The sequence below is a fragment of the Telluria mixta genome, assembly GCF_029223865.1.
In the GTDB taxonomy this organism is placed as follows: domain Bacteria; phylum Pseudomonadota; class Gammaproteobacteria; order Burkholderiales; family Burkholderiaceae_D; genus Telluria; species Telluria mixta.
In genome coordinates this window covers 459703-515087 of record NZ_CP119520.1, presented here as the reverse complement: position 1 = coordinate 515087, position 55385 = coordinate 459703, and the positions used below count along the sequence as shown (strand labels likewise).

The 55385-nt window shown below is 66.6% G+C and carries 58 protein-coding genes (2 of these 58 only partly in view); 22 read left to right on the top strand and 36 right to left on the bottom strand.

Annotation, left to right across the window (positions count from 1 at the left end; translation table 11 throughout):
• The 4 genes in view from P0M04_RS02320 to P0M04_RS02305 are tightly spaced (at most 24 nt apart) and all read left to right on the top strand, a layout consistent with a single transcriptional unit that may run on beyond the window.
• Positions 1–693: the 3' portion of a transporter gene (locus P0M04_RS02320; protein WP_259448940.1), read on the top strand. It extends 363 nt beyond the left edge of the window; the window shows 693 of its 1056 coding nt (coding positions 364–1056); the start codon falls outside the window, past its left edge; the stop codon is at positions 691–693.
• A 10-nt stretch (positions 694–703) separates the two neighbouring features.
• Positions 704–2317 carry an OmpP1/FadL family transporter gene (locus P0M04_RS02315; protein ID WP_259448941.1) on the top strand — a complete coding sequence of 538 codons (1614 nt, stop codon included), beginning with the start codon at positions 704–706 and terminating at the stop codon, positions 2315–2317.
• A 12-nt stretch (positions 2318–2329) separates the two neighbouring features.
• Positions 2330–2884 (top strand): DUF2059 domain-containing protein, encoded by a 555-nt coding sequence (locus tag P0M04_RS02310; RefSeq protein ID WP_259448942.1) that lies wholly within the window; start codon positions 2330–2332, stop codon positions 2882–2884.
• A 24-nt stretch (positions 2885–2908) separates the two neighbouring features.
• Entirely contained in the window at positions 2909–3715 is an 807-nt protein-coding gene (locus P0M04_RS02305) for a cyclic di-GMP-binding domain-containing protein, MshE-related (RefSeq protein WP_259448943.1), read from the top strand.
• Between the two features lie 52 nt (positions 3716–3767).
• On the opposite strand, the gene P0M04_RS02300 is transcribed toward P0M04_RS02305, so the two are convergent.
• Genes P0M04_RS02300 through flgB form a run of 12 tightly spaced genes read right to left on the bottom strand, consistent with a single transcriptional unit; the run spans position 3768 to position 13572 of the window.
• Positions 3768–4808 (bottom strand): hypothetical protein, encoded by a 1041-nt coding sequence (locus tag P0M04_RS02300; RefSeq protein ID WP_259448944.1) that lies wholly within the window; start codon positions 4806–4808, stop codon positions 3768–3770.
• 5 nt (positions 4809–4813) lie between these two features.
• Entirely contained in the window at positions 4814–5725 is a 912-nt protein-coding gene (gene flgL, locus P0M04_RS02295) for a flagellar hook-associated protein FlgL (protein WP_259448945.1), read from the bottom strand.
• Positions 5726–5736: 11 nt separating this feature from the next.
• Positions 5737–7107 (bottom strand): flagellar hook-associated protein FlgK, encoded by a 1371-nt coding sequence (gene flgK / locus P0M04_RS02290; RefSeq protein ID WP_259448946.1) that lies wholly within the window; start codon positions 7105–7107, stop codon positions 5737–5739.
• Between the two features lie 45 nt (positions 7108–7152).
• On the bottom strand, positions 7153–7509 hold the full coding sequence (locus P0M04_RS02285; RefSeq protein ID WP_259448947.1) for a rod-binding protein: 357 nt from the start codon (positions 7507–7509) through the stop codon (positions 7153–7155).
• On the bottom strand, positions 7509–8666 hold the full coding sequence (locus P0M04_RS02280) for a flagellar basal body P-ring protein FlgI (protein WP_259448948.1): 1158 nt from the start codon (positions 8664–8666) through the stop codon (positions 7509–7511). Before P0M04_RS02280 ends, P0M04_RS02285 begins: the two co-directional genes overlap by 1 nt.
• Positions 8667–8673: 7 nt before the next feature.
• Positions 8674–9342, bottom strand: a complete 669-nt coding sequence (gene flgH, locus P0M04_RS02275; RefSeq protein WP_259448949.1) for a flagellar basal body L-ring protein FlgH — start codon at positions 9340–9342, stop codon at positions 8674–8676.
• Between the two features lie 2 nt (positions 9343–9344).
• Complete coding sequence (gene flgG / locus P0M04_RS02270) at positions 9345–10130, bottom strand: flagellar basal-body rod protein FlgG (RefSeq protein ID WP_259448950.1); 786 nt, start codon at positions 10128–10130, stop codon at positions 9345–9347.
• Positions 10131–10167: 37 nt separating this feature from the next.
• A complete protein-coding gene (locus tag P0M04_RS02265; protein WP_259448951.1) occupies positions 10168–10893 on the bottom strand; it encodes a flagellar basal body rod protein FlgF in 726 nt (241 codons plus the stop codon).
• Positions 10894–10906: 13 nt separating this feature from the next.
• Positions 10907–12088: a flagellar hook protein FlgE gene (locus tag P0M04_RS02260; RefSeq protein WP_259448952.1), complete on the bottom strand. Its 1182-nt coding sequence runs from the start codon at positions 12086–12088 to the stop codon at positions 10907–10909.
• A gap of 41 nt (positions 12089–12129) precedes the next feature.
• On the bottom strand, positions 12130–12795 hold the full coding sequence (locus tag P0M04_RS02255) for a flagellar hook capping FlgD N-terminal domain-containing protein (RefSeq protein ID WP_259448953.1): 666 nt from the start codon (positions 12793–12795) through the stop codon (positions 12130–12132).
• A 2-nt stretch (positions 12796–12797) separates the two neighbouring features.
• Positions 12798–13202 carry a flagellar basal body rod protein FlgC gene (gene flgC, locus P0M04_RS02250; protein WP_036235094.1) on the bottom strand — a complete coding sequence of 135 codons (405 nt, stop codon included), beginning with the start codon at positions 13200–13202 and terminating at the stop codon, positions 12798–12800.
• A 10-nt stretch (positions 13203–13212) separates the two neighbouring features.
• Positions 13213–13572, bottom strand: a complete 360-nt coding sequence (flgB, locus tag P0M04_RS02245) for a flagellar basal body rod protein FlgB (protein ID WP_259448954.1) — start codon at positions 13570–13572, stop codon at positions 13213–13215.
• Positions 13573–13685: 113 nt separating this feature from the next.
• Between flgB and flgA the strand changes: the two genes are divergently transcribed.
• Positions 13686–14357, top strand: a complete 672-nt coding sequence (gene flgA / locus P0M04_RS02240) for a flagellar basal body P-ring formation chaperone FlgA (RefSeq protein WP_259448955.1) — start codon at positions 13686–13688, stop codon at positions 14355–14357.
• Here flgA and P0M04_RS02235 read toward each other — a convergent pair.
• From P0M04_RS02235 to fliE, 17 genes are read right to left on the bottom strand one after another with little or no spacing between them, the layout of a single operon-like run.
• On the bottom strand, positions 14347–15069 hold the full coding sequence (locus P0M04_RS02235) for a glycoside hydrolase family 73 protein (RefSeq protein WP_259448956.1): 723 nt from the start codon (positions 15067–15069) through the stop codon (positions 14347–14349). The two genes, flgA and P0M04_RS02235, sit on opposite strands and share 11 nt — an antisense overlap.
• A complete protein-coding gene (flgN, locus tag P0M04_RS02230) occupies positions 15056–15484 on the bottom strand; it encodes a flagellar export chaperone FlgN (protein ID WP_259448957.1) in 429 nt (142 codons plus the stop codon). Before flgN ends, P0M04_RS02235 begins: the two co-directional genes overlap by 14 nt.
• 4 nt (positions 15485–15488) lie before the next feature.
• Positions 15489–15773, bottom strand: coding sequence for a flagellar biosynthesis anti-sigma factor FlgM (gene flgM, locus P0M04_RS02225; RefSeq protein ID WP_259448958.1), 285 nt, complete (start codon positions 15771–15773; stop codon positions 15489–15491).
• Between the two features lie 29 nt (positions 15774–15802).
• The gene (locus P0M04_RS02220) at positions 15803–16774 is read right to left on the bottom strand and encodes a flagellar motor protein MotB (protein WP_259448959.1); all 972 of its coding nucleotides are present in this window, start codon (positions 16772–16774) and stop codon (positions 15803–15805) included.
• Positions 16775–16787: 13 nt separating this feature from the next.
• A complete protein-coding gene (motA, locus tag P0M04_RS02215; RefSeq protein ID WP_281042445.1) occupies positions 16788–17678 on the bottom strand; it encodes a flagellar motor stator protein MotA in 891 nt (296 codons plus the stop codon).
• A gap of 26 nt (positions 17679–17704) precedes the next feature.
• Positions 17705–18436, bottom strand: a complete 732-nt coding sequence (locus tag P0M04_RS02210; RefSeq protein WP_259448961.1) for a FliA/WhiG family RNA polymerase sigma factor — start codon at positions 18434–18436, stop codon at positions 17705–17707.
• Positions 18437–18459: 23 nt separating this feature from the next.
• Positions 18460–18921 carry a flagellar basal body-associated FliL family protein gene (locus P0M04_RS02205; RefSeq protein ID WP_307727107.1) on the bottom strand — a complete coding sequence of 154 codons (462 nt, stop codon included), beginning with the start codon at positions 18919–18921 and terminating at the stop codon, positions 18460–18462.
• Between the two features lie 46 nt (positions 18922–18967).
• Positions 18968–20119 (bottom strand): flagellar hook-length control protein FliK, encoded by a 1152-nt coding sequence (locus tag P0M04_RS02200; protein WP_259448963.1) that lies wholly within the window; start codon positions 20117–20119, stop codon positions 18968–18970.
• Between the two features lie 2 nt (positions 20120–20121).
• Complete coding sequence (locus P0M04_RS02195; RefSeq protein ID WP_259448964.1) at positions 20122–20460, bottom strand: hypothetical protein; 339 nt, start codon at positions 20458–20460, stop codon at positions 20122–20124.
• Positions 20453–20842: a flagellar export chaperone FliS gene (fliS, locus tag P0M04_RS02190; protein ID WP_259448965.1), complete on the bottom strand. Its 390-nt coding sequence runs from the start codon at positions 20840–20842 to the stop codon at positions 20453–20455. The genes P0M04_RS02195 and fliS overlap by 8 nt, the downstream gene beginning before the upstream one ends.
• A 10-nt stretch (positions 20843–20852) precedes the next feature.
• Positions 20853–22319, bottom strand: a complete 1467-nt coding sequence (gene fliD, locus P0M04_RS02185; protein ID WP_259448966.1) for a flagellar filament capping protein FliD — start codon at positions 22317–22319, stop codon at positions 20853–20855.
• A gap of 14 nt (positions 22320–22333) precedes the next feature.
• Positions 22334–22786, bottom strand: coding sequence for a flagellar export protein FliJ (gene fliJ / locus P0M04_RS02180; RefSeq protein WP_259448967.1), 453 nt, complete (start codon positions 22784–22786; stop codon positions 22334–22336).
• A complete protein-coding gene (fliI, locus tag P0M04_RS02175) occupies positions 22783–24099 on the bottom strand; it encodes a flagellar protein export ATPase FliI (protein WP_281042361.1) in 1317 nt (438 codons plus the stop codon). Before fliI ends, fliJ begins: the two co-directional genes overlap by 4 nt.
• Entirely contained in the window at positions 24096–24788 is a 693-nt protein-coding gene (gene fliH / locus P0M04_RS02170) for a flagellar assembly protein FliH (protein WP_259448968.1), read from the bottom strand. The genes fliI and fliH overlap by 4 nt, the downstream gene beginning before the upstream one ends.
• A complete protein-coding gene (locus tag P0M04_RS02165; RefSeq protein ID WP_259448969.1) occupies positions 24785–25807 on the bottom strand; it encodes a FliG C-terminal domain-containing protein in 1023 nt (340 codons plus the stop codon). The genes fliH and P0M04_RS02165 overlap by 4 nt, the downstream gene beginning before the upstream one ends.
• On the bottom strand, positions 25788–27542 hold the full coding sequence (gene fliF, locus P0M04_RS02160; RefSeq protein WP_371877285.1) for a flagellar basal-body MS-ring/collar protein FliF: 1755 nt from the start codon (positions 27540–27542) through the stop codon (positions 25788–25790). Before fliF ends, P0M04_RS02165 begins: the two co-directional genes overlap by 20 nt.
• 16 nt (positions 27543–27558) lie before the next feature.
• Positions 27559–27906, bottom strand: coding sequence for a flagellar hook-basal body complex protein FliE (fliE, locus tag P0M04_RS02155; RefSeq protein ID WP_259449160.1), 348 nt, complete (start codon positions 27904–27906; stop codon positions 27559–27561).
• Positions 27907–28257: 351 nt separating this feature from the next.
• On the opposite strand from fliE, the gene P0M04_RS02150 reads away from it, so the two are divergent.
• From P0M04_RS02150 to P0M04_RS02120, 7 genes are read left to right on the top strand one after another with little or no spacing between them, the layout of a single operon-like run.
• Positions 28258–29112 carry a FliM/FliN family flagellar motor switch protein gene (locus P0M04_RS02150; protein ID WP_259448970.1) on the top strand — a complete coding sequence of 285 codons (855 nt, stop codon included), beginning with the start codon at positions 28258–28260 and terminating at the stop codon, positions 29110–29112.
• A gap of 5 nt (positions 29113–29117) precedes the next feature.
• On the top strand, positions 29118–29483 hold the full coding sequence (locus tag P0M04_RS02145; RefSeq protein ID WP_259448971.1) for a FliM/FliN family flagellar motor switch protein: 366 nt from the start codon (positions 29118–29120) through the stop codon (positions 29481–29483).
• Positions 29480–30256: a flagellar type III secretion system pore protein FliP gene (fliP, locus tag P0M04_RS02140; RefSeq protein ID WP_259448972.1), complete on the top strand. Its 777-nt coding sequence runs from the start codon at positions 29480–29482 to the stop codon at positions 30254–30256. The genes P0M04_RS02145 and fliP overlap by 4 nt, the downstream gene beginning before the upstream one ends.
• Before the next feature lie 11 nt (positions 30257–30267).
• Positions 30268–30537 (top strand): flagellar biosynthesis protein FliQ, encoded by a 270-nt coding sequence (gene fliQ, locus P0M04_RS02135; protein WP_036235061.1) that lies wholly within the window; start codon positions 30268–30270, stop codon positions 30535–30537.
• A 32-nt stretch (positions 30538–30569) separates the two neighbouring features.
• Entirely contained in the window at positions 30570–31316 is a 747-nt protein-coding gene (gene fliR, locus P0M04_RS02130; protein ID WP_371877889.1) for a flagellar biosynthetic protein FliR, read from the top strand.
• Entirely contained in the window at positions 31309–32448 is a 1140-nt protein-coding gene (flhB, locus tag P0M04_RS02125) for a flagellar type III secretion system protein FlhB (protein ID WP_259448974.1), read from the top strand. Before fliR ends, flhB begins: the two co-directional genes overlap by 8 nt.
• Entirely contained in the window at positions 32445–34541 is a 2097-nt protein-coding gene (locus P0M04_RS02120; RefSeq protein WP_281042360.1) for a flagellar biosynthesis protein FlhA, read from the top strand. The genes flhB and P0M04_RS02120 overlap by 4 nt, the downstream gene beginning before the upstream one ends.
• Here the strand turns inward: P0M04_RS02120 and P0M04_RS02115 are convergent, their stop codons facing one another.
• From P0M04_RS02115 to P0M04_RS02100, 4 genes are all read right to left on the bottom strand, one after another.
• Positions 34542–35411 (bottom strand): hypothetical protein, encoded by an 870-nt coding sequence (locus P0M04_RS02115; RefSeq protein ID WP_259448975.1) that lies wholly within the window; start codon positions 35409–35411, stop codon positions 34542–34544.
• 95 nt (positions 35412–35506) lie between these two features.
• Positions 35507–36379 carry a flagellin N-terminal helical domain-containing protein gene (locus tag P0M04_RS02110; RefSeq protein ID WP_259448976.1) on the bottom strand — a complete coding sequence of 291 codons (873 nt, stop codon included), beginning with the start codon at positions 36377–36379 and terminating at the stop codon, positions 35507–35509.
• A gap of 182 nt (positions 36380–36561) precedes the next feature.
• On the bottom strand, positions 36562–39306 hold the full coding sequence (locus P0M04_RS02105; protein ID WP_259448977.1) for a TonB-dependent receptor: 2745 nt from the start codon (positions 39304–39306) through the stop codon (positions 36562–36564).
• Positions 39307–39462: 156 nt separating this feature from the next.
• On the bottom strand, positions 39463–42294 hold the full coding sequence (locus P0M04_RS02100; protein ID WP_259448978.1) for a TonB-dependent receptor: 2832 nt from the start codon (positions 42292–42294) through the stop codon (positions 39463–39465).
• A 393-nt stretch (positions 42295–42687) separates the two neighbouring features.
• Between P0M04_RS02100 and P0M04_RS02095 the strand changes: the two genes are divergently transcribed.
• The 3 genes from P0M04_RS02095 to P0M04_RS02085 are packed head-to-tail and all read left to right on the top strand — an operon-like array spanning position 42688 to position 44577.
• The gene (locus P0M04_RS02095; protein ID WP_259448979.1) at positions 42688–43416 is read left to right on the top strand and encodes an energy transducer TonB; all 729 of its coding nucleotides are present in this window, start codon (positions 42688–42690) and stop codon (positions 43414–43416) included.
• A 28-nt stretch (positions 43417–43444) separates the two neighbouring features.
• Positions 43445–44167 carry a MotA/TolQ/ExbB proton channel family protein gene (locus tag P0M04_RS02090; RefSeq protein ID WP_259448980.1) on the top strand — a complete coding sequence of 241 codons (723 nt, stop codon included), beginning with the start codon at positions 43445–43447 and terminating at the stop codon, positions 44165–44167.
• Positions 44167–44577, top strand: coding sequence for an ExbD/TolR family protein (locus P0M04_RS02085; RefSeq protein ID WP_258851125.1), 411 nt, complete (start codon positions 44167–44169; stop codon positions 44575–44577). The genes P0M04_RS02090 and P0M04_RS02085 overlap by 1 nt, the downstream gene beginning before the upstream one ends.
• Before the next feature lie 261 nt (positions 44578–44838).
• Here the strand turns inward: P0M04_RS02085 and P0M04_RS02080 are convergent, their stop codons facing one another.
• Genes P0M04_RS02080 through P0M04_RS02070 form a run of 3 tightly spaced genes read right to left on the bottom strand, consistent with a single transcriptional unit; the run spans position 44839 to position 48270 of the window.
• Positions 44839–46947, bottom strand: coding sequence for a protein-disulfide reductase DsbD family protein (locus tag P0M04_RS02080; protein ID WP_281042358.1), 2109 nt, complete (start codon positions 46945–46947; stop codon positions 44839–44841).
• Positions 46948–46953: 6 nt separating this feature from the next.
• Positions 46954–47760 carry a cytochrome b/b6 domain-containing protein gene (locus P0M04_RS02075; RefSeq protein ID WP_259448982.1) on the bottom strand — a complete coding sequence of 269 codons (807 nt, stop codon included), beginning with the start codon at positions 47758–47760 and terminating at the stop codon, positions 46954–46956.
• An 18-nt stretch (positions 47761–47778) separates the two neighbouring features.
• Positions 47779–48270: a rhodanese-like domain-containing protein gene (locus tag P0M04_RS02070; protein ID WP_259448983.1), complete on the bottom strand. Its 492-nt coding sequence runs from the start codon at positions 48268–48270 to the stop codon at positions 47779–47781.
• Between the two features lie 341 nt (positions 48271–48611).
• On the opposite strand from P0M04_RS02070, the gene P0M04_RS02065 reads away from it, so the two are divergent.
• The 7 genes from P0M04_RS02065 to P0M04_RS02035 all read left to right on the top strand — a co-directional run.
• Positions 48612–50969, top strand: a complete 2358-nt coding sequence (locus P0M04_RS02065; RefSeq protein WP_259448984.1) for a DUF1549 and DUF1553 domain-containing protein — start codon at positions 48612–48614, stop codon at positions 50967–50969.
• A 73-nt stretch (positions 50970–51042) separates the two neighbouring features.
• Complete coding sequence (locus P0M04_RS02060) at positions 51043–52494, top strand: DUF1501 domain-containing protein (RefSeq protein ID WP_259448985.1); 1452 nt, start codon at positions 51043–51045, stop codon at positions 52492–52494.
• A gap of 60 nt (positions 52495–52554) precedes the next feature.
• On the top strand, positions 52555–52935 hold the full coding sequence (locus P0M04_RS02055; protein ID WP_259448986.1) for a hypothetical protein: 381 nt from the start codon (positions 52555–52557) through the stop codon (positions 52933–52935).
• Between the two features lie 9 nt (positions 52936–52944).
• Positions 52945–53538 (top strand): c-type cytochrome, encoded by a 594-nt coding sequence (locus P0M04_RS02050; RefSeq protein ID WP_259448987.1) that lies wholly within the window; start codon positions 52945–52947, stop codon positions 53536–53538.
• Positions 53535–54113, top strand: a complete 579-nt coding sequence (locus P0M04_RS02045) for a peroxiredoxin (RefSeq protein ID WP_259448988.1) — start codon at positions 53535–53537, stop codon at positions 54111–54113. Before P0M04_RS02050 ends, P0M04_RS02045 begins: the two co-directional genes overlap by 4 nt.
• Before the next feature lie 10 nt (positions 54114–54123).
• The gene (locus tag P0M04_RS02040; protein ID WP_259448989.1) at positions 54124–55074 is read left to right on the top strand and encodes an SMP-30/gluconolactonase/LRE family protein; all 951 of its coding nucleotides are present in this window, start codon (positions 54124–54126) and stop codon (positions 55072–55074) included.
• Positions 55071–55385 carry the 5' portion of a dienelactone hydrolase family protein gene (locus P0M04_RS02035; protein WP_259448990.1) on the top strand. Its footprint extends 576 nt past the window's final position, so only the first 315 of its 891 coding nucleotides appear in the window; the start codon lies at positions 55071–55073; its stop codon lies beyond the right edge, outside the window. Before P0M04_RS02040 ends, P0M04_RS02035 begins: the two co-directional genes overlap by 4 nt.

Genomic DNA, 55385 nt, shown 5'->3' with positions numbered 1-55385 from the left:
CACACGATCACCAACACGATCATGACGGACTACGGCGTGCTCAACAACCTGACCGCCAACGTCACCGTGCCCCTGATCAGCCGCTACTCCGATTCCGGCGGCTTCTCGGGCGTCTCGCACACGATCGGTGACCTGGGCGTGGGCGTGCGCTGGCAGCCGCATGAGGTCAAGCGCGACGAGGTCGCGTACACGATCACGGGCAACATGCGCCTTGCGACGGGCACGAGTCCGTACAAGGTCGACGTGCAGAAGGGCGTGGCGACGGGCTCCGGCGTCAACACCTTCAACATCGGCGCCAACATGACGCGCATCGTCGATCCGGTCGCGCTGTTCGGCTCCTTCAACGTGGGCTACAGCCTGGCGGCGAAGCACCTGAACCAGAACCTCTACGGCGCCACCCTGCGCGAAGTGAAGCCGGGCGCCAGCTTCGGCTTCGGCCTCGGCTTCGCGTACGCGCTGTCGTACAAGATCACGACGTCGTTCTCGTTCCAGGAATCGATCCAGGCCCGCTCCACGCTCACGTTCGACAACGGCAACAAGGGGCAGACGCAGACCCAGAGCGCGGGCATCCTGGCGATCGGCGCGGGCTACCGCATGTCGCCCAAGACCACCGTCAACGTGACGGTCGGCGCCGGCCTCACGGCGGCCGCGCCGAACCTGTCGCTCACGATGAGCCTGCCGTTGTCGCTGTGAGGCCGCTGCCATGACCGCCGCGCCGTCACCGATCGTCCTGCTTGCCGTGGCCGGCCTGGCCGCGGCGCTGGCGCCGGCCGCCCATGCGGGCGTCACCGACAACCTCGTCACGAGCCCCACCGCGATGGCGATGGGGAATGCGGTGACGGCCGACCCGCCCGGGATCGAATCGATCCACTTCAACCCGGCCGGTCTCGCGCGCCTGGAGGGCACGCATCACATCGATTCCGTGTTCGTGGCGACGATCCGCAACCCGAACCGTTTCGTGTCGGCGCCCGACATGGACATCGGCGGCTTCAAGGACGATCCGATCAACGGCAAGTCGAGCGGGCCGGTGCGCCAGGCCCTCTACATCCCGTTCTATGGCGTCCCCAAGGCGCGGCTGCCGGGCGTGCTGGTGCCGAGCATGGGCATGGCGTACAACGCGCCCGGTTCGCGCTGGACGTTCGGCACGAACGTCTACCTGGCGGCCGCGATGAGTATCGACCGCACCAAGGATCCGGACGATCCGGCGCGCTTCGACGGCCGCCTGGTCCAGCTGCAGCGCCTCGTGTACCTGTCGCCGGCGGCCGCGTACAAGGTGTCGGACACGCTGAAGATCGGCATCTCGGTGCCGATCGCGTATTCCGCGTTCGCCATCAACACCGACTTCCGCGCTCCCAACAAGCTGCTGGGCACCGTGGGCCAGCTGCAGAAGGCCGTCTGCCCGGACGGCAACGGCACCGTGATCGACACGCTGACCTTCGGCCTGTGCGGCGGCGGTCCGGAAGGCATGGTCAACCCGTTCAAGCGGGCCGCCAACATCGACTTCGACCTGCGCGCGTCGTTCGACCCGACCGTCAACATCGGCGTGCTGTGGGAGCCGAAGAAGTGGTTCGCGCTGGGCCTCGTGTACCAGGGCGGCACGCGCACGACCTACACCGGGTCGTACACGTTCCACAGCGACCCGATGCTGCGCAGCTTCGTGCGCGGGCTGAATTCGAGCCTGCTCGGCCCCATCGTCGGCGCCGTCACCGGCATGCCGCAGGATATCCCCGAATACCAGCACGGGAACATGACGGCCCGGATCCCGTTCCCGTGGCGCGTGCAGGCGGGCATGAAGCTGATGCTGACGGATTACGTGCAGCTGAACGCGGACGTCAGCTACGCCGACTGGGCGCAGTGGAACCAGCTGACCTTCGAATTCGACGAGAGCATCAAGCTGCTCGAGATGGCGCGCCTGTTCGGCTACGCGAATTCGCGCCAGGCGACGTTCAACATGGGCTTCCGGAGCGTCGTCAACTACAGCTTCGGCACGCAGTTCAACATCACGAAGAAGCTCGCGCTGCGCTTCGGCTACGAACCGCGCAAGAGCTCCATCCCGGGCAACCAGATGAGCCTTCTCGCGCCGCTGCCCGATACGAAACTCAAGAGCGTCGGCGTGCGCTACCGCTTCGACGACGGCGGCGAAGTCAACCTGACGGGCAGCTACATGAAGGGCTCGTACAACATCCCCGCGCGCAGCGACTGCAATCTCAATTGCGACAATTTCTTCAACCTGATCTACAACCCTTACGCGGCCACCACGGTGTCCGGCAGCCTGATCGTGAAATACGCGGGCGCCTCGTACACGCGGCCGTTCTAACTGGAGATGACGATGTTCCGATCGATGTGGATGACGATGGCGTTCGGTGCGGGCGTCGGCCTGGCCGGGGGCGCGCACGCGGAGGGCATGGCCGGCGTGCCGCCCGCCAAGCAGGCGCTCGTGCAGCGCGTGCTGGACAAGATGGGGCTGGAATCCGTCGGCCTGCAGATGCTGCAGGCGCCGGTGGCCGACATGCTGCGCCAGTCGCGCGTGGTGGTGCAGAGCCGCGTCCCGGCCGACAAGCAGGACGCGACGATGAAGGACATCACGGCGGAGGCGACGAAGTTCGTCGAGACGGAAGCCCCGGCGCTGCGTACGAGCACGCACGCGATCGTGCAGTCCAGCGTGGCGCCGCTGCTCGCGCAGAAGTTCAGCGAGGACGAGCTGAAACAGCTGGCCGGCATTCTCGAATCGCCCGTGCTGGCCAAGTTCGAGAGCGTCGTGCCGGAGATGAAGAAAGCCGTCGGCGAGAACGTGGCCAAGGCGAACGCCGCGCAGATCCAGCCGAAGATGACTGAGCTGCAGAACCGCGTGGGCCTGAAGTTGCGCGCGGCGGCCGGGCAATAACGATCACTACGGAAGGAGGCGGGGATGAGCGACTGGATGACAGGCAGTACCCACAGGTCCCGGCTGGGCCAGATCCTGATCGAGAAGAAGCTGATCTCGCAGGAACAGCTGGATGCGGCAATCCGCGCGCAGGAACAGAGCGGACGCCGGCTGGGCGAGATCCTGGCCGACATGAAGCTGATCACGCAGGCGCAGGTCCGCGGCGCCGTGCGGCGCCAGCGCAGCCTGCGGATGGCGGCGGCGCTGGCGACCGCATTGCTTGGGCCATTGCACGCCTACGCGGCGGTGGCGGCGGCGCCGGCGGCGGCCGTGTCCACACGGATGCCGGGCGAAAGCGGACGCGAAGGCGGGCGGGAATTCGGCCGCGGCATGCGTGCGTTGTCGGACGAGGAACTCGGGGAGGTGACGGCCCAGGGCCGGAAGGACGATCAATTGAGCGACGTGCTGCGCGACCAGGCCCGCCAGGCGGAGCTGCGCCTGATCGCCATGGCGGCGCAGGGCGGCCAGCATGGGCTGCAGACGGCCGTGCAGCACGCGTTGCCGAACGACGGCGTGCGCGTGCTGGGCGAACTGGCGACGGTATTCAATCCGCTCGCCATGCTGCTGTCGGCCGACACGACCGTGCGAGACGTCAGCTACGACCCGGCCAATTCGCACGCGACCTTGAACAAGGACGGCTCGATCACCTTGCGCCTGCCCAGCACGATCGGCGAGATCAGCTTCCGCAACATCCGCGTGGGCAGCCATCCGGGACCGACGTTCGGCAGCATCGAGATCCACGACATCGACCTGCGCGGGACGACGATCAGCGTCAAGCCGATCGGTCACTGAAAAACAAAACGCCCCGCTCGAATGCGGGGCGTCCGAAGGCCTGGCGCAGGGCTCAGCGCAGGCCGAGCAGGGCGAGCACGCGGTCCCGGCTGACGCCGACGAGCGCCGACGTCAGGGCGATCAGCGATTCGTAGTCCGTGCTGGCGGCGACCTTGTTGAAGTCTTCGACCGCGATCGTCATGTCCGGCGGCGGCGGCGCGGCATCCGCCACCTGGGCGCTGGCGGCCTGCAGGGCGGCACTGGCGGCGGCCTGCGAGCGGTGCACGCGTTCCAGCGCCTGGACCACTTCGCGCAGGCTCTGGCGCAGCGCGTCGGCATTGCCGGTTTCCGCGCTGACGTTCCACTGCTGGGGCGCCAGGTTCGCCGGCACTTCATCGGTGGTGACGCGGCCGCGGCCGCTCACGGCGATGCTGTCCTTGACGGACGACCAGTTCGCTTCCGGCGTCGTGAACACCAGTTCGCCGTTCTCGTCCAGGCTCGCGTGCACGCCCATCGGGGCGAGGGCGCGGTCGAGGGCGCGGGCGATCTGCTGGTTCGACTGGTCGGGCTCGATGTTGACGCCCATCTGCGGACCGCCGGCGCTGCCGACCGAGAACGAGATGGTCTGCGGCGCGCTCTTCCTGACGCTCTCGATGTCGAGGCCGCGGATGCGGAAGCGCTGCGTGGCCGGCCTGGTCGAATAATTCAGGTTGCTGTCGACGCTGCCGCCGCCGTTCTTCTTGCGCCCGGCCAGCGTCTGGGCGAGCTGGCGCGCGTGGACTTCGAGCTGCAGGCGTGAACCGTTGCGGGTGCCGGCCAGCTTGGCCGTCAGTTCGCCCTTCAGCGCCTCGAGCTGGTTCGCCACGCGTTCGAGGTAGTCGAGCGCCTGCTGGGCGCCCGCCACCTGGTCCTGCAGGTTGCTGGCGATCCTCGCCGCGCTGCCATTGGTGCGCAGCGGCGCCGCGGACGCCGCGGAAGATGCCGCCGCGTTCGCCGACGTGTCGTCGACGGATTCGGTGGAGCGGGTCGGAACGAGCCGGGACGAGGCATTCGCCCGGGTGCCGAGGGTGCCGCCGGTTGCGCCGGCGTTCGTGGGGCGTAATGTGGTATCCATGACGATCAGATCACCGAGAACAGGGACAGGGAGCCGATCTTGCCATAGGCCTTGTAGCTGGCCTCGAGCGCCGTCTGGTAGCCGTTCAGCTCGATGGCCGCGGTGCCGACGTCAAGCTGGCCGATGTCGAGGATCGCCGTCTGGTTCGACAGGCTGACGTTCTCGTGGTTGGCGTCGATCGTCCTGAGGACGTTCTGCTGGCCGCCGATGACGGCGACCTTGCCGGAAACGAGATTCAGCGCATCGTCGAAACCTGTCAGGTTGGCTTGCAGGACGCTGCGCACGGCAGGGTCGTTGGGGCTGACCGTGCTGCCCGACAGCGTGCTGATCGTCTTGTCGAGCTGGTTCAGCAGTTTTTCCAACCCGTTGATGTTCTGGTTCGCCACCTGGGTGATGCCATTGCCCACCACCACCAGTTGGTCATTCGTGTTACCCGCATAGCTGAAGCGCGAACCGAGCGGGGCGGATGCATTGTAGGTGATCGGTGCCGTGTCGGTCACGGTGCCGGAAAACACGTAGCGGCCTTCCTGGTCGACCGTATTGGCCGAGTACATCAGGCTGTCGCGCAGCGAGGTCAGCGGGGTGACCATGGCGTTCAAGTCCTGCGAGGTGTTCGAACCGTCCAAGGCCCACACGAGCAGGTCGCGACCCGGGCCCATGTCGTTGACCATGTTCTGCAGGTAGCCTTCGTTCTTCGTGAGCCGTTCGTTGATCGCGGCGATGTTGCTGCGATACTGCGTGATGCCGGCTTCTTCGCGCTTGAGGCGCGACAGGCGCACGCTGTCGACCGGATCGTCCGACGGCAGCTGGATGCGATTGCCGTTGGCCATCTGCTGCGTCACATAGCTGACGCGCTCCTGGTTCAGCTCGAGCGACTGGGTCATCATCGCCTGGTATTGGCTGGTGGCGATACGCATGCTTCTCTCCTTTAGCCCATCATCTGCAAGGTGGCGTCGAACAGCGCGTTCGCGACGGACATCACCTTCATGTTGGCCTGGTACATGTTCTGGTATTCGACGAGATGCACGGCTTCCTCGTCCTGGTTCACGCCGCTCGTCGATTGCCAGTCCGCGACGGCCTGGTCGCGCATCGTCTGCGCGGTCTTGAGCGCGCCCTTGTTCTGCTGGCTGTCGACGGCGAGGCGGCCGACGAGCTGGGTGTCGGCGTCGCTGATGAGCACCGTGCCGATCTTCGCCATCGTGATCGTCTGGCTCTTGATGGCGACCAGTTGTTGCAGGTTGCCGGTGTCGCCCGGCTTGCCGTCGCCGGAAAACGCGAGGTCCGACGTCTGGTAGCCGTCCGCCACCTGCAGCATGTTCGACGTGCTGCCCGGGTTGTAGACGAACAGCGGCTTGCCGGCCGAGCCGTCCATCGCATACCCGGCCTGGAGCTGGGTGTTGACCTTGTCGGCGATCTGCTGCGCCATCTCGGCCACGCCCTGCTGCAGCGGCAGCAGCGTGTCCTGTTCATAGACCGACAGGCCGCCCAGTTGGCCGCCGGCCCTGGTCGTGTCGAGTTCGAACTTCGTGCCGGCGAACGTCAGGCTGAAGGTCTGCGCGGCGCCGCCGCTGACGGACAGCTTGCCGGGGACGCCGCCCAATACCAGCGACTGGCCGGTCTTGAGCGACACGTTGCGGGTGCCGTCCGGCTGGTCGCTGACTTCCAGGCCCATCTGGCTCGCCAGGCTGTCGATGGCCTGGTCGCGCGCGTCGATCAGGGCCGACGGATTGCTGCCGGTGGCGTTGGCGTTCGCGATCTGGGCGTTCAGCGACGCGATCGACGCGATCGTCGTATTGGCCGAGTCGACCAGTGCGCTGCGCTGCTGGCGCACCGATTGCAGCTGGGCGTTGTAGACGTTGTTCATGCTGTTGAAGCGCTGGGCCAGCAGGCCGGCGGCGGTCACCACCTGCTGGCGCAGCGGGGTCGACGTCGGGTCGACGCCGGCCACCGAGTTCAATGCCGCGAAGAAGCCGTCCACGCCGCTCGACAGGCTGGCGGTGTCGTCGCCCATCACCTTTTCCAGCTGGGTCAGATAGGGCTGGGTCTGCGAATGCGTACCCAGGTCCGACGCGCTGCGCCACATCTGCTGCGTCTTGTAGCTGTCGGAGAACCGCATCAGCTCGGTCACGCGCACGCCGTTGCCGGCCTGGCTCGAACCGGCTGCCGGCGCAACCGCGCTCAGCAGGGCCGACTGGCGGGTGTAACCCTTGGTCTGCAGGTTGGCGATGTTCTGGCTGCTGGCGGACAGGGCCAGTTGCGAAGCGACTGCTCCGGACAGGGCGTTGTTCAGGATGCTCATGGGGCGAAGCCTTCTTGTGCGTGGTCAGTAATGACAGGCGACCGTTCAGCTCGTTTTATTAAGCGGTGCGGGCAGGATCTGACGCAAAATCGCGTCGGCGACGCCGAAGGCACGCTGTTGTGCCATGTTCCCGGCCAACATGTTGTCCACCATATCCGTCATGTCCTGGTTGACGCGGTCCTTGGTCGGGCTGTCGTCCGGCGCGATCGAGCGCGTGCTCTCGCGCATCTGATGCAGCATGTGCGAGATGAAAAAGCTTTCGAATTCGACGGCGGCCTTTGTCGCTTTGGCAACATAAGCCTTGTCCAGCGCTGCCGCGGTATCGACCGCCGGAGCGACCTTGTCCTCGCCCGTGGCCGGGTCCGGCTGCTCCGGACCGATTGCGTTGGCGTTGTTCAGCATCAGATCACCACCAGTTCGCCTTCGATCGCGCCGGCCTGGTCGAGGGCCTGCAGGATCGCCATGATGTCGTCGGGAGAAGCGCCGAGGCTGTTGACCGTGTCGATGATGGTCTGCAGGCGGGCGCCGGGGGGCCAGTGGAACATCTGGCCCGAGCCCTGGTCGACGGAGACCTTCGATTGCGGCGTGACCTGCGTCTGGCCCCTGGAGAACGGTCCCGGCTGGCTGACGGCCGAGCTTTCCGAGATCACGACCTTGAGCGAGCCGTGGGTCACGGCGGCCGATTTCACGCGCAGGCCGTCCGAAATCACGACGGTGCCGGTGCGCGAATTGAACACGACCTTGGGCACTTCCTCGCCGGCTTCCACCGGCATGTTTTCCAGCTTGGCGACGAAGGCGACGCGTTCGGTCGGATTCGTCGGCGCCACGACCTCGACGCTGGTGCCGTCGGCGGTGGTCGCGACCTGGCCGAAGCGGCGGTTGATCGCGTTCACGACGTTGGTCGCGGTGTCGAAGTTCGGATGGCGCAGGCGCAGCAGCACGGCCGGGCGGGTGGCGAAATCGGTCGGGATCTCGCGCTCGACCATCGCACCGTTCGGGATGCGGCCGCCGGTCGGCGTGTTGACCGTCACCGACGAGCCGCTCTTGCCGGACGCCGACAGGCCGCCGACGACGAGGTTGCCCTGGGCCAGCGCATAGACTTCGTTGTCGGCCGCGCGCAGCTGGGTCAGCAGCAGGGTGCCGCCGCGCAGGCTTTTCGCGTCGCCCAGCGACGAGACGGTCACGTCGATCTGCTGCCCGCGGCGGTAGCCGGGCGGGAACACGGCCGAGACCATGACGGCGGCCACGTTCTTGTTCTTCGCTTCCTCGCCGTCCGGCAGCTTGACGCCGAACTGCTTGAGCATGTTGACGACCGACTGGCTCGAGTATTTCACCTGCGTCGAATCGCCGCTGCCGTTCAGGCCGACGACGAGGCCGTAGCCCACGAGCGGGTTCTCGCGCACGCCTTCCACGCTGGCGAGGTTGCGCAGCGGCTGGGTACGGGCGAGGATGGCCGCGTCGGGACTGACCGACGCGGTCTTCACGGCGGGGGCGGCGAACGCTGGCAGCGCCAGCAGCGCGGCCAAGGCCAGGGAAGCGAAACGTAAGGTTTGGGTCATTGCGTCCTCAGAAGGGCATGAACGGACCGGTGAAGAACCGGGTCAGCCAGCCGGGGGAATTGGCTTCGGCCAGCGTGCCCTGGCCGGAATAGGCGATGCGGGCATTGGCCACGCGCAGCGACGACACCTGGTTCTCGTTGTCGATGTCCGCGGCGCGCAGGTAACCCTTGATGCGCACATATTCCTCGCCCTGGTTCAGCTGCAGGCGCTTTTCGCCGGCCACGCGCAGGAGGCCGTTCGGCAGCACTTCCTGCACGAGCACGGTGATCGCGCCGGTCAGCGCATTCTGCTGGGTGCTGGTGGCGTCGCCGTTGAAGCTGCGATCGGCCGAGAGGTCGAGGCCGGTGCGGCCGAAGGTCTTGCCGAGCGCGCTGATCGGCGTCACGGAAGCGGACGAGCCCTTGCTGAAGCTGGTCCCGGCCTTCTTGCTGGCCTGGGTCGTTTCCTGCAGGAGAACGGTGACGACATCGCCCACGCGGAACGCGCGCGCGTCCGAGGTCAGCGAGACGGTATCGGCGCTGAACACGCCGCCCCCGACGCCGGCGCGCGCCGCCTGCGCTTTCGGCAGGGCGAGGGCGTCGTCCACGGGGGCGGGGTTGTTCAGGGGGACGCGTGAGGCGCATCCGGTCAGCACGAGGCTGGCCGCCATCCCGGCGGCGAGGGCGAAGCGTTTCATGGTTAGCGGGAAGCCTGGGACAGGTATTGCAGCATGTTGTCGGCGGCCGACAACACCTTGGTGTTCATCTCATAGGTGCGCTGGGCGGCGATCATGTCGACCATCTCTTCGACGACCTGCACGTTCGACCCTTCCAGTGCGCCCTGCTTGATCTTGCCGAAGGCACCGTCGCCGGCGCGGCCTTCGTTCGGCGTGCCGCTGGCGGTCGTTTCCTGGAACAGGTTGTCGCCCAGGGCGAGCAGGCCGGCCGGGTTGACGAACGTGGTCAGCGTGAGCTGGCCCAGTTCGGTCGGGGCGACGTTGCCCGGGACGGTCGCGCTGACCATGCCGTTTTCGCCGATCGTGATCCCGGTCGCGTTGTTCGGGACGGTGATCTGCGGCACCAGGGGCAGGCCCTGGGCGTTGACCAGCACGCCGTTCGAATCGACCTGCAGCTGGCCGGCGCGGGTAAAGGCCGGCTGGCCGTCCGGGCGGCGAACCTGCAGGAAACCGTTGCCGTTGATGGCCACGTCGAGCGGCTGGCTCGTCGTCTGGATGCTGCCGTTGGTGAACACCTTCTGCGTGCCGACGATGTTCACGCCATTGCCGAGCTGGACGCCGTTGCTGACGGTGTTGTCGGCCGTCTGGGCGCCCGGCTGCTTGTCGACCTGGTAGAACAGGTCTTCGAACACGACGCGGTCGCGCTTGAAGCCGACCGTGTTCACGTTGGCCAGGTTGTTGGCGATGGCTTGCAGTTTCGCATCTTGCGCCTGCACGCCGGTCTTGCTGATCCACATTGCTGGATTCATGGTTTCTCTCTCTCTGGATTCGGTTGGGGACGCGCGATCAGCCGGCGATCAGCTTGTTGCCGGCCTCGTTCATGCCGTCGCTGGCCTTGAACAGGCGCATCTGCACTTCGAAACTGCGGTTCAGGCTCATGGTGGCGACCATTTCCTCGACGGCCGAGACATTGCTGCCTTCGAGCGCGCCCGGGCGGACCTTGACGTCCGGATCGGCCGGCAGCTGGGCGCCGTCGCGCGCCACGATCAGGCCGGCCTCGTTCTTCGTCAATTCGGCGCCGGTGGCGTTCACGAGGCGCAGCTTGTCGACGACCTGCATCTGCGTGGCGCCTTCGGTCAGCACGGAAATCGTGCCGTCCTTGCCGATTTCGACCGCGGTATGCGGCGGCAGCACGACCGGGCCGCCTTCGCCCAGCAGCGGATGGCCGTGGACCGACAGCGCGCCGTCGGCACCGATGTCGATCTCGCCGGAGCGGGTATAGGCTTCGCCGTCGCCGAACTGCACGGCGAGGTAGCCCTGGCCGCCGATCGCGACGTCGAGCGGACGGCCGGTTTCGCGGACCGAGCCCGCACGGGTCGAGACCATGTCGGCCTGCATCGACGACAGGTGGCGGTCGTCGTAGCCGTAGCCGCCCAGCTGCTGGTTGGTCGCCACTTCCATGCTGGCCCGGAAGCCTGCGGTGTCGAGGTTCGCCAGGTTGTTGGCGTGGACCTGCTGGGCGCGCATCAGGCGCTCGGCGCCGGAAACGGCGGTGAAGATCAGTTTATCCATGGGGCGTCAGGTCTTACAGGGCCTGCATGAGGGCCTGCATCATCTGGTTCTCGGTGGTCAGGACCTTCGAGTTGGCCTGGTAGTTGCGCTGCGAGGTCATCAGGCCGACCAGTTCCGACGTGATGTCGACGTTCGAGCCTTCCAGCGCGCCGGTCGCCAGCTTGCCGGCCAGGCCCACGCCCGGAGAGCTGTACAGGGCGGCGCCGGACGCGGAGTTGGCCACCCAGCTGGTATCGCTGATGGAGGAGAGTGCGCCTTCGTTGGCGAAGGTGGCGACGGCGACGGTGCCGACCACCTGCGACTGGTCGTTGCTGTACTTGGCCACGAGCGACCCGTCCTGCGCCAGTTCCACGCCCACGAACGTGCCCGACGCATAGCCGTCGCTGCGGTTGGTGGTGGTCGTGGCTTCGCCGGCGAAACGGGTCGTGCCCGTGTAGTCGATGGTGACGTTGCCGGCGGCTGCGCCGCCCGCCGCCGCGATGGCGACCGAGTTGCCGGTCGTGGTCTTCAGCGCGCCGGTGGCATCGAACGTCAGCACGGCGGGCGTCGTGCCCGGCGCGGCGCCGTCCAGCGAATAGAACGCGTTGACGGTGTTGGCGTCCTTCTTGACGAAGTATTGCGACAGCGTGTGCTGCGTGCCCAGCGAGTCGTACACGATCGACTGCTTGACCATGTTGTACGAGGTGTTCTTGGCCGGGTCGAACGCGACGGTCGGCACGGTCCAGTCGGCCGACAGGTTGCCGGTGTAGGCGATGTTGGTCGTCGCGACGGCCGGGATCTGGCCGGTCGGGATCTGCACGTCGCCCATCGCACCCAGCGTGCCGTTCTTGGACGGACCATAGCCCTGCACCTTGTTGCCGTTGCTGTCGATCAGGATGCCGGTCGCGTCGGTCGAGAAGATGCCGACGCGCGAATACTGCGTCGTGCCCTGATTGTTGACGCTGACGAAGAAACCGCGGCCGTCGATGGCGGCGTCGAGGCCGCGGCCGGTGGTCTGGGTGCTGCCGTTCATGCTGATGTTCTGCGTGACCGAACCGATTTCCACGCCGTTGGGGCGGCTGCCGGCCATGACGGAGGCGAAGTTGGCGCGGCTGCCCTTGAAGCCGTAGGTGGCCGCGTTGGCGATGTTGTTCGAAACGGTGTTCAGTTGCTCGTTGATGGCCTGGATGCCGGACAGTGCGATGTCGAAGCTCATGTCGATTCCTTAAATGCGTTGCGGTAGAGGGTGGGCGCCGTTCAGGAGCCCGTCTTGCCGTTGAAACCCGTGACGGACGAGGGAGCGACCTCGCCGATGTTGGCCACCTGGAGCACGACGCTGGAGCCATTCACGCGCACGCTGTTCAGGCGCGCCGCCACTTCGATCGTCGGCGAGCTGCCGTCCGACGGCTTGGCCTGGATCTTGTACGTGCCGGGCGCCAGGCCAAGGGCGTCCGGATCGATGGTGAACGACTGGGCGCCCGAACCGGGACCCAGGTCGACTTCATGCTGGCGGCCGTCGACGCCGGTCAGGATCAGGCTCGTACCGGCGGATAGACCGTTCAGTTGCACGGTGCCGTTCAGCTTGCTGCCGTCGAGCTTGACGGTGTCCGTCGCCACGGTCACGTCGGAACCTACCTGGCCGCCCATGGCAAGCGTCTGCAGGCTTTGCAGCACGCTCGCGCTGGCGGTGGTCGTCTGCGACAGGTTCTGCAGCGCTTCGGTCTGCGACAGCTGCGACAGCTGGTTGACGTACTGGGTCGGATCCTGCGGCGACAGCGGGTCCTGGTTCTGGATCTGCGCCACCAGCAGCTTGGTGAACATGTCCTTGTTGGCCTCGGTCGGTGCCTGGGTTGCGATCTTGTTGCTGCCCGTGCCCGTCGTGCCGCCGAACTGGGTGTTGGTGGTGTTGGTGGTCGTCACCATGTTCAGGATTCTCCGAGCTTGAGCAGCGACTGCTGCATGGATTTGATGCGGCCGAGGACTTCGACGTTGGTTTCGAAGGCGCGGCTGGCGGACATCATGTCGGCCATCTCGGACACTTCGTTGACGTTCGTGTAATAGACCATGCCGTCGGCATCGGCCTTCGGATTGCCCGGTTCGTGCACGCGGCGCAGCGGCTCCGCGCTCTCGACCACGTCGAGCACCTGCACGCCCGCGCTGGCGTTATTGCCCATGACGGCCGCGAAGACCGGCTTGCGGGCGCGGTACGCTTCCGCTTCGGAGCCGGCCGCGACGTCGGCGTTGGCCAGGTTGCTGGCAATCGTGTTCAGGCGCACCGATTGCGCCGCCATCGCCGAACCGGCGATCTGGGAAATGTCCTTGAAGCCCATTGTTGACCTGTTATTGACCGTTGATGGCTTTTGCCAGACCACGCAACTGCATGTTGATGAAGGTGAGGCTGGTATTGAAATCGGAAGAGTTCTGGCCGAATGCGGCTTGCTCGACGCCGATCTCGACGGTGTTGCCGTCGGCGCTCGGGTGGAAGGGCACGCGGTACAGCGGCTGGTCGTCGCTCAGGCTGAGCTGGCCGTTCTCGGCGTCGACACGATCCTGCAACATGGCGCCAAAATCAATGTCGCGTGCGGTGTAGCCGGGCGTGCTCTCGTTCGCGATGTTCGCCGCCAACACCTTGGTGCGCTCGGCGCGCAATTCCAGCGCGTCGGCATGCACACCCAGTGCGTCTTTGAAATTAATCGTCATGTCAGGAACTCCTGTCGTTGAATTTCGGATGATTGGTTAGAATCAGATTTTTCCGCAGCCACTATTCTCTAATGATTGCTTTCTGTAAGGCAACCCTTGTCGGTTCGTCACTGATGCTGTTTTCTGCGTTCGCGCAAGCGGCAGCGCCGTCGATTCCCATGCAAATCGAGCAAGCGGCCCGTGCCGAACTGGAAAGGCAGATGGCCGCGTCCGGCTTGACCGAACCGCAATTCGAGATCGCCGTCGTGACCGCGCGGCCGGCGCCGCCGTGCAGCCAGCAAGTGGCCGTGGAACCGCTCGATACCCGTTCTCCCCAGAGGATGCGCTTCGTAGCGCGCTGTCCGGACACGCCCGGATGGCGGTACGAGTACGTCGTCCGCGCGCGCGTGACGGCCATGGTTGCGATCGCGGCCGCGCCGGCTGCGGCCAACGAAGCGTTGACGGACGCACAAGTCACGATCGAGCGCCGTGATATTTCCAACATTGCCGATCCGGTCAGTAATCCGGCCGACGCGGTCGGACAAATGTCTCGTCGCATGTTGCGTCCAGGAGACATTTTGCGCAGCGGGCAGCTCAGCAGTCCCGTTCTGGTGAAGCGCGGCGACGCCGTCATGATGGTCGCGCGGCGCGAAGGCATCGAAGTCAGCATGGCCGGAGAAGCATTGGATGCGGGCGGGAAGGGTGCCGTCGTGCGCGTGCGCAACGCCGGCAGCGGGCAGGTCGTGCGCATGCGCGTCGCCGGGCCCGGCACGGTTGAGCCGATCGACATGGCGATCAGCCGCTGATGCCCTGGAGTTTGCCGGCCAGGCGCGACAGCTTGGCCGCATAAGCGGGATCGGTGGCGTAGCCGCCCTTGGCGAGGCCGGCCGCGAAGGCCTGGGCGTCGTTGCCGGTGCCGAGTGCGCCACGGAAGCGCGGGTTATCGATCAGCATCTGCGCGTAATCGCGGAAGGCACTGGCCTGGTCCGGGTAGGCGCGGAACTTCGCGTTCGTCTTGATGGCGGCCCCACCGACGTATTCCGTCGTGGCGGACTGCGCGACATCGCCTTTCCAGCTGGCGCCGGCCTTGATGCCGAACAGGTTATAGGATGAACTGCCGTCCGCATTGCGCAGCGGACGCTGGCCCCAGCCGGATTCCAGTGCGGCGTGCGCGGAGACGAGCTCCGGTGCCACGCCCAGCTTGCCGGCCGCTTCTTTCGCCCACGGGGCGATGCTTTCCAGGAAAGCCTGCTGGTCGGGCGACGCGTCGGTATCGCCGCCCATCAGGGCCGCGGTCGCGCCCTGGCTGCGCGCGGCCCACATGCGGCCTTCGGCGCTCAGCGTCGCGCTCGTTGCGAAGTCGCCGCCGCCGTTCTGGATGAAGTCGGTGACTTCGCCCTGCACGTCGTTGAAGATGCCGCCGAATTTGCCGCCGCCATTGCCCAAGGGCGCCGTCGGCGTCGTGGAGGCGGTCGGGGTCAACGAGGGAATCGACGTCGTGAATTCAGCGTGGCGCATAGGTATCGTCTTCGCCGTGCAGCAGGCGTTGCATGATCGTAAATTGTTCAGCCATCAGGTTGCCGTTGCGCGCCGTCGCCTGCTTGCAGTCGCGCACGAGTGTCTCGAGCTGTTCCCAGTCGGCCTGGCCGCGCGTGCGCTGCGGCGCCGGCAGGCTGCCGAACAGGTCGTCCATCGTCGCCTGCGGGCCCAGCAGGGCGCGCACGAGCTGGACGCGTTGCTGGCGGCGCTGTTCCATCGCGTCCAGCTCGGGCGTGAGTTCTTCGGCAAGCGTCGTGAGTTCCGTGCCGCGGTGGCGCATGGCGGCCTGGAACTGGCGTTCCAGCAGGTCGCGGATCGTGCCGCAGGCGGCCATGTCGGCGGCAATGCCGTCCAGCAGGCGCCCGACGGCCTGGTCGCGGGTCATGCGGCTCATGGTGTCAAGCCTTGCTGCCGCTGCCGTGGAAGCGCTGGATCAGGCCGGCCAGGCGTCCCGCGTCGAACGGCAGTTCGCCCTTGGCCAGCGCGTCGCGCAGCTCGGCCACGCGGGCGGCGTCGAAGTCGGGCAGGGCGCCAAGCGCTTTCTGTGCCGGCTGCAGCACGGCGGATTCAAGTGCATCGGTGCCCGCGGGGGCACTCACCGGGGCCGCTGCCGGCGCGGCGGCGGCGCCGCCCACCTGCGGGGCGATCGAGACGGAAGGCGTGGAGGCACTGGAAATCTTCATGCGTGGTCCTCGGGTTTTCGATTGAATCGTCATGGTTTCTTTACCATCTGGCTGCGCAGGTCCTTGAGCGCTGCGTCGTCCGTTTTCGACGTGGACGCCTCTGAAGTCAGGGGTTCGGTATCCGCAGGGGTGCCGAACATGGTCTTGATCGCGGCGGCTTGTTTGCTGGTCAGGATCAACAGTTCGATACGGCGGTTGGCCGAAGCATCCGGATGGGCCGCGTCGATCGGGGCGCGGTCGGCCATGCCGACCAGTTGCAGGATGCTTTCGCCCCGCATGCCGCCGATGAGCAGCTCGGACCGCGCAGCCAGAGCGCGGTTGACCGACAGGCTCCAGTTGGAATAGCTGGTCGGTCCGGCCCTAGTGTACTGCAAGGAATCCGTATGGCCTACGATCAACATCTGATTTTCCATTTTTTCGAACAGCGGCGCCATCGCACGCAACAGTTTTGCGAACTTGGCGGTCGGCAGCGGGCTGCCGCGCACGAACATGCCCTGGCGGTCGGTGTCGTGCAACATGACGCGCAGGCCGTCCGGCGTGATCACGGTGGCAAGATTCGATGCGAGGCCGGCGTCCACGCTCATCTGCTGGAGCTGGTGCGCCAGCGCGGCCAGTTCGGACGGCGATTCGTACTTGGTGCGCACCGTCGCCACATTGGCCTTGGCGCCGGCGCCCGGGCCCTCGGCGCCGCCGTTGCTTTTCGGGAGCTGGAAGCGTTCGATCAGGCTGCCGGCCGGGCTCGACTTGATTTCCGGCTTGCCGCCTGTGCCTTCGATCAGGCCGCTGGCCGTGTTGTCGCGCACGATGTTCTTGACCTGCTGGGCGTCGCGCGATGCGATCAGCCACAGCACGAGGAACAGCGCCATCAGCGCCATGCAGAAGTCGGCGAACGCGACTTTCCACGCGCCGCCGTGTTCGTCGTCGTGATGCTTGCCGCCGCCACGCTTGACGATGGTCGCATCGTGGTGCTTGTCGGCGCCGCCTTTCTTGGTAGCTTGCACTTATGACTCCGGATCAGGCCTTGCGCTTGGCGCCGGCTTCCTCGCCGTCGGCCATCGCATTGATCCACGCTTCGAGCTGGGCGAAGCTGGGCTTGGTGTTCAGCTGGATCAGGCGGCGGCCCGCGTCGATCGCCAGCAGGGGCGGCTTGCCGGCCACGTGGGTGCACAGCACGACCTTCACGGTTTCCATCGTCGACGCTTCGGAATTGACCAGCTGCTTCATCATGCCGGAGATCGGATCGAGCACGCCGTAGCAGAAGAAGATACCGATGAACGTACCGACCATCGCGGCACCGATGTGTTCCGCGATCTCGGCCGTGTCGGCGCCTTCGCCGACGGAGTTCATCGTGATCACGATGCCCAGCACGGCGGCCAGGATGCCGAAGCCCGGCATGCCTTCGGCCACCTTGTGCAGCGACTTGGACGGCTGGGTCAGTTCCTCGTGGATGGCTTCGAGTTCCTGCTCGAGCACGCCTTCCAGTTCGTGGGCGTTGATCTTGCCCATCGCCATCAGGCGGAAGTTGTCGACGATGAACGCCAGCAGCTTCGGCTCTTCCAGGATCAGCGGATAGCGCTGGAACATCGGGCTGTCCTTCGGTGCCTCGACGTGGGCGTCGAGCGCCTTCAGGCCGCCGGCCGCCGTCTGCAGCAGTTCGTACATCAGCAGCAGGAGCTGGCGCTGGAATTCGGAGTCGTGCTTGTGCTTGCCCACGATCTTCTTCATCTGGCCGAGCATCTCGACCAGCACGTGTTTCGGATTGGCGAGCACGAGGGCGCCAAGGGCGGCGCCGCAGATGACGATCAGTTCGTTCGGCTGCCAGATGGCCAGCGCCGTGCCGCCCATCATCAGGTAGCCGCCGAACACGGCGCCAAGCACGATGAGGATGCCAAGGATTTGCATGATTGTTATTACCTTTCTTGTCGGGTCGTTCAGGCCTGGGCCAGCGCCGCCTTCATCTTGGCCAGCGCACTCTTGTTGAGCTGGCACACGCGGGCGTCGGACAGGTCGAGCACGGCCGCGATTTCCTTGTAGCTGAGCTCGAATTCATAAATCATCTGGATCACGCGCTGCTCGCGCTCGTTCAGGGCGCCCAGCGCCTGCTCCAGGCTGCGGCGCACCATGAACTGTTCTTCCGGGCCGGGCGCGTTGTGGGCGCGCTCGGTCGCTTCCTGCAACACGTCGTCGAAGCTGAGCAGCTCCTCGGCGACGTCGTCCAGCAGGAACTGGCGCCAGTCTTCCTGGCTGATGCCGAGCGCGTCCGCCGCTTCCTTGTCGTTCGGCTCACGGCCGAGCTTGCGGGTGAGGGCGCGCACGGCGTCGCGCATCTTGTGGCTGTCCTGGCGCACGGCGCGGGGACGCCAGTCCTGGCGGCGCAGTTCGTCGAGGATCGCGCCGCGCACGCGCAGCGATGCGTAACTGGCGAAGCCGGTATCCGGGGTGCCGTAGCGGCGCAGCGCTTCGAGCAGGCCCATCAACCCGATCTGCTCCATGTCCTCGCGTCCCATCGCGCCCGACACCTGCGACGTGAGCTGGCGCGCGATGCGCTTGACCAGCGGCGCGTACGCGACGAGGTGTTTCTGCTCTTCGGCCGCGCTCATGGCCGCGTGGATGGCGGCGTCGGCGTATTCGCTGTTGGCGTAGCTGTCGGCGTAGTCGGTCATGTAACCCACGTTGTCCCCGATGGTTATTCGATGATCAGCTTGCCGATCATGACTTGCACGAACGGTTTTTCCGTGTGTTCGTGCTCATAATTGGCGTCGAAGGATTTGTTCAGTTCTTCCGCGTACTGTTCCACCGTCATGCCGGCCGCTTCCTTCATCGTGTAGGCCGACAGGGTACGCACCGCCAGGCTGCGCAGCAGCGGCAGGTTTTCCTTCGTTTCCTTTTCCTTCGCCACTTCGGTCGACAGCACCAGGTCGGTCGACAGGTAATGCGTGTCGCTGTCTTCCGGGCCGCGGCGCAGCATCACGATGACCTTGTCCAGCGTCACGTACTTGACCGGCTTGCCTTCCTTGGCCTTTTCCGCTTCCACTTTTTTCGCCGCACCGGCGGCTGCCGCGGGCTTGGGCATGAACCACCAGACCGCGCCACCCGCACCGGCCGCGCTCACGATCACGGCGCCGGCGATGGCAATAATCATTTTCATTTTGCTCATGTTGGTACTTGCGCCGAGGCGCTATCAATTCGTGTGCTTACGAGTCGCGGCCGAGATTGAACACGGACGCGGGGTTGCCGGCCTCGGCCAGACCACGGCCGGGCTCGTTGTCCTGGTCGCGGCCCTGCTGGCGGCCGCGGCCCTGCTGCTGCGGGTCGCTGAACGGCGCCGCATTGTTCTTGGGTGCCGGCGTCACCGTCACGGCGACCTCCGTGTACTGGCGCTGCGACAGGTCGTTGCGCAGGTTGTCGCTGACGGTCTGCAGCTGGCGCAGCACGTCACCGTTGGTGGCCGAGATGTTCACTTCCAGCGTACCGGCGCTGTGGCGGATCGCGATGTCGATGCGGCCCAGCTGGGGCGGCTCGATGCTGATCGTGGCCTGCTGCACGTTGCCCGCGACGTGGACGTTCAGGCGGTCGCCCAGCGTTTCCTGCAGAGTTTGGCGCCACGCGGTCGGCGGGCCGGCCAGCTTGACGGTGTCGGCGGCCGGCTGGGCTGCCGGCAGCGGCACGGCGCCCGCGACCGGCGCGGCCGTGGCCGTGCCCGGCTGCACGCCCTGCGCACCCGACCCGTCCGTACCGGCATCCTGGCCGCCGGTGCCGGCGTTGCCGTTGGCGGCATTGCCCTGGACGGCCAGGCGCACGTTGGCGGCGGTCGTATCCTGCTGGGCGGCTTGCGCAAGCACAGCCTGGGGCAGGGCGATCGATGCGCGGCGGGCATCCTGGCCGGAGACGGCGGGCGGCTGCGCCGGCGTGTCGGCCTTGCCGGCATCGTCGGTGCCGGCGTGCGCGCTGCCCTGGGCAGCCTGCACAGCCTGGGTGACCTGTTGCGGCGACAGCGGCATCAGCGGCATCGTCATCGCGGCCAGCAGCGGATTGTCCGGCGTGGCGGCATCGTCAACTGGTGCAGTGTCGGTCACCGCGGCGCTCGGGGCATCGGTGGACGCGCTCGCTTGCGCGGCTGCGTCCGTCGCCGGATCCGCCACGGCGGCAGCCGGCGCCTGGGCGCCGGCGCCGTTCTGCAGTCCGAGCCAGCGGGCGAACGTCTTGCCCGGCGCCGGCGCGGCGCCGTCGGCCGTGGATTGCGCGGGTGCCGCCGCGGTCGGTGCGTCCTTGGCGCCAGCCGGGGCATTCGCCTGCTTGGCGGCCGGCAGGGTCGACGTGGACGGGTTTACGGTATTGAGCATCATGGTCATTCCTGGCTTGCGCCCGATTCTGTTTCGCTGTGCATCGCGTAGGCGATCCAGCCGTCCTTGTTGGCGCGCATCTCTTCCAGGCGCGGTTCGAGCGCGCGCGCGGCGGCGGCCACGTGGCGCGCGGCCGCGTCGTGCTGGGCACGCACGCGTTCCAGCGCGGCGCGTTCCGCGGCGCTCCACGGCCCCTGTGCGGCAAGCGCGCGCAATGCAGGGAAGAGGGCACGGGCCTGTTCGCCCAGCCGGTCCCAGTCTTCGCGCGCGGCGGCGTCCTGCAAGTTCTCAGTTAAGCGATCCAGGTGCGCCAGCCGTGCCTGCCGGTCGGTCTTGTCAGCCATTGCGCGCCTGTACGCCGGCCCAGCCCTGGCGGATGGTGGTCATGATGCGCACGACCTCGTCGATCATCGCCGGGTCCTGCTTGACGCCCGCGCCATGCAGGTGCGTGACGCAGAAGTCGTACAGGTTGGCGAGGTTGGCGACGACCTGGCCGCCGGTCTCGAAATCGAGGGAGCTGGACAGGCCGTTGATGATGTCGACGCATTTGTTGATGCTGTGGGCGCGCTGTTCGTAGCGCTTGGCCACGATGTGTGCACGGGCGCGCGCCAGTTCGTCGAGCAGGCCATCGGTCAGCACCAGGACGAGTTCGATCGGCGAGGCGCGCGACGTTTGCGCGTCCAGGCTGGTGGCGTGATAGCTGCTGTAGGCTTCGGTATAAGACATCTCGAATCTCTCAGTTGGATGAGTCGCTGGTGAACAGCGCGCTGAACATCGAAGAATTGTTTTGCATGGTCGACTGCAGGGCCTGCAGGGCGGTGTATTGCTTCAGGTAGCGCTGGTACGCCGCGTCGTACCTGGTGTCGAGGTCCGCCTGGCGGCTGGTCAGTCTCGTCTGCAGCGTGGTGTTGGCATCGGTGCGCTGCTTGATCTGGCCGGTCGTGCCGGTGGTCCCTTTAGTCCACGTATTCAGGTAGGTGTTCAGGGCGCCCGACACGCCGGACGGCGCCGACGCACTGGCCGAGCCGATCAGCGTGTCGAGGCCGGTCGGATTGACGGCCAGCTGCTTTTGCAGGCGGGTCGAATCCAGGGTGATGGTGCCGTCGCGGGCGGCCGTGATGCCGTAGCTGGCCAGCGACAGCACGCCGCTCGGACGCAGCAGGTCGATGACGCGGTTGCGCAGCGCAGTCACGCCCGCGTCGTGCGCGAACGCGCCGGCAGCGGTATTGGTGTCCGGATCGCCCGCCGAGACGAGGCCGTCGAGTGCGCTCTTGAGCTTGTTGTAGGCGTCGACGAAAGCCTGCACGTTCGCCGTCGTGCCACTGGTGTCGCTGCCGACCGTCAGCGTGATCGGCGTGGCGCCCGGGGCCTGGGCCTTGGTTGCCGTGAACGCCACGCCGTCGATGTTCGTGAAGGTGTTCGACGCCTGCTTGACTTCCGTCGTGGGATCGCTGGGATCGCCGAAATTGACGATGGCGTCCTGGGCCGTGCTCGTGACCGTCGGCGCAGCGTCCAGGGCAGTCTTCAGGTTGGCGTTGAGCACGCCGCTCGTATCGAGCGAAATGGTGTTGGCGGCGCCGGTCTTCGTCGACGTCAGCACGAGACGCGACGTGGCGGTGGGACCGGTGCCGATCGTGACGATGCCGGCCGTTACCTTGCCGGCATTGTCGCCGGACTGGTTGATGGCGGCCGCGAGTTCGCGTGCGGTGAGTGTGCCGTTATGGTCCGCGTCCGCGGCGGCGAGGTCGACGTTGATGGTGACCGGGGTCGCGGCGAGATCGGCCGGGTCGGCCAGGTTCAGCTTCAGCATGCCGGGCTGGTAGGTGCCGTCAGGCTGCTGTTCGCCGCTCAGGTCGTAGTCGGCCACGTTGTACGCGAGCTGGCTCGGCGTGGCAACCTGTTTGACGAACACGCTGTAGGTGCCGGGCGTCGCGGTCGACTTGGCGGTGGCCGTGCCGAGCGTCGTGTCGGACAGGGTTGCGCTCTGGGCCAGCATCGAATGGCCGATGCCGGCCAGGGAGGCAAGCGACGTCTGGAAGGTCGAGATCGCGCCGCTGAGCGTCGAGAGCGCCTTGGCCGTGTCGCTCGCCGCCTTGGTCTGGTTGGTCAGCTGGGTCTGCGCACCCGAGATGTACTTGTCGGCCAGGGCCTTGGCGGTGCTGGTCGGGTCGTAGGTGGGGGCGGTGATCGCGTTCGATGCCATATCGGTTCTCCTGCTTATACGTTCTTTGCCAGCCACGACTGCGTGGCGATCTCGTCTTCGCGTTTGCGCTGCGTGCGTTCCTGCGCGCGTGCATACGCGGTCTCGTGCTGCTCCAGCACCTTGCCCAGCAGCTCGCGCCGCGTCCAGGCCTGGGCCAGGTTTTTCTGCGCGACGGCCATGTCGGCCTCGTGCAGTTGCAGGTCGGTCCGGTGCGTGTCCGCCAGCGCGAACACGGCCTGCTTGTAATTGCCGCAGTTGATGGCCAGCGCCGGCGACAGTGCGCGCGCGCCGGCCGGTTGCCCGGACGGGCCGCTGCCTTCCGCCAGCGCCGTCAGGCGTTCCACGCTGGCCTGGTAGCGCGCACGCGTCGCTTCCTTCTTGGCCATTGCCGTCTGCAGCCGTTCGACTTCGGTGCTGCGCATGCGCACGAGCGTGTCCAGGCTGGTGATCGTTTCGCGCTTGCTCATGCCATCATCGCTTTCAGTTGATCGACGCAGGCCTCGAACGGCGCGTCTTCGCGCGTGCCCTGGCACAGGAACGCCTCGATATGCGGGTGCAGCTTCACGGCGCGGTCGGTCTCGGGATCGGCGCCGGGCTGGTAGGCGCCGAGCGGGATCAGGTCGCGCACGCGCGCATGCTTCGCCAGCGCCGCCTTCAGCTTGCGTGCCGCCAGGGAGTGCTCCGGCGACACCACCTGCGCCATGCAGCGGCTGATGGATTGCGCGACGTCGATCGCCGGGTAGTGCCCACGTTCGGCCAGCTCGCGCGTCAGCACGATGTGGCCGTCGAGGATCGCGCGGGCGCTGTCGACGACCGGATCCTGCTGGTCGTCGCCTTCCGCCAGCACGGTATAGATGGCGCTCATGCTGCCTTGTTCGTTTTCGCCGTTGCCGGCCGATTCGACGAGCTGCGGCAGGTTCGAGAACACCGACGGCGGGTAGCCGCGCGTGGCCGGCGGCTCGCCCAGCGACAGCGCGACTTCGCGCAGCGCCATCGCGTAGCGCGTCAGCGAATCGCACAGCAGCAGCACGTTCTGGCCGCGGTCGCGGAAGTGCGCCGCGATCGAATGGCACAGTTCCGTCGCCATCACGCGCATCAGCGGGCTTTCGTCCGCCGGCGCCACGACGACGACGGCGCGTTTCAGGCCTTCCGGGCCGAGCGATTTCTCGATGAATTCGCGCACCTCGCGGTTACGCTCGCCGATCAGGCCCACGACGATCACGTCGGCCACGGTCTGGCGCGTGATCAGGCCGAGCAGCACCGATTTACCGACGCCGGAACCGGCCATCAGGCCGACGCGCTGGCCCTTGCCGATCGTGAGCATCGAATTGATCGCGCGCACGCCGACGTCCAGCGGTTCTTCCACCGGCGCCTTGCGCAGCGGGTTGACCTTCGGCGGCGTCGTCGACAGGGTCTCGTCGCCACCCAGCTTGCCGCGGCCGTCGATCGGTTCGCCCAGGCCGTTCACCATGCGGCCCATCCACGACGGGCCGATCTGGATGCTGGACGGACCCGTGGCCGGCAGCACGCGTGCGCCGGTCACGAGGCCGTCGGCCTGCTTGAACGGCATCAGGTACGTGACCTTGTCGCGGAAACCCACGACCTGCGCGTCGAGCCAGGAGCCGTCGACGGTCTCGACGCGGCAGCGCTGGCCCGTGTGCAGGCGGCAGCCCACGCTTTCGAGCAGCAGGCCCTGCACGGCGACGAGGCGCCCGGTGGGTGTCGCGACCGGCGGCGCCTTGATCTCGAGCGCGCGCAGAGTTTCGGCCAGTGCGCTCACTCGGCGTCCTCCTTCGCGGCGGTATCCAGGCTTTCACGCACTTGCGTCATGCAGGCGGCGAGGCGGTTCTGGCAGCCGGCGTCCACTTCATGGTCGCCCGCACGCACGCGGCACTCGCCCAGGTCCAGGGCAGGATCGGACATCAGGTTCCACTTCTTGGCGCGCTTCGGATCGAGTTCCTGGATGCGCTTGAGTTCTTCCGGATTCATGAACACTTCCACCTCGTCGCGCGTGGGCGGCATCGCGGCCAGCGCCTCGTCGACGAGGTTCAGCATCTGCACGGGTTGCAGCGCCAGTTCGGCACGGATCACCTGGCGGGCGATCTTGCCGACCAGGTCCACGACTTCCTTGCGCTGGGCGTTGCGGAATTCGGTCTTCATCTTCTTCAGGCTGCGCAGCATGGCGTCGACCGGCTTGGCCATCTGTTCCAGCTCGGCCAGCGCCTGCTGGCGGCCTTCGGCGATGCCGCGCTCCACGCCTTCGGCATGGCCCGCGTCGTAGCCGTCGGCACGGCCTTCATCCAGGCCGACTTCATAGCCTTCGCGCTGGCCCTGGCGATAGCCGTCGGCCACCGCGCTCTGCCAGTCCTCGGTCGGCGTGGCGGAGGACGACGATTGCGCGCCCTTGGCCGCGCCGGCGGCGATGAACTGCGCCAGCGGCGGGAAGTGGTAAGGCCGGAACTGCTTCATTCGGCAGTCGCCTCGGCAAACAGCTGGACTTCGATTTCACCGTTGTCGACGAGCTCCTTGACCTGCGCCATGATCTCCTGGCGGGTCTGCACGATGCGCGACATCGGCACCGGGCCGGAACGCTTCATGAGGTCGTCGAAGCTCTGCGCCTGGCGCTTCGGCATCGCGCCGAGCACCGCGTCGCGCAGCGCGGGTTCCGCACCCTTGAGCGCGATGGCCCACTGCTCCAGCGGGATCTCGTCGAGCAGGCGGGTGATCGTCTGTTCGGTCTGCGTCGACAGGATGAAGAAGTCGTACATCGACATCTCGATCCTGGACACGACGTCCGGGTCGTGCGCGCGCAGCAGCTCGACCATCGTGGCGCGGTTGTTCGGCAGGCGGTTCAGGATGTCGGCCGCCTGGCGCACGCCTTCCACGGTGGCGCTCTGCGTGTCCAGCGCGGACAGGCAGCGCTGCACCAGCTCTTCCAGCTCGGTGAGCAGGTCGCGGTCGATCTCTTCCAGGCGTGCCAGGTTCAGCAGGACCAGTTCGCGGCCGCCTTCCGGCAGCGCGTCGATGATCTGGCCGGCCAGCGCGGGCGGCAGGAAGGCGAGGAACACGGCCTGCATCTGCACGTGCTCGGCGGCGATGTAGTCGGCCAGCCACTTCGGCGACGCGTACTGCAGGCGCGCCATCATCGGGCGGATCGCGTCGCCGTAGATCGTGTTCAGCACGGAATTGGCGATCTCGCTGCCCAGGGCCAGGTCGAGCGAACGCTTCAGGTAGCTGCGCGACGCGCCGTGCAGGCCGCTTTGCTGGCGGTAGTCGTCGAAGAACTTCTGGATCGAGTTCTTCACGGCGTCGACCTTGATGCCGCTCATCCGGCTCATCACCTGGGTCAGCTCGATCAATTCCTCGCGTTCGAGGCAGCGCAGAACGGCCGCGGCCGGTTCTTCGCCGATGGACAGCAACACGATCGCGGCCTGTTCGACCGGGCTCAGCACTGCTTCCTGCACGTCGTTATTGTTCAGATCCGCCATTTTTCTTTTGCACCCATTGTTTGACCACTTCCGCCACCCGCTCCGGCTCTTTACCCGCCAGGACCTTCAGATGGTCGACCATCACATCCACGGCCGAGCCGGCCGGGGGCAAATCGTATTCCTCGAGCAGCGCCTGGACCGGCAGCGTGCCGCTGGCCGATGCCGCCGTCGGTTCACCCGGCAGGGCGCCCGCTGCTGCGGTGGCGCCCGGGGCCGGCAGTGCGCCGGCGTTGTGCGTGCCCGGCAGGGCATTGCTTGCGCCGGCCTGCACCGTCGCCAGGTTCGGTGCTGCGGCTGCCGCTGCCGGTTGCGGCGCGACGCGCTGGTTCAGCATGCGCATCAGCGGACGCAGGATCAGCAGCCAGCCGAACAGGGCGCCGAGCGCGTACATGCCGTAACGGACCATGTCGACGATGTTGTCGCGCTCCTGGTACCACGGCTCGACCGCGACCGGGGCGGGGAACGACAGCGAGGACACCGTCAGCACGTCGCCGCGGGTGGCGTCGATGCCCAGGCCGCCGCGCAGGATCTTGTCGATGTTGGCGATCTCGGCCGGGGTCCAGCCCGTCTTCGGCATCGTGGCCTTGGCGTTGTTCAGCACCACCGCCACCGACAGCTTCTTCAGGCGGCCACGCGAGCGCTTGATCTGCGTGATCGCGCGGTCGTAGGCGTACTGGCGGGTCGTCGCGTTCTTGCGGGCGCTGCCGTCGTCGGCCTTGGCGTTCGCGTCGCCGGCGGCGCCGTTGGCGGCGGCGTTCGGATCGGCCGGCGGATTGGCGGCGACCGGGGGACGGTTCGACAGCGTGCCCGGCACACCCAGCGCCATGCGGCTCTTTTCCATCTCCTCGCGCATCGCTTCGCTGGTGACTTTCGGGGCTTCGCCGTATTTCTCCTGCGTTTCCTCGACCTTGTCGTTGTCGACGTCGGCCGTCACGCTGACCTTGAAGTTGTCGGCGCCGAGCACCGGGCCGAGCAGGCCGGCCACGTTGGCGCGCACTTCATCCTGGTAGCGCTTGGCGGCGGCATCGCCCTGGGCGGCGCCGTCGAAGCCTTCGGTCAGGTCCACGCGCGACGACAGGTAGTTGCCGTTCTGGTCGACCAGCGACACGCGCGCCGGTGCCAGGCCGGCGACGCTGCCGGACACCATGTTGACGATCGCGGCGATCTGTTCGTTCGACAGCGTACGGCCCGGCTTGACCGCCACCACGACGGAGGCGGACGACTTGTCGCCGTCGCTGGACACGAACGACGAGGACTTGGCGATGGCCAGGTGCACGCGCGCCGAGGCGATGGCGTCCAGGGTGAGGATCGACTGCGCCAGCTCGCCTTCCAGGCCGCGGCGGAAGCGCACGTCCTGCACGAACTGCGACACGCCCAGCGGGTCGTTCTTGTCCATCAGCTCCAGGCCGGCCGGCAGCTGCGCGGTCACGCCCTTGGCGGCCAGCAGCATGCGGACCTTGCCCAGCTGGCCGGTCGGCACCATGACCTGGCCCGAATCCGGGTGGATGCGGTAGGGCACGTGTTCGGCGTCGAGCACCGTCATCATGTCGCTGGCGGCGACCTTCTCGTGGGCGCCGAACACCGGTTTGTAGCCGGCCTGGTCGTTCCACATGTACAGCATGACGGCCGCGGTGATGCCGATGGCCAGCACCAGCATCGGGGTCAGGTTCTTGGTCAACGCGGGCGGCAGGGCCAGGCGCTTGCCGCCGATGGCGGACTTGAGAGTAGCAATCACGTTCGGTTCGTTCCCGTTACACCGGCAGCTTCATCAGCTCGTCCACGGCACCCATCACCTTGTTACGGACCTGCATCAGCATGGAGAAGGAAAGATTGGCCTGCTGCGACGACAGCATGGCGCCGACCAGGTCGTCGCTCTTGCCGCTGTCCACGTCGGCCATCTTCTGGTTGGCCACCTGCTGGTCCTGGTCCACGCTGACCAGGGCATTCTTCATGCTCTGCGCGAAGGAGAAGTCGCCGGTGCCATCGCCCAGGGCAGGGTGGCCGGCATTGGCCGCCGGCGCCACGCTGGCGAGGCGGTTGGCATCGTTGCTGAGGGCTGCCAGGTCGGCCCGGATCAGGCCGGCAAGTTCAGTTCCCATCGTGGTCGTCGCTCCCATGCTTAAGTTTGCGGATTGTAACTTTAGGTAAATATTGCTTAGAAGACTGGTGTTACATTCTTTGCAACTACCGTTGACATTAAGAAAATTGTTAAATTTTCAGTGTCATACTGTGGCTTGGTTTCTGGCGCCGAACCGAGGAGAATAGCAGCGGTCCCGTCCGATACCCAGAGAGAATTTTTGATTTCCCCAGCGCAGTGACCGTATCTTACCGTAGGGCAATGGCGAATTCAAAGGGGAAAATCAAATGGCGTGACACAATTTCCCGGGTATAATTGTTGCCCAGAGGAATGAAAAGAAAGCATCTCTGCTTATCATTTTTTTAATTTGACCATGCCGATTGCAAACCCCGACACCACCCTGCAGCACCAAGTGCTCGACCCCTGTCTTCTAGGGCGTCCGGTACATCTGCTGCCCCTGTTCGCCGCGCGTCTGCAGGAAGACCTGGACGCTGCCATGCAAGGCAGCGCGCGCCGCTACTGGGCCGGATGGCGTCTCGATACCGTTGAATTCGGCCGCGTGCCGCAAGAAATGAGCCTGCGCTGGATGGCCGTACTGGGTGCTCTCGGTACCGTCGCGGTGACTTTCGAGCGTGGTTTATTACTGACACTGTTGGAGCGACGCTACGGTGGACGTGGCGCCGGCGCAACTCAGCGGGACCCGCAAACCGAGCGTGTGACGGCCACTGAAGAAAGATTGGGCGTCGTACTAACGCAACAAATGGTGGATCTGTTGTATGCACGCGTCGCTGCCAGTGTGGCAATGGACGTGGCACCGCGGCCCGTCCAGGCCAATGCCGTGGTGCCTTCGGCAATGCCCGGCGAAAGCAACTGGGCCCTGCGCGTGCAGGTCCGTGACAACAACGATAACACCGGCCAGTTCTGGATCGCGCCCGACCAGCAACTGATGGCCATGATCCTGGGCACGCTGCGCCCGGAAAGTGGCCGCCCGACCGCCGCGCGCGGACCGGCCGAGCCGCTTGCGACCAAACTCCAGGTCAAACTGGACGGCCGCCTGGTCAGCAAGGAAATCACCCTGGGCGCATTGTTCGACCTGAAGGTGGGCGACGTGATCCCGGTGAACGTGGGCCGGGCCGACGTCCTGCTCGACGAGGCGCGGTTGTTCACCGCCGCCGTCGCCGAGCACAAAGGCAAGCTGTGTTTAACCTCTTTTGAAGACGCCGAGTAATCAACATGAACCTGAACGATCAATTCGCCGGTGGCGATATCCTCATCGACGACGAGCTGTCGGAAGAAGCCGCAGAAGGTAAGGCCAATGCGGCTCCGGCACCGAAAGCCGCGCCGCGCCTGCCGCAGATGATGCGCCGTATCCCGGTGACGCTGACGCTGGAAGTGGGCTCGGCCCGCATCTCGCTGCAGGAACTGATGGCGATCGGCCCGGACAGCGTGCTGCCGCTCGACGCCATGGCGGGCGAGCCGCTCGTCATCAAGGTCAACGGCGCCGCGATCGGGCGCGCCGAAGTGGTCGTCGCGGGCGAGCAGTACGGCCTGAAGGTGATCGACCTGGACGGCCTCAACCTGGACCTGATCACGTCATGACGTTGCACATCGGCGGCGCCCGTTTGCGCCGCTTCGCGCCCGCCATCGCGGGCGCCGTACTGTTGCTGGCCGGCGCGAGTGCATGGGCCGCGCCCGCGGGACCGGACGTCCTGCCCGGCGTGATCCCCGGCTCGTCCAGCGGCCTCACGGTGAAGTCGCAGATCCTGGTCCTGATGACCATCCTCGGGCTGCTGCCCGTGTTGGTCATGATGATGACCAGCTTCACCCGCTTCGTGATCGTGCTGTCGCTGCTGCGCCAGGCCCTGGGCCTGCAGCAGGGCCTGCCCAACCGGATCATCACCGGCGTCGCGCTGATCCTGACCCTGCTCGTCATGCGTCCCGTCGGCGAACAGGTGTGGAACGAGGCCTTCGTCCCGTACGACAAGGACAAGATCTCGCTGGAGCAGGCGCTCAAGATCGCCGAAGTGCCGCTGTCGCGCTTCATGCTGGCCCAGACGAGCAAGACGGCGCTGGCCCAGATCGCGCACCTGGCCGGCGAGCCGGCCGAGATGAAGCCGATGGACCGCGGCTTCACGGTGAAGATGGCCGCCTTCGTGCTGTCCGAGCTCAAGAGCGCGTTCCAGATCGGCTGCATGCTGTTCATTCCGTTCCTGATCATCGACCTTGTGGTGTCGTCGGTGCTGATGGCGATGGGCATGATGATGCTGTCGCCGCTTGTCATCTCGCTGCCGTTCAAGCTCCTGTTGTTCGTGCTCGTCGATGGCTGGACCCTGACCGTGAATACGCTGGTCGGCAGCATCCACGGCATCTAGCATTCATTCACATGACTCCTGATATCGCCGTCGACTTCGTCGTCGAAGCCCTGCAGCTGGTGATGCTGCTCGTGATGGTGCTGGTGGTGCCTGGCCTCGTGGCCGGCGTCATCGTCGCCCTCGTGCAGGCCGCCACCCAGATCAACGAGCAGACGCTGAGCTTCCTGCCGCGTCTCCTCGTGACGCTGGTGGCCCTGATCCTCGCCGGTCACTGGATGACCGGCAAACTGATGGACTATTGCGTGAGCGTGTTCCAGCGCGCCGCGACCCTGGTCGGCTGATGCTGGAAGTATCCCACCTGCTGCTGCCGTTCATCAGCGCGCTGTGGTGGCCGTTCTGCCGCGTCATGGCGCTGCTGTCGACGGCCCCCGTGATCGGCGACGCGCTCGTGCCGATCCCGGTGCGCGCGCTGTTGTCCGTGGTGCTCGCGTTCCTGATGCTGCCGCTGACGAAAGGCGCCGTCATGCCCGATCCGTTCTCGCTGGCCGGCGTCGTCGTGATGATCGAGCAGGCCGTGATCGGCGGCGTGATCGGCCTCGCCATGCAGCTGACGATGGCCGTCGTGAACATGCTCGGCTTCCTCGTCTCGAGCCAGGTGGGCTTTTCGATGGCGCAGATGAACGACCCCGTGAACGGCCAGCAGTCGGACGTCATCTCGGGCCTGCTGGGCCTCGTCGCGATCCTGGTGTTCTTCGCCGTCGACGGCCACCTCGTGCTCGCGGGCGTGCTGGGCCAGAGCTTCAAGGCGTGGCCGGTCGGCGGCGGCTACAAGAGTCTCCTGCTGGAGACGGTGGCGCTGAACGTGGGCTGGGTGTTCTCGGCCGCGATCCTGCTGGCGCTCCCGATCGTGTTTTCGACGCTGGTCGTGCAGATCGGCTTCGGCTTCCTGAACCGGGTGGCGCCGTCGCTGAACCTGTTCTCGCTGGGCTTTTCGCTGGTGACGCTGTTCGGCCTGATGATGCTCGTGCAGGTCGTGCGCTTCATCCCGGAACACTATGTGCAGATGACGAACCAGGTGCTGGAGATGCTCCAGCAGCAGATGGGGGCGGCGCATGGCTGACAGTACCGGCGGCGATAAAACAGAAAAGGCCTCAGCCCAGAAGCTGAAGAAGGCGCGCGAGCAGGGCCACGTCGTCCGCTCGAAGGACCTGGCCACGGCGGTCGGGATCCTTGTCAGCCTGAAGCTGTTCGTGTTCCTGCTGCCCGACTACCTGGAATCGTTCCGGTCGCTGTTCCGGCTCGTGTACGCGCCGCTCGGTGCGGCCGGTTCGATGGAGAACGCGATGACCGTCGTGTGGAGCGGCGCCGCCGTGCTGCTCGTGAAGATGGTGCTGCCGCTCGCCGGTGTGCCGCTCGCGATCATCGCCGCGAGCCTGGTGCCGGGCGGCTGGGTCGTTTCGACGAACAATTTGATCCCGAAGTTCGAGCGCTTCTCGCCGGTGAAGAACCTGGGCAACCTGGCCTCGGGCAAGCACTGGACGACATTCGCGACGTCGGTGGCGAAGGCCGCGCTGCTGGCGGTGGTGCTGGTGCACGTCGTGCGCTCGGCGCTGTCGGCGTGGGTCAACCTGCAGCGCATGCCGCTGCCGGACGCGCTGCTGCACGGCGGCGGCATGATGTTCGACGGCCTGATGGCGCTGGTCGCCGTGTTCGTGCTGTTCGCGCTGATCGACGTGCCGCTGCAGGCCTTCCTGTTCGCCCGCGGCCAGCGCATGAGCAAGCAGGAAGTGAAGGAAGAATACAAGAGCACCGAGGGCAAGCCCGAGATCCGTGCGCGCATCCGCCAGCTGCAGCAGCAGATGGCACGCCGTAACGTGAACAAGACGGTGCCGACCGCCGACGTGGTGATCGTGAATCCCGAGCACTACGCGGTCGCGCTGAAGTACGACACCAAGCGTGCGGAAGCGCCGTTCGTGGTGGCGAAGGGCATCGACGAGATGGCCCTGTACATCCGCTCCGTCGCGGCGAAGCACGAGATCGAGACGATCGCGTTGCCGCCGCTGGCACGTGCCATCTACAACACCAGCCAGGTGCAGCAGCAGATTCCCGCCGCGCTGTACCAGGCGGTGTCGCAGGTGCTGAACTACGTGCTGCAATTGAACGCTTTCCGTGCGGGCCGGCGCCAGGCGCCCCCGCGTTTCCCGAATGACGTGGCCGTGCCGGCCGCTTTGAGTGAGGTTACCCCGACATGAACTTGATCAACAGCTTGATGCTCGAGCTGCGCCGCCAGAAGTTCGCCACCCCGGCGTTCCTGCTGACCATCCTGGCGATGATCATGCTGCCGCTGCCGCCGGTGCTGCTGGACGTGCTCTTCACGTTCAACATCGTGATGGCGCTGATCGTGATCCTGACGTCCGTCTCGACCAGGCGGCCGCTGGACTTCTCGGTCTTCCCGACCGTCATCCTCGGCACCACCTTGCTGCGCCTCGCGCTGAACGTCGCGTCCACGCGCGTCGTGCTGCTGCACGGCCACGAGGGCACGAACGCCGCCGGCCACGTGATCGAGGCCTTCGGCAACGTCGTCATCGGTGGTAACTTCGTCGTCGGTATCGTCGTCTTCGTGATCCTCATGATCATCAACTTCGTCGTCGTGACGAAGGGTTCGGAACGTATCTCCGAGGTGTCCGCGCGCTTCACGCTGGACGCGCTGCCCGGCAAGCAGATGGCGATCGACGCCGACCTGAACGCGGGCCTGATCAACCAGGAACAGGCGCAGGTGCGCCGCAAGGACGTGGCGTCCGAAGCGGACTTCTACGGCGCGATGGATGGTGCCTCCAAGTTCGTGCGCGGCGATGCGATCGCGTCGATCCTCATCCTCTTGATCAACATGATCGGCGGCGTCGCGATCGGCGCGCTGATGCACGACCTGTCGTTCAGCGACGCGTTCCGCCAGTATGCGCTGCTGACCATCGGCGACGGCCTCGTCGCCCAGGTACCGGCACTCCTGCTGTCCGCGGCGGCGGCGATCCTCGTCACCCGCATCAGCGATTCGGGCGACTTCGAACAGCAGGTCGGCGGCCAGCTGCTGGCCAATCCGAGCGTGCTGTATTCGGCTGCCGGCGTGATGCTGATCCTGGCCATGGTGCCGGGCATGCCGTCGCTGTTCTTCATGGTGTTCGCGGCCGCCATCGGCTACGTCGGCTGGAAGCTGGCGCGCGAACAGGTGGCGCCGCCGGACGAATCGAACGTGGCCGCCATCGAGGCCGCGCTGCGCGACGACCGCACGCCGGAACTCGACTGGCAGCAACTGCCCGTCGTGCAGCCGATCTCGATCACCGTCGGCTACAAGCTCGTGCACCTGGTCGACAAGGGCCAGGGCGAAGTGCTGACCAAACGGATCAAGGGCGTGCGCCAGAGCCTGTCCGAGCAGATGGGTCTCCTGCTGCCGGCGATCGGCGTGCGCGACGACCTGACGCTGCGCCCGAACCAGTACGCGATCGCGATCAACGGCACCGTCGTGGCCGAGGGCGAGGTCGTGGCAGAATGCCTGATGGCGATTCCGTCGCCGAACGTGTACGGCGAGATCGACGGCATCCCCGGCATCGAGCCGGCGTTCGGCATGGCCGTCACGTGGATCGATCCGGAGCAGAAGGCGCACGCGCTGGGGCAGGGCTACCAGGTCGTCGAGGTGCCGAGCGCGATCGCCACGCACACGTCCAAGGTCGCGCGCGACTACATGGCGGAACTGTTCCGCCACGAGGACGTGCCCGCGCTGATGGAGCGCCTGACCGCGCTGTCGCCGAAGCTGGCCGGCGCGCTGGACAAGGCGCTCACGCACACGCAGCTCTTGCGCGTGTTCCGCGTGCTGCTGGCCGAGAACGTGTCGCTGAAAGACATCGTCGTGATCGCGACCACCCTGCTGGACAGCTCGGAATCGACGAAGGATCCGATCCTGCTCGCGGCCGAGGTGCGCTGCGCGCTGCGCCGCCAGATCGTGTCGGGCCTGTACGGCAAGAAGAAGGACATGCCCGCGTTCAACCTGTCGGGCGAGCTGGAAAACATGCTGCTCGGTTCCCTGAACCAGGCGCGCCAGAACGGCGGCGGCAAGGTCGTGCTGGACAACTACCCGATCGATCCGCAGCTGCTGTCGCAACTGCAGCTGAACATGCCGGTGGCGCGCGAGCAGATGAAGCAGCAGCATACGCCGCCGCTGTTGCTGGTGCTGCCGCAGATCCGCCCGCTGCTGGCCCGCTACGCGCGCCTGTTCGCGCCGGGGCTGCACGTGCTGTCGTATAACGAGATCCCGGAGAACCGGGAAGTCTCGATCATCGGTACGGTTGGGTGATCAGGCGCCGGCTTCCGCCGGCAGCAATAGCGCCAGTTCCGCCATCGCGCGGAACACGGGCAGGCTGAGGGCGGCGGCCGCCTCGGTCGACGGCAGGCGCGCGTGCACCGGGCCTTTCGGCAGGCTGTCGCTCCACGTCCACCCGAGCACGCGCAGGCCGGAACGGCGCACGGCATCTTCCAGCTGCGGCTGCAGCGCGCGCAGGTGGAGCAGGGTGCCGGGGTCAAGCGTGCACACGTCGAGCATGACCCCATCGGCCAGCGGTTCCGCCTGCACCGTGACGACGGTGCCGTCGGCCAGCACCAGTTCCAGGCGCAGCGCGGCACGGCGCCGGCGCCGTTGCGGCTTTTGCGCCGCTTCCTCTTCCCCGATCACGCGCAGGTGCTGGGCCTGCGGCCCGCCCGCATGCACGGTGAAGCGCCAGGCGTCGGGCGGCAGCGTCGCGAGATCGGCCTGGCGCAGCACGCGCGCATCCAAACCGCTCTGCAGCAAGGTGCCGGGCAGCGACTGGCCGCGCTGTTGCTGGGACGCCTGCACCGCGCGCGCGACGAGCTGCGTGCCGTAGCTGCGCACCATGCCGCGCCAGGACGCGGCGAGCGCACCGCCGTCCGGGCGTGGCCAGGTGAGCTGGCGTGCCATGACCACCTGGTCGGGCCGCATCGCCGCGGCGTCGGGCAGGGCGTCGCCGGCCGGGAGAGCGGGCGCCGGTTGCGCGGCCGGCAGCGGCAGCGGGAGCGCCTCGAGCTCGGCCTGCAGCAAGGCGACCGGGACGGCGGCCGCGACTGCGCCGACTGGCGCCGCCGGCAGGGCGCCGGGCGCGCTTGCCGGAATGACGGGAGGCGGAAGAGCGGGGATGGATAGACTGGCCATGATCTCGGCAGTGTAAAGTGAAAAGGCCAGCTTGTGGCTGGCCTCTTTCGAATCCCGGCTCTACTGGCCCGGGGTGGCCATCACTGGCCCTGCGATTACTGCAGCAGGGACATGACCATCGACGACATGCTGTTGGTCTGCTTCAGCATGGCGGTACCAGCTTGCATCAGCATCTGGTTCGAGGTCATGCTCGACGATTCGGTCGCGAAGTCGACGTCCATGATGCGGCCGGTGGCGTTCTGCGTGTTGGTGCTGATGTTCGACAGGTTGTTGAAAACGTGGTCGAGACGGTTAGCCGCGCCGCCCAGTGCCGAACGGGTGGCGCCCAGCTTGTCGAGTGCGGCCTTGACGTTGTCCATCGCGGTGGTCGGAGCGCTGGTCAGTTCGGTGCCGGCGGTAGCGCCCGGGGCGGCGTATTTCGCCGTCACGGCGCCCAACGCGGTATCCAGGTCGGCCACGCTGCCGACGGTGCCGGCGGCCGACAGGTCGAGCGTCATCGTTTCGCTGCTGCTGGCGCCGATCTGGAAGGTCATCGAGCTGGCGATGGTACCGCCGCTCAGCAGCGCCTTGCCGCCGAAGGTGGTGTTCTTCATGATGTTGTTCAGTTCGTTGCCCAGCGCGTCGAACTCGGACTGCATCGCGTCCTTGTCGTCGGTGGTCGACGAGGCGTCGGCGGACTGGGTCGCCAGGTCCTTCATGCGAACCAGGATGTTGCTGACTTCGCCCAGCGCGCCGTCGGCGGTCTGCAGCATGGAGGTCGAGTTCTGGGTGTTGCGCATTGCGACGGCCATGCCGCTGGTCTGGGCTTTCAGGCGGGTGGCGATCTGCAGGCCGGCTGCGTCGTCCATCGACGAGTTGATGCGGTAGCCGGTCGACAGGCGGGTCATCGAGGTCGACAGCGCGCTCTGGGTGCGGCTCAGGGAATTTTGTGCGGAAAGCGAAGCGGCGTTGGTGTGAAGGCTCAGCATGATATGGCTCCTAATGGCTTGGATACTGTTGGGAGGTTGCGCATCTCGCGCTCTCACAAGTACAAGACGACCATTTAGCGTGAGTCATTAAATGCCGAGCGGAAATTTTTTTAAAATTTTTTTCGGGGTGCGGTGTTGTCATTTTGACTGTTGTACGTATAACAGCACCGCCCCCGTGGCTGTTACAGCTTGCCGCTGACCGACAGGCCGAACCAGCGCGGCACGGCGGGCGTGTACGAGTTCCACGAGGCCGCCAGCGGCGCGTGGTTCTTGAACGCGTTCTTCACGATCAGGCTCACGTCGAGCGAGCCGTCGCGCTTGCCGATGCCGAACGCCAGGTCCGTGATGCCGGAGCCGCCGATCCCGGCGTAGTCGGACAGGGAAACGTCCGAGTTGTAGCGGGTGTTGTAGGCGGTGTTGAAGCTCGCGCGGCCTTCGAGGTTGTGCGCCAGCGGCACGCGGTAGTCGCCGCCCACGTTGAAGGTCCATTTCGATACGCCCGGCAGCACGCTGCCCGTCACGTCGCGGTAGGGCGCGGCACCGGCATAGCCGTTCTCCACCGGCTGGGCCGAGTTGGTGAACTCTTTATAGACGGCGTTCGTGTAGGCGCCGGCGAAGCGCAGGGTCACGTTCTTGATGCCCGACCAGGCGCCGTCGAATTCCAGGCCCTTCGTCTGCACCTTCGGCACGTTGCCGGTGGCCGTCGTGTAATAGCTCTGGCCATCGTTGTTCAGCTGCGTCGTGTACACGTCCAGTACGCGCACGGCCTGCTGGTAATTACGGATGTTCATCAGGTACAGGTCCGCGTTGAGCAGCAGCGAGCGGTTCAGGAAGGCCGACTTCACGCCGATCTCGAACGCGCTCGTGCGCTCCTTGTCGACCAGGTTGGACACGCCGTTGGTCAGCTGCGAGATGCCCGCCTTCTCGCCGTATTGCCACGACGTGTAGCCGGTCAGGTCGGGCGTGAATTTATAGGTCGGGCTGAGCACGAACGATTTCAGGTTGCCGATGTAGGGCTGCGCCTGCGTGAGCGGGAACAGCACGCCGAGCTGCGATGCGCGGATCGCCTTCGCGTCCGCCACCTGCTGCCTCTGCGCGGTGCTCAGGCTGGCGTAGGACGCCGCGTTGAAGTATTTCCTGGCGACGGCATCCGCCACCGCCAGCTGCGCCGCCGTGTTGGCGGCCAGCAGGCCACCCTTGGCGTCCGAGGCAAAGCCGTTCAACTGTACGGCGCCCACCTGGGCCGGATTGAGTTCGGGCGCGAAGCCGCTGTCGAAGATCGACGAGCTGCCTTCGTTCTTGCGGTTCTCGTGCGTGAGGCGCGCGCCGGTCGTCAGGGTCAGCGCATCGGTCAGGTGCCAGTTCGCCTGCGCGAACGCGGCCTCGCTCTTGTTGACGATGTGCTGCGTGCCGGACGGCGAGTTGAACGCCATCGACACGCCGTCCAGCGAATTCAGGAGCAGATTGCGGCCGCTCGCATCGGCATACAGGCGGTTGTACTGGCCGGCATTGGCGAACCAGGCGCCCGCGTCGCTGCCCCAGCTCCTGCGATAGGTCGCATCATTGTTCACCTTCATCAGGAAGACGCCGGTCTGGTAATCGACGAAGCCGCCCGGCTGCGAGCTGAGACGGACTTCCTGCGTCACCTGGCGGTAGTCGTTCCAGAAGCCGCCCGAGTTGCGGTTGATGTCGAACGGCGTGCCTTCGTCGTTGCTGGCGTCGAAGTGGTAATCCTTGTACGCGCTGATCGACGTCAGGTTGTGGCCCGCCACGTTCCAGTTCAGGTCCAGCGTCGCGCCGTTGCTGCCGGTGACGAGTGGGCGGCCGTTGTCGTTGTTGACGACGTTCTCGCCGCCGCCGTACAGGTAGTTGCCCGCGTACGTGTACTTGTTCTGCTGCGTGAACCAGCTGCGCTGCAGGCGCGTGCCGTTGTCGGTGGCCAGCGTGTTGACGGATCCGTTCGAATACACCGCCGGCGTCGGCTTGAAGATCGTGCGGCTGTTGGTCGTCTCGCCCGCACGCGGCTGCGCGTCGAGGGCGACGCGGGCGCTGAAGTCCTGCGTCGGCGTGAACAGGAATTGCACGCGGCCCGACACGCGGTCCTTGTTCGTGTACGTGATGTCCGGGTTGTACGCGTTCTTGATGTCGCCCTGGCCCTTGGTGGCGCTCAGCGCGACGCGGTAGGCCAGCAGGTTGTCGATCACCGGGCCGCCGCCCGCGTACCGGGCCTGCACGGTGTCGAGCTGGCCGAGCGTCACCGAGTACGACGCATCCGGCGTGAACGACGGCCGGCGCGTGTTGACGGCGACGACGCCGACACTGGTGCTCTTGCCCAGCAGCGTGCCCTGCGGACCGCGCGTCACTTCGACGGTGTCGACGTCGGTGAAGTCGAAGCTGGAGGAGAGGGCGTTGTACGCATAGTTGACGCCGTCGACGATCAGGCCGACGCTCGGATCCTGCGCCTCGGTCTGGCCCTGCTTGCCGATGCCGCGGATGGACAGGCTGGACGTGCGCTGGTTACCCTGGTTCCACGTCACGTTGGCGGCGCGCTGGGTCAGCGACTTGATATCGGTGGCGTTCAGGCGGTCCAGTTCCTTGCCGGTGACGACGGAGACGGACAGCGGCACGTCCTGCAGGCGTTCCAGCCGGTTGCGGCTGCGGACGGTCACTTCGCCCAATGCCTGCGGTTCTTCTTCGGCGGCGGCCGTCGCCGGCGCAGCGGGCGCTTGCGCGACAGGCGTGGACGCGGGGGCCGCGGCCCCGCCCTGGTTGGCGATGATCTGTTTGAGGCGTGCGATTTCCGCCTGCAGCTCGGCCACGGTGGGTGTCGCTTCGGCGGCGTACAGCGGCGCGCTGAACAGGGCGGCGCCCGCGAGCACGGCGGCGATCGGGGCGAGGCGGAGCGGGGTGTTCTTCTGATGGGTCATGACGGGCTTTCTGAAACGGGGGAGAAAACTTTCTTTCTGCAAATCCCGTACCACCCGAAAATGACGCGAAATCGGGCCCGCGCTGTTGCCGGAGCAACAGCGGAGCCACAGCGCGACGGCCCGTATCAGGCAGACTGTTGAAAATTCAACAGCCGCTTACAGCTTCCCGCTGAACACGAGACCGATCCAGCGCGGATACGGATTCGGCGCGTAGCTGACCCAGCCCGCCTCGTGCGCGAGGCTGTTGGTGAGGTTCTTCACGATCAGGGTCACGTCGAAGTTGCTCTTCGTGTTCACGCCGATGGCGAGGTCCGTCGTGCTGCTGCCCGGCACCCAGCCCCAGTCGGACAGCGTGTCGCTGTTGTTGTAGCGGCTCGTGAACGCGGTATTGAAGCTGGCGTGGACCGTGTTGCCGCCCCGGATCGGCAGCTTGTATTCGGCGCCCAGGTTGCCCGTCCAGCGCGCGGCGCCGGGCAAGGTCAGGCCGCTCTGGTCGACGTATGCGGCCGGCAGGTAGCCCAGTTCGTCCGGTTTGGCGGCCTGCGGGAAGCTGACGTAGCGCGCATCGTTGTACGCGCCCGAGAAGCGGATGTTCAGGTTGGGGATGCCGCTGTACGCGCCGTCGAACTCCCAGCCGCGCGCCCGCGCCTTCGGCACGTTGCCCTGGGCCGACACGTAGGCGGTCGGATTGGCCTGGCCGTTCGCGATGTTCGTCTGCGTCGTGAATTCGTCGACGACGCGCACGGTGGTCTGGTAGTCGCGGATCTTCATCAGGAACAGGTCCGTGTTGACGATCAGCGTGTTGTTCAGCAGGCTGGATTTCAGGCCGACCTCGAACGCGTTCGTCTTCTCGGGCCGCACGTTGGCCGACACGCCGTTGACGTTCAGCGCGGAGCCCGACTTTTCGCCGTACTGCCACGACGCATACGTCGTGTATTGGTCGCTGATGCGCCACGACGGGCTGATCACGCCCGTGAACAGGTTGTCGTTGTAGCGGCTCGCCACGCCGCCGATGATTTGCCCGATCTGGCCCGCACGCACGGCCTTGGCCGCGGCGACCTGCGCCTTCTGCGCTGCGGTCAGACTGTTATAGGCATCGCCGGGATTGGTGCCGGCACTCACGCCGAAGTAGCGGTTCGCGACGGCGTCCGCGAGAAGCAGTTGCGCCGCCGAGTTCCCGGCCAGCAGGGCGCCGCCCGTGCCGGTGCCGAAGCCGCCCAGCGCCACGCCGCGCACCGTCACCGGATTCAGCGCGCCACCGGCGCCGTTCGCCTCCAGGAAGCGCGTGTCCGTCGTCGTGCGGTTCTCGTGCGTCACGCGCAGGCCGCCCGTCAGCGCGAACGCATCGTCGATGTGCCACGTCGTGTTGCCGTACCACGCCGTGCTCTTCGTCTTGACCCATGTGTCGCCCTGGACGATGCCGTCGTTCAGGCTGTCCGCGAGCAGGGCCAGGCCAGCGCCCCTGTTGGTGCCCGCGTTGGTGTCGAGCGCCGCATATTGCGCGGTCGTCGCGAACCAGGCGCCGGCATCGGATCCCCAGCCGGTCTTGGACTGGATGTCGTTCTTCGTTTGCAGGTAGTACAGGCCCGTCACGTAGTCGAACGGGCCGCCCGGCTTCGACTGCAGCTTGAATTCCTGGCTCCACTGCTGGTAGAACACGCCGCCGCCGCCGTTGCGGTTGATGTCGAACGGCGTGCCTTCGTCATTGTGCGCGTCGAAGCTGTACTTGCGCGTGGCCGTCAGCGAGGTGAGGGTGGCATTGGGCAGCTTCCACGTCAGTTCCGCCGACGCGCCTTTGTTCGACACCGTCTGGCCCTGGTTCTCGTTGAAGTTCAGGTTGTTGTCGCCGATGTAGTTGTTCTCGTACGTGTACGGCGTGCCGTTGAAATCGCGGCCCGCGAACCACGCCCGGCCCGGCGTGCGGACACCGGCCGCGTTGGTGTAGCCCGTCAGCTTGGAGCGCACGGTGGTGCCGCTCGGATCGGTCAGGCTGCCGTCGGCGAAGCGCTCCGGCTGGTTGTGGTAGAAGGTGAGGCCGTTCTGCACCTGCGACGCGTGCGGTTCCAGGTCGGCGCTGAGGCGCGCGTTGAACCCGGCCGTGGGCGTGAACAGGAACTGGACGCGGCCGCTGACGCGGTTCTTGTTGTAGAGGCTGTAGTTCGTGTCGAAATTGTTCGCATAGAAGCCGCGGCTGCGGTTGACGACGAACGAGCCGCGCCACGCCAGCAGGTCCTCGATCACGGGGCCGCCCAGGTTGGCCTTGGCGATCACGGTGTCGCGCTGGCCGAACCCCAGCTGGTAGTCCGCACTGGGATAAAAGTCCGGCCGCTTCGTATTGATCGAGACGACGCCGGAGCTGGCACCCTTGCCGCCCAGCGTGCCCTGCGGGCCGCGCACGACGTCGACCGTATCGATGTCGTAGATGTCGAAGTTGGCGAGCTGCGTGAGGCCGTACGCGACGCCGTCGACGACCATGCCCACGCTGGGGTCCTGCGTTTCCGTGAACGAGCGCTTGCCCAGGCCGCGGATCGACAGCGAGGCGCCGCGCGTATTGTTCTGGTTGAACTGGATGTTCGCGCCGCGCTTGGTGATGGCGGAGAGATCCTGCGCCAGTTCGCGGTCCAGTTCCGCGCCGCTGACGACGGAGATCGACAGCGGCACTTCCTTCAGCGTCTCGATCTTCTTCCTGCCGCGCACGGTGACGTCGCCCAGGGCTTGCGGCTCTTCCTCGGCGGGCTGTGCGGCAACCGCTTGTGCTTCTGCCGGCGCGGCGGGCGCCGGTGCATTCGTCTGTCCGGCCAGTGCCTGCCGCAACTGGGCGTTTTCCGCCTGTACGCGCGCAAGCTGCGCCTGCAGTTCCGCCACGGTGGGCGTTGCCTGCTGCGCGTTGGCCGCTCCGCCGCACAGCAGGCCGAGACCCGCGAGCGCGGCGGCGAGGGGGGCAAGGCGGAACGGCATCGGGCGAACGGCGATATTCGTTTGTGTCATTGGCTTGGTCTCTCTTGGTGGCTAAGGTCGGTACTGCGGTCATCCGTCTTTACCGCAAGGAGCGTGCCAATAACGAAATAAACCGTTTATATAGAAGAGAGACATTTTCGTATCTGGCCGGGCTGCTGGAAATGTAAATTCCTGAGCAGGAATGAACGGCGCCGGTGTTGCAATCCGCGCACTGGGGGCGATGTGCAGGTTTGAACAGGGGAGGGCGCGCGACCTGTTGATTTCGCAGCAGCCGCGCTGTCGCGAGATCAGCAGCGTCCAATGAAATCAAGGGCTTACGATCAGGCACGCTTCCTGCAACGGTCATGGCACGGACAACAGAAAGGCCTCGTCATGACCACTTTGAGTTTTGAGAGCATTAAATACTCGCCCAGGAAGGCCGCGGTGCGTCGCGCCGTCCGCCCGGCGCCCCGTCTCGCGGTGGAACAGCAACCGGTCAGTGCGGCGATCCGCCAGCTGCGGGCCGCCGGCGCGCGCAACAAGGGGGGCCTGGCCGCGCTGATCGGCCTGACCGCACTGGCGCACGTCGGCGTGATCGTCGCGCTGCACCGGCCGGCCACCACGCTGCCTGAGCAGCCCAAGGTGCAGCCGCTTGCGATCGAGATCGCACCGCCGCCACCGCCACCGCCACCCCCGCCGGAACCGCCGAAACCGCAGCCGCGCGTCGTCAAGGCGGCACCGGTGAAGGCCGCGCCGCCGCTGCCGGTGGTCAGCCCGCAGGCCGTCGACAACGGTCCCCCGACGGCCGACACGGTGCAGGTGGCCACCGCACCCGCACCGGCACCGGCGCCCGTCGTGGCCGCGCCGCCGCCACCGCCGCCGCCGGAACCGGTGACGGAAGCACGGGGCTTCGTCGGCTACCGCAACAATCCGGCACCGGATTATCCGGCCCTCGCCCAGGACCGCGGCATGCAGGGTCGCGTGATCCTCAAGGTGCACGTGCTGGCATCGGGCAAGGCGGACAACGTCACGGTCGACAAGTCCACGGGCTTCAAGATCCTGGACGACGCGGCCATCAAGGCGGTCCTGCAGTGGACCTTCGATCCGGCGCGGCGCGGCCAGACCCCGATCGACGGCTGGGTCACCGTTCCCCTCAACTTCAAGCTTTCCTGATTTTTTTACTCTATAGGCGCTCATCTCCATGTCTCCTCAATACCTCAATCTCATCGTTCAAGGCGCCCTGTACGGACTGGTGCTGTTCTCCATCGTCACCTGGGTCCTGATCCTGGCCAAGGCCGTGCAGCACGCGCGTGTCGGCAAACAGGATAAACAGTTTACGCAGAAGTTCTGGAGTGCCAACTCGCTGGACGCGGCGACGGCGCTGGGCAGCGATGCCAGCCCTAAATCGCGCCTGGCCAACGTCGGCTTCGAAGCGCTGTACGTGAATGACACCGACGGCTCTGGCAGCGACCTCGAGCACAGCTGGGATCGCCAGGAACTGCTGGAGCGCCAGCTGCGCCAGCAGATCCAGAAGGAATACCAGTCGCTGGAAAGCGGCCTCGCGGTGCTGGCCTCGATCGGCAGCACGGCGCCGTTCGTCGGCCTGTTCGGCACGGTGTTCGGCATCATCAACGCACTGGGCGCCATCGGCAAGAGCGGATCGGCCAGTATCGAAGTGGTCGCCGGTCCGATCGGCGAAGCGCTGATCGCCACGGGCATCGGCATCGCCGTCGCCGTGCCGGCCGTGCTGGCATTCAACTACTATGTGCGCCGCCTGAAAGTGAAGGCGGCCGAGCTGGATAATTTCGCCACCGACTTCGTCAACCTGGCGCAGAAGAATGGCTTCCGGGTGACCAAGGCAACCGTGCGTCCTTCCGGCAAACCGGTGCACGTGGGTGCCCAGCCTGTGGGAGCGGCAGCGTAATGGCCTTCTCGACCGGAAAAGACAGCAGCGACGTCGTCAGCGAAATCAACATCACGCCGCTCGTCGACGTGATGCTCGTGCTGATGGTCGTCTTCATCCTGACCGCGCCGCTGCTGAACAACGCGGTGCGGATCAACCTGCCCAAGACCTCCACCACGGAGCCCGCGAACCCGACGAAGTCCGTGACGGTCAGCGTCGATGGCGCCAGCAAGATCTACATCGACAAGCGCGAAGTGGACCTGGCCGCGCTGGAGCCGGAGCTGAAAAGCGTGGTGGCCACGAATCCCGAGCTGGCGGTAAGCCTGCAGGCCGACGAAGGCGTGCCGTATCGCGCGGTCGCCAAGGTGATCGCGAACATCCAGCGGTCGGGTGTGACCAAGTTGTCGGTGCTGACACAGCCTGGGGGGTGAATCCGGCACCGACAATGAAGTCTGCAGTACGAGCGCCGGCGCAGTCAGCCGGCGCTTTTTTCATTCGGGGTCAGAGCACATTCTGGCTTCAATTCGGGGTCAGAGCACATTTCCGATCAATGGTTCTGAGTATAACAACACGCTGGCAGGCGCCTACCTCACCGACGTCGGGGCGGCCAACGACGGGGTCTGAACTTGCCCCGAGGATCGTGCACAAAAAAGTGCTCTGACCCCGAATTTGGGGTCTGACCCCGAATTGGATCAATTGCGCGCTGTACCGATTGTGTCGAGCACGATGCCGGGCGTGAGCAGCTGCGGCAGCACCACCGGCCGGGAATCCCGGCCCCCCGGATAGAAGATGTAGAGCGGTACGCCGCTGCGGCCGAATTGCGTGAGCAAGGCGGTAATGCGTTCGTCCTGGCTCGTCCAGTCGCCTTTCAGGTAGGCGATGCCGGCCTGGCGGAACGCGGCGTCGACCGCGCCGTCGCTCAGCGCGACTCTTTCGTTGACGAGGCAGGTGATGCACCAGGACGCCGTGAGGTTCACGAACACCGGCTTGCCGGCCGCACGCAGCGCCTGCAGGCGTTCGGCGCTGTACGGCGTCCAGCCGGCGTCGGTCGTGGCGACCGGTTGTCCGCGCTGGATGCCGGCATGGCCCACCGCCAGCGCCGCGACGACGACCAGGGCCGCGCCGATGCCGCCGGCGACGCGCATCGACGCGGACGCAAAGCGCGTGGCGCCATACAACCAGGCCGCGAACGCGAGCGCCACCATGCCGCCCAGCGCGGCGGCGCCGGCATCCACGCCGTTCTGCCGCGCCAGCACCCACACGAGCCACACGGCCGCACCGTACATCGGGAATGCGAACGCCTGGCGCGCGCGCACCATCCAGGGACCGGGACGGGGCAGGTGCCGTTGCAGCACCGGACGTGCGCTGAGCAGCAGATAGGGCAGGGCGAGCCCGAAACCCATCGCCAGGAACACGGCCACCAGCACGGCGGGCGGCTGCGCGAGCGCGTACGCGACGGCACCGCCCATGAACGGCGCCGTGCACGGCGTCGCGACCACGGTGGCTAGCACGCCCGTGAAAAAGCTGCCCGCGTAGCCGGCACGGGACGCGAGCGAGTCGCCGACGCCAGCGAGCGTGCCCCCCACCTCGAACACGCCCGACAGGTTCAGCCCGACGGCGCACATCAGGTAGGCCGTGGCCAGCACGAACGTGGGCGACTGGAACTGGAAGCCCCAGCCGGCCTGCGCGCCGCCCGCCTTCAGCAGGATCAGCGCGACACCCAGCAGCGCGAAGCTGGCCAGCACGCCCAGCGTGTACGCGACGCCGTGCAGGCGCGCCGTGCGCGGATCGTCGCGCGCGTGATCGAGCAGGGACAGCGCCTTGATCGACAGGACCGGAAACACGCACGGCATCAGGTTCAGCACCAGGCCGCCCAGCAGCGCAAGGAGCAGGGCCAGCGGCAGCGATGCGTCGGCCGCCGGCGCCGCGTCCTCCGGCAGCGCGATGGGTGCCGTGCTCGCGGCGAGCGCCGTGTCGATGGCGTAACCGCGCGCGGCCGTGTGCGTTTTCACCACCAGCACGCCGGTCAGGCGCGCGCCGGCCTGCTCACCCGCGCGCAGCCGCACCACCAGGCGGTCGCCGTCGATGCGCGCCGCTTGCGGGGCACCCGGCGCGATGCGGCCGCGCGCGTCGTCATAGAACCACGCATCTTCGAGATCCGCGGTGCGCACGCCCGCGCCGGCTACGGTCAGTGCGACCGCCTTGCCATCCGTCGCCGCATGGACGGTGCCCGGCGCCGCCGCCGGCAAAGCCGCGTGCGCGGGCCCCACTGCCAGCGCGCCGGCGCCGGACGGCATGCCGACGGCCAGCACGGGCAGCGCGAGGCCGACCTCCGCCTGCTGCGGAATGCACACGTCCTTGCACACCAGCCAGCTCACGCGCGCCCGCACCGGAAACGTCGTGCCGGGCCGGGCGTCTTGCGGGACCGTCAAGGTCGACAGCAAGGTCGCGCGTCCCGCGTAGCCGTAGCTCGTGACGGGCCCCGTGCGAAAGCGCTCCGGCACCGGCCAGGCGATGGCGCCGGCACTGGCGCCGGCCGGCAGGTCCCAGGCAATCCGCGTGGGCACGCCCGTCTCGCCGGGATTGATCCAGTAGGTGTGCCATTCCGGATCGAGCGTCTGCTCGACGCCGAACAGGATCCGCTCGCCGGGATGCACGGCGTCGGCCGCGGCCAGCAGGCGGATGCGCACGTGGGCGGTGGCCGCGGTGTCGGTGATGGCGGGAGCGGCCGTGACCAGCCCCATGAAAAAAAACGCCAGCGCACCGAGGGTGCGCCGGCAAAAAGAGGTCAAACGTTGCATTGGGAATTACCAGCCTGGCGTGCTGCTGTAGGTAGTCGGTGGAGGGGACGCCGCCGGCGCGGCCGCGGGCGCGGGCGCCGGAGGCGGTTGATGCAGCAGCTTGCCGCTGGCCGCATACGTGACCGCCGCCGCGACGAGCAGCGCGATGACGAGACCGAGCGGACTGCCGCCGCGCGTCTTCGGCGCCGGTGCGACGCGGCCCTGCGCGTGCTTCCAGCCGGTGACCATCGGCTTGATCAGGTTGTGCCTCTTGACGACCAGGTAGAACACGATCGCGAGGATGTGCAATCCGAGCAGCACGAGCAGCACGTCCGACAACTGGTGGTGCAGGCCCGTCAGGCTGTCCGAACGCGCTTTTTCGACGAGGCTTGAGAGCGGCCCGTCGAACGCGATGTCGTCGTTGGAAAACAGGCCGGTGCCCGCCTGCACTGCCAGCAGGCCGAGGAGGCCGAACACGGACAGCGCGCCCAGCGGGTTGTGGCCGATGCCGTGCCAGCGGCCCGTCAGGTAGGCGCGCAGGCGCGCCGGCGTCGGGGCGAAGCTCAGGAAGCGGGCATGGGTCGAGCCCACGATGCCCCACACGAGGCGGAACGTCACGAGGCCGACGATGGCCAGGCCCGCGCGGCCGTGCCAGTCCATCCAGTCGCCGCCCAGCTTGGCGGTGACGAAGGCCACGAGGACGGCGATCACGAGGGACCAGTGGAAGATGCGGACCGGCAGGTCCCACAGGCGGATGCGGGTCGCGTGCGCCGTCGGCGCCGCGACGGGGCTGCTCGGATAAAGGTCTGCCTTGGCGGCGGTGCGGTAATTCATGGCCATCGTCACGAACGGTTACTGCGCCTGGGCCACGGCCGGTGCCGGTGCGGCGGCCGGCGGCGCGGGCGGCTTGATGTGTTCGACGACGCCGCCTTGCTCTTCGTAGTCCAGCGTGCCGGCCGCACCCGCGACCTTGAAGCCGCGCAGCGTCAGCAGGTCGCCCGCGGCGCCGGCGCGGTGGGCGCGGTTGGACACGGTCACGATCTGGCGGTCTTTCGGGATGTATTTCAGGTACTTCTCGAGGTCCGCGTTCTGGATGCTCAGGAAGACCGGGAACGAACCCTTGGACGGCAGTTCGTCCGGACGGCGCACGTCGAGCACCAGCACCTTGCCCGGCTGGAGCAGCAGCTTGTCGATCTCGGCGCGCGAGAGCTGCTTCGTCTTGTAGGTCCACGGCTGCGGTGCAGCGGCCGGTTTGGCGGCGGCCGGCGCTGCCGCTTCCTGGGCGAACGATGCGGCGCCGGCGAGGAGCAGGGTGGCGGCGATGGTGGTCTTAAGGATGTTCATGTGTCGCTTTCATTGTTGTTGGGGGTGTCTTCATCGTTGCAACTACCGTGCCAATCGTTTGCCCCGGATTTGCGGGCGGTGTGCGCTTTCGTACTGCTGGCTAATCCAATGTCTGCTGAAAAGCGAACACCGCATGCCGCGCACTGTTCGCAAACCAGCAGTCATCACACAAGGCGCAGAACCACCGCCCTGCATGGCAGGAAGCCCGAGAAATCAAGGGTTTGCGGCATCCAATCACGCAATTGCGCGGAGCTGGCGCGATAGTTGCAAAGAGAGAGGCGAGACCATCACCACGCGCATCAACTTTTAGGATCGGATGAACCAATGAGGGAGTCAGTCAAATGAAAAGCAAGGCTTTGTATCTTGCCGTCGCCTTGAGCTTCGCAGCGGCGGTCGTCTCCGCCGCTGACCAGGACAAGCCGGCAGTCGTACCGGCGAAAGACGCGCCGGCCGCCGCCGCGTCCAAAGCGTGGGCGTATACGCCGGCCGTGGCGCCGGCCGAGCCCACGGTCAAGCAAAAGAAATGGGTGCGCACGCCCGTCGACGCGTACGTGCTCGCGAAGCTGGAAGCGAAGGGCATCAAGCCGTCGCCGGAAGCGGACCGCGCCACCTTCATCCGCCGCGCCACGCTCGATACCTGGGGCATCCTGCCGACGCCCGAGGAAGTGAAGGCGTTCGAGAACGACAAGTCGCCCGACGCGTACGAGAAGCTGGTCGACCGCCTGCTGGCATCGCACCACTTCGGCGAGCGCCAGGCGCGCCGCTGGCTGGACCTCGCACGCTACGCCGACAGCACCGGCTTCCAGAACGATAACACCCGCCCGAACAACTGGCGCTACCGCGACTACGTGATCAACGCGTTCAACACGGACAAGCCGTTCAACCGCTTCATCCAGGAACAGCTGGCCGGCGACGAGCTGTGGCCGGAAAGCCAGGAAGCGCGCATCGCGACGGGCTTCCTCGCCGGCTATCCGGACAACTTCAACTCGCGCGACCTCGTGCAGCGCAAGTACCAGATCGAGACGGACATGACGGACCTGGTCGGCGAGACCTTCCTGGCGTCCACCATCGGTTGCGCGCGCTGCCACAACCACAAGATGGACAAGGTCAGCCAGAAGGAATACTTCCAGCTGCAGGCCTTCTTCGCCAACACGTCGGTCAACGAGAAGACGCCGCTGGCCAAGGGTTCGGAAACGGAGTTCGACAAGGAGTTCCAGAAGCAGCAGGCCGCGTACAACGAGGCGACCAAGGACATCCGCGCGAAGATGAAGGCGATCCTCGACACGGTCCGTCCCGAAGGCCGCCAGTACTACAACGAGCGCTACCTGAGCGACAGCCGCGAATCGATCTTCAAGCCGGAGAAGGACTGGAACGCGCTGGACCGCTGGGTCAACTGGCGCAAGCAGTCGGTCGCGTCGGACCAGGAGATCATCGCCTTCCTGAAGCGCACGGCCGAGGAAAAGGACCGCGCCGACTTCAAGCCGGAGAACGTCGCCAAGTATGAAGAGTACAAGTCGCTGCAGGAACAGCTGAAGAAATTCGACAAGCTGCGTCCAGCGAAGGGCTCGGCCACGTACACCACCGCGTTCGAGCTGACGAGCAAGGAAGTGCCCGAGACGCGCATCCGCTTCACCGGCATCCACGAGAAACCGCTGGAAGCCGTCGAACCGGGCATCCCGGCACTGTGGGGCGGCAAGGACGTCAAGCTGGACATCCAGCCGACCGATAAATCGTCCGGCCGCCGCACCGCGCTGGCCAAGTGGGTCAGCAGCGAGAGCAATCCGCTGACGGCCCGCGTGTACGCCAACCGCGTGTGGGCGCAGTACTTCGACAAGGGCATCGTCGCCACCGTCGCGGACTTCGGCCGCGCCGGCGCCAAGCCCACGCACCCGGAACTGCTGGACCACCTGGCCACCGGCTTCGTCCAGAGCGGCTGGAACGTGAAGAAGCTGCACCGCGAGGTCCTGCTGTCGTCCACGTACCGCCAGGCCTCCAACGAGCGTCCGGACGTGCAGAAGGTCGATCCGAAGAACGAGCTGCTGGCGGTGTATCCGCGCAAGCGCCTGGAAGCGGAAGAGATCCGCGACTCGCTGCTGTACGCATCGGGCCTGCTGGTCGACAAGGTGGGCGGCCCGTCCGTGTTCCCGCCGGTGCTGAAGAAGGGCGACGGCGGCGGCAAGTCGCGCGACTTCGCCGGCAACCGTGCCTGGACCGTGTCGGACAACAAGGAAGACTGGTACCGCCGCAGCCTGTACGTGTTCACGCGCCGCAGCTTCCCGTACCCGATCACCCAGAACTTCGATCCGGCCAACCCGAACAACCCGCACCACAAGCGTGACGTGACGACGACGCCGCTGCAGGCGCTGACGATGTTCAACAGCGACATCGTGTTCGAGTGGAGCCAGGCGCTGGCCGGCCGCGTGATCAACGAGGCAGGCAACAACGAGGACGCCCAGCTCAACCGGGTCTACGAGATCCTGTTCTCGCGTGAGCCCAACAAGACCGAACGGGCCGCGCTCAAGAGCTTCCTGGCGCAGGAACAGATCGCCATCCGCGAGAAGGCGGCCAGCGGCCAGTTCGAGGTTGCCGTGCCGAGTGGCCTGAAGGATGCGAAGAAGATCGACCCCGTGCGCACCGCCGCCTTCGTCGATCTCGTGCATGCCGTCGCCAACTCGAACGATTTCGCATATCGCTTCTAAATAACGAGAACGTCATTGCGGACACGCCGTGCCCGCAATGGCGAACCCAGAAACACAAGAAAAAGGGAACATCATGAGTATCAATTCACGTCGGGACTTCCTGATCAAATCCGGCCTCGGCTTCGGCGCCGGCGCCCTGACCGGCCTGCTGCCCGGCGGCGGCCTGCTGTCCGCCGCCACGGCCGCCGAACTGATCGACCCGCTCGCGGCCAAGTCGCCGCACTTCCCGGCCAAGATCAAGTCCGTCATCTGGCTGCACCAGAACGGCGCCCCCAGCACGCTCGACCTGTACGACTACAAGCCGGACCTGCAGAAGCTCGCGGGCCAGCCCGTGCCGGCGTCGTTCCTGAAAGGGATCAAGACGTCGACGCAGGGCGGCGTGGGCAAGCTGTACGTATCGAAGGAGCGCACCTGGAAGCAGTACGGCGAGAGCGGTGCCTGGTTTTCGAGCCTGCTGCCGAACCTGGCCCAGCACGCGGACAAGATCACCTTCATCAAGTCCAGCACGACGATCGGCGCCACGCACGACATCTCCATCCTCAAGCTGAACACGGGCGACCTGAACCCGGGCCGCCCGTCGCTGGGCGCCTGGATCAGCTACGCGCTCGGCGCCGCCAACCCCGACCTGCCGCCGTACGTCGTGCTGTACAACGGCGACCGCGAACCGTCGGCCGGTTCCGTCAACTGGAGCTCGGGTTTCCTGCCGGCCGTCTACCAGGGCACCGCGTTCCGTCCGGGCGATTCGCCGATCCTGTACCTCGAGCGTCCGGAACTGCGCAGCGCCGCGCAGCAGCGCTCGTCGCTCGACCTGCTCAAGCAGCTGAACAACCTGGGCGCGCAGCGCTACCCGAACGACACCGAACTGCGCGCCCGCCTGCGTTCGTACGAACTGGCCGACCGTATGCAGGTCGCCGCGCCGGCCGCCGTCGACATCAGCAAGGAGTCGGCCGCGACGAAGGAGCTGTACGGCCTGAACGACAAGGTCAGCCAGAGCTACGGCGAAGTGCTGCTGCGTGCGCGCCGCCTCGTGGAGAACGGCGTGCGCTTCGTGCAGGTGGTGTCCGGCTATCCGGAAGGCGTCGAGTCCGACCGCCAGAGCTGGGATGCGCACAGCGAGCTGGATGAGAACCACGGCGTGATGGCGCGCATGGTCGACAAGCCGATCGCGGGCCTGCTGCACGACCTGAAGGAACGCGGCCTGCTCGACACGACGCTCGTCGTCTGGGCGTCGGAGTTCGGCCGCACGTCGTGGGGCGAGAGCGGCACGGGCCGCGACCACAACCCATGGGGCTACACGCAGTGGATGGCGGGCGGCGGCCTGAAGGCGGGCTACACGTACGGCGAGACGGACGAGGTGGGCCTGCAGGTGGCCGACAAGGACAAGGCGGTCGACACGTACGACCTGCACGCCACCGTGCTGCAGCTGATGGGCCTCGACCACCTGAAGACCACCTTCCTCAACAACGGCCGGTCCGAGCGTCCGACCGTCGTGTACGGGAAGGTCATCAAGGAGATTCTCGCGTAAGCGACGGCACGACCCCCGGGATGCGTCCCGGGGGCGCAAGCGGAAAGAGAAACGAAACACATGCAGAGAAAACTGATCGTCTTCGGCGCCATGTTGTCCGTCAGCGCCGGCCTGGCCTGGGCGGCGGCTGAGCTGGACATGGACCTGATGCAGAACATCGACGATACGAACAAGAGCCTGGCGTCGAACATCGCGCTCAAGGACGGCAAGGCCGCCATCGCGGATGCGAAGTCCATGAACGCCATGTTCGACACCGTGGAAACCTATTTCGTGCAGAAGGGCGATGCCGCCAATGCGGTCGACCTGTCGAAAAAGAGCCGCGAACTGACCCTCGCGATCGTCGACTCGGTCACGTCCAACGACTTCGACAAGGCGACCGATGCCGCCACCACGCTGTCGCGGACCTGCAAGACATGCCACACGTTCTACAAGAAAGAATAGGCGCAGCGCTTGAAGAATCTGAAGAACGCGTGCGCCGTCCTCGCGCTCGTCCTGCCGCTCGCGGCATGGGCGGGCAACGTGGAAGCAGGCCGCATCAAGTCGGAATCGGAGCGCTGCCAGGAATGCCACGGCGCCGACGGCAACGGCAATGGCGAGGACGGGAAGTTCGCCCGGCTGGCCGGCCAGTATCCGGCGTACATCGTCAAGCAGTTGCAGGACTTTCGCAGCGGCGCGCGCAAACACGACTACATGATGGTCATGGCGAGGAGCCTGGACGAAGCGGACATCGCCGACATCGCCGCGTACTACGGCGGCCTGCCCGCGATGCGCGGCGAGGCGACGCATGCCGACGCGGCGACGGCGCAGCGGCTGTTCGCCACCTGCGCGGCCTGCCACGGCCCGCAGGGCAAGGGAACCGGCAACGCGGCGTTTCCCGTGATCGGCGGGCAGGACGTGAAGTACTTGCGCAACCAGTTGCTGGCATGGCGCAGCGGCGAACGCAGGAACAGCCCGGGCGGCACGATGAACGAGGCCACGAAGGGATTGACGGACGCCGAGATCGACGTATTGGCGCATTACCTATCAGGGATACAGGAGAGATGATGAAATTGTTGGTGGCGGCCGTGCTGGCCGCATCGATCGCGCTGCCCGCCGCGGCCGCGCTGAAAGAGGGCGACAGCGCCCCGGACTTCAAGACGCAGGCGTCGCAGGCCGGCAAGGCCTTCGGCTATTCGCTCAAGGACGCGCTGAAGAAGGGCCCCGTGGTCGTGTACTTCTACCCGTCGGCCTATACGGGCGGCTGCAACGTGCAGGCGCATGCATTCGCCGTCAACCAGGAAAAATTCGCCGCGGCCGGCGCGAGCATCGTCGGCGTCTCGCTGGACAGCATCGCGCGCCTGAACGACTTCTCGGCCGATCCGGAGTACTGCGCCGGCAAGATCGCGGTCGCGTCGGATGCCGACGGCCGCATCGCGAAGTCGTACGACCTGACGGTGCGCGAAGCCGCGCCGGGCCGCAAGGACACGCGCGGCAAGGACATCGACCACGGTTTCGCCGAACGCACCACGTTCATCGTGACGCCGAACGGCAAGGTCGCCGCGGTTGTCGGTGGACTGGCGCCGGGCGCGAACGTCGAACAGGCGCTGCAGGCCGTGCAAAAGCTGGCCGTCGCGAAATGAGGAGGAGCGCATGAAACAGATCACCATCGCAGTCCTCGCGCTCGCCGCCGGCCTGGCGCAGGCGCAGGACACCATCGCGACGGCCATCCCCGGCGTCGCCGCGGCCGGCACGAAGATCGAATTGATCAGGGAAGGTTTCGACGGCACCGAGGGCCCGCTGGCGCTGGCCGACGGGAGCCTGATCTTCACGGAGACGACGGCCAACCGCATCACGCGCATTGGCGCCGACGGCACGACGTCGACCTACCTCGACAACAGCAACGGTTCGAATGGCCTCGGCTTCGGCGCGGGCGGCGCGCTGTACGCCGTGCAGGTGCGCGAGCCACGCGTGGGCATCGTCGCGCCGGCGGACAAGGCGCGCACGCTGGCCGACCAATGGGACGGCCTGCCGTTCGGCCGCCCGAACGACCTCGTGGTCGGCCGCAACGGCAACGTCTACTTCACCGATTCCGGCGCGGCGCCGGGCGCGAGGAACGGCCAGCACGCGCATGCCGTGGCCAAGCCGGCCGTGTACCGCATCCCGGCGGCGGGCAAGCTGGAACGCGTGGCGGCCGACATCGAGCGGCCGAACGGCATTCAGCTGAGTCCCGACGAAAAGACGCTGTACGTGGCCAACACACAGGGCGAGCACGTGCTGGCGTACGACGTGGCGCCGGACGGCACGGTCGGCAAGCGCCGCGATTTCGCCCGCCTGGCCGGCTGGAGCAAGGGAGATAACGGCTGGTCCAGCGGCGCGGACGGCCTCGCGGTCGACGGTGCCGGACGCCTGTACGTGGCATCGAACGCCGGCATCGAAGTGTTCGGCCCGCGCGGCGACGCGCTCGGCGTGATCGCGCTGCCGAAGAAGCCGCAGAACCTCGCGTTCTCCGGACCCGGCAAGCACACGCTGTACGTCGTCGGCCGCGGCGCCGCCTACAGGATCGCGTTGCTGGCGCAGGGCTTCGAAGGGCGTGCAAAATGACCCGCAAGACCGCGAAGGATTTCGACCCGCAGGTACTGCAGCTGTTCGACAAATACGTGCACGGCGACTTGAGCCGCCGGGGCTTCCTGCAATCGGCCGGCAAGGTCGCAGCGGGCGCGCTGTCGGCTGAAGCGCTGCTCGCCGCGTTGAGCCCCAACTTCGCCCAGGCGCAGCAGGTCGCGCCGACCGACCCGCGCATCGTGGGCAGCCGCGTGGAGTTTCCGTCCCCGGACGGCAACGGCAAGGTGCACGGCTACCTGGTGCGCCCGGCAAATGCGCAGGGCAGGCCGGGTGCCGTGCTGGTGGTGCAC

Coding starts and splice junctions, on each gene's coding strand:
- P0M04_RS02315 (WP_259448941.1), top strand. CDS start 704: ATGACCGCCGCGCCGTCACCGATCGTCCTGCTTGCCGTGGCCGGCCTG.
- P0M04_RS02310 (WP_259448942.1), top strand. CDS start 2,330: ATGTTCCGATCGATGTGGATGACGATGGCGTTCGGTGCGGGCGTCGGC.
- P0M04_RS02305 (WP_259448943.1), top strand. CDS start 2,909: ATGAGCGACTGGATGACAGGCAGTACCCACAGGTCCCGGCTGGGCCAG.
- P0M04_RS02300 (WP_259448944.1), bottom strand. CDS start 4,808: ATGGATACCACATTACGCCCCACGAACGCCGGCGCAACCGGCGGCACC.
- flgL (WP_259448945.1), bottom strand. CDS start 5,725: ATGCGTATCGCCACCAGCCAATACCAGGCGATGATGACCCAGTCGCTC.
- flgK (WP_259448946.1), bottom strand. CDS start 7,107: ATGAGCATCCTGAACAACGCCCTGTCCGGAGCAGTCGCTTCGCAACTG.
- P0M04_RS02285 (WP_259448947.1), bottom strand. CDS start 7,509: ATGCTGAACAACGCCAACGCAATCGGTCCGGAGCAGCCGGACCCGGCC.
- P0M04_RS02280 (WP_259448948.1), bottom strand. CDS start 8,666: ATGACCCAAACCTTACGTTTCGCTTCCCTGGCCTTGGCCGCGCTGCTG.
- flgH (WP_259448949.1), bottom strand. CDS start 9,342: ATGAAACGCTTCGCCCTCGCCGCCGGGATGGCGGCCAGCCTCGTGCTG.
- flgG (WP_259448950.1), bottom strand. CDS start 10,130: ATGAATCCAGCAATGTGGATCAGCAAGACCGGCGTGCAGGCGCAAGAT.
- P0M04_RS02265 (WP_259448951.1), bottom strand. CDS start 10,893: ATGGATAAACTGATCTTCACCGCCGTTTCCGGCGCCGAGCGCCTGATG.
- P0M04_RS02260 (WP_259448952.1), bottom strand. CDS start 12,088: ATGAGCTTCGACATCGCACTGTCCGGCATCCAGGCCATCAACGAGCAA.
- P0M04_RS02255 (WP_259448953.1), bottom strand. CDS start 12,795: ATGGTGACGACCACCAACACCACCAACACCCAGTTCGGCGGCACGACG.
- flgC (WP_036235094.1), bottom strand. CDS start 13,202: ATGGGCTTCAAGGACATTTCCCAGATCGCCGGTTCGGCGATGGCGGCG.
- flgB (WP_259448954.1), bottom strand. CDS start 13,572: ATGACGATTAATTTCAAAGACGCACTGGGTGTGCATGCCGACGCGCTG.
- flgA (WP_259448955.1), top strand. CDS start 13,686: ATGCTGTTTTCTGCGTTCGCGCAAGCGGCAGCGCCGTCGATTCCCATG.
- P0M04_RS02235 (WP_259448956.1), bottom strand. CDS start 15,069: ATGCGCCACGCTGAATTCACGACGTCGATTCCCTCGTTGACCCCGACC.
- flgN (WP_259448957.1), bottom strand. CDS start 15,484: ATGAGCCGCATGACCCGCGACCAGGCCGTCGGGCGCCTGCTGGACGGC.
- flgM (WP_259448958.1), bottom strand. CDS start 15,773: ATGAAGATTTCCAGTGCCTCCACGCCTTCCGTCTCGATCGCCCCGCAG.
- P0M04_RS02210 (WP_259448961.1), bottom strand. CDS start 18,436: ATGACCGACTACGCCGACAGCTACGCCAACAGCGAATACGCCGACGCC.
- P0M04_RS02205 (WP_307727107.1), bottom strand. CDS start 18,921: ATGAAAATGATTATTGCCATCGCCGGCGCCGTGATCGTGAGCGCGGCC.
- P0M04_RS02200 (WP_259448963.1), bottom strand. CDS start 20,119: ATGATGCTCAATACCGTAAACCCGTCCACGTCGACCCTGCCGGCCGCC.
- P0M04_RS02195 (WP_259448964.1), bottom strand. CDS start 20,460: ATGGCTGACAAGACCGACCGGCAGGCACGGCTGGCGCACCTGGATCGC.
- fliS (WP_259448965.1), bottom strand. CDS start 20,842: ATGTCTTATACCGAAGCCTACAGCAGCTATCACGCCACCAGCCTGGAC.
- fliD (WP_259448966.1), bottom strand. CDS start 22,319: ATGGCATCGAACGCGATCACCGCCCCCACCTACGACCCGACCAGCACC.
- fliJ (WP_259448967.1), bottom strand. CDS start 22,786: ATGAGCAAGCGCGAAACGATCACCAGCCTGGACACGCTCGTGCGCATG.
- fliH (WP_259448968.1), bottom strand. CDS start 24,788: ATGAAGCAGTTCCGGCCTTACCACTTCCCGCCGCTGGCGCAGTTCATC.
- P0M04_RS02165 (WP_259448969.1), bottom strand. CDS start 25,807: ATGGCGGATCTGAACAATAACGACGTGCAGGAAGCAGTGCTGAGCCCG.
- fliE (WP_259449160.1), bottom strand. CDS start 27,906: ATGGGAACTGAACTTGCCGGCCTGATCCGGGCCGACCTGGCAGCCCTC.
- P0M04_RS02150 (WP_259448970.1), top strand. CDS start 28,258: ATGCCGATTGCAAACCCCGACACCACCCTGCAGCACCAAGTGCTCGAC.
- P0M04_RS02145 (WP_259448971.1), top strand. CDS start 29,118: ATGAACCTGAACGATCAATTCGCCGGTGGCGATATCCTCATCGACGAC.
- fliP (WP_259448972.1), top strand. CDS start 29,480: ATGACGTTGCACATCGGCGGCGCCCGTTTGCGCCGCTTCGCGCCCGCC.
- fliQ (WP_036235061.1), top strand. CDS start 30,268: ATGACTCCTGATATCGCCGTCGACTTCGTCGTCGAAGCCCTGCAGCTG.
- flhB (WP_259448974.1), top strand. CDS start 31,309: ATGGCTGACAGTACCGGCGGCGATAAAACAGAAAAGGCCTCAGCCCAG.
- P0M04_RS02120 (WP_281042360.1), top strand. CDS start 32,445: ATGAACTTGATCAACAGCTTGATGCTCGAGCTGCGCCGCCAGAAGTTC.
- P0M04_RS02115 (WP_259448975.1), bottom strand. CDS start 35,411: ATGGCCAGTCTATCCATCCCCGCTCTTCCGCCTCCCGTCATTCCGGCA.
- P0M04_RS02110 (WP_259448976.1), bottom strand. CDS start 36,379: ATGCTGAGCCTTCACACCAACGCCGCTTCGCTTTCCGCACAAAATTCC.
- P0M04_RS02105 (WP_259448977.1), bottom strand. CDS start 39,306: ATGACCCATCAGAAGAACACCCCGCTCCGCCTCGCCCCGATCGCCGCC.
- P0M04_RS02100 (WP_259448978.1), bottom strand. CDS start 42,294: ATGACACAAACGAATATCGCCGTTCGCCCGATGCCGTTCCGCCTTGCC.
- P0M04_RS02090 (WP_259448980.1), top strand. CDS start 43,445: ATGTCTCCTCAATACCTCAATCTCATCGTTCAAGGCGCCCTGTACGGA.
- P0M04_RS02085 (WP_258851125.1), top strand. CDS start 44,167: ATGGCCTTCTCGACCGGAAAAGACAGCAGCGACGTCGTCAGCGAAATC.
- P0M04_RS02080 (WP_281042358.1), bottom strand. CDS start 46,947: ATGCAACGTTTGACCTCTTTTTGCCGGCGCACCCTCGGTGCGCTGGCG.
- P0M04_RS02075 (WP_259448982.1), bottom strand. CDS start 47,760: ATGAATTACCGCACCGCCGCCAAGGCAGACCTTTATCCGAGCAGCCCC.
- P0M04_RS02070 (WP_259448983.1), bottom strand. CDS start 48,270: ATGAACATCCTTAAGACCACCATCGCCGCCACCCTGCTCCTCGCCGGC.
- P0M04_RS02065 (WP_259448984.1), top strand. CDS start 48,612: ATGAAAAGCAAGGCTTTGTATCTTGCCGTCGCCTTGAGCTTCGCAGCG.
- P0M04_RS02060 (WP_259448985.1), top strand. CDS start 51,043: ATGAGTATCAATTCACGTCGGGACTTCCTGATCAAATCCGGCCTCGGC.
- P0M04_RS02055 (WP_259448986.1), top strand. CDS start 52,555: ATGCAGAGAAAACTGATCGTCTTCGGCGCCATGTTGTCCGTCAGCGCC.
- P0M04_RS02045 (WP_259448988.1), top strand. CDS start 53,535: ATGATGAAATTGTTGGTGGCGGCCGTGCTGGCCGCATCGATCGCGCTG.
- P0M04_RS02040 (WP_259448989.1), top strand. CDS start 54,124: ATGAAACAGATCACCATCGCAGTCCTCGCGCTCGCCGCCGGCCTGGCG.